The organism is Chryseobacterium herbae (genome assembly GCF_025154075.1).
In the GTDB taxonomy this organism is placed as follows: Bacteria; Bacteroidota; Bacteroidia; order Flavobacteriales; family Weeksellaceae; genus Chryseobacterium; species Chryseobacterium herbae.
This window is the reverse complement of record NZ_JAOAMU010000003.1, coordinates 446,726-504,396: the sequence shown is the minus strand read 5'-3', so window position 1 is coordinate 504,396 and position 57,671 is coordinate 446,726. Positions and strand designations below refer to the sequence as shown.

Sequence of the window (57,671 nt, the reverse complement as noted above, 5' to 3'; positions counted from 1 at the left end):
TTTCTCCTCATAAGCAGTATGGGTTAGTTCATCCCAAAGTTTTTCGATATGTTGCTCGATCGGCAGCTGGCCTTCTCTATGGATAGAAATTTTCGCTCCCAGGAAATCAAAATTCGCCGTTACAAAATCTTTCAGATCAAATCCCTGACTTCCTTTTTTCTTTTCATAGTCCGCATTGATTTCCGAAACAGGAAACATGGGAACGGCATCAGTCATCATCTTCTGGTCTTCAAAGATCTCTGCTCTCTGTACATCATCAAAAAGAGTCTGGATTTCGTTTATGTAAAGCTGTTTATTCATTATTATTTCTTAGGATTTATTTTTAATTTATTCATGAAAATAGCTGAAATGATCAGCAGTGAAAGCGGGATCAATGAAAGATAAAACGCCTGCTGTCCACTGAATTCCTGGAAAACAAAACCAGTGATCATAGAACCAATTGTTCCTCCGATTGCAGAAAAAACCACAATCAGTCCGGCCATCGCACTGTGTAAATATTTTGGAATGGATGCCAGAATCACAGAATTGATACTTGGATAAATCGGTGCCAGCAAACCTCCCATCAAAGGAAATAAATACACGACAAGCGGAGCATTGAACCAACCTGTTCCTTTATCAATCTGAATATTGTGGGTTAATGGCAGAACCAGAATAATACTTATCGCAAAACCAATCACGCAGAAAGAAACCACATAGATCCAGCTGAATTTCTTGGAGAAAAAGCCTGATAAAAATCTCCCCAGCGCAAAAGCTCCGGCTAAAACGGCTCCGGCCTGAATACTCATGGAAGTCGGAAGTTTTAGAATTTCTTTATAAAAAGTCGGCGTCCATGTCTGGAAACTCTGTTCTACCAATACAAATAAGAAGGCACACAGGAGAAAAAACAATACTTTTTTATAACTGAATAAGCTGATGCTGTTTTTCAAATCACCTAATAAATCCGTTTTCTCACTTTTAGCTTCTGTTTCATTTAATTTTGAAAAGAATAAAAACAAGAAGGACAAGGTAGAAACGGCTCCCAGTACCCAATATACATTAAGCCATTGGGTAGATTTCGGATTATGATCATCAATAAACAAACTGAAAAGCACATTTCCCGCTAATACACCGATCATAAAGAATCCTTCCAGAAAGCCCATAAAGCTTGAATGTTCTTTATCGGTATTTGTCACAAGACCAATAGAAGTAAAAACCGAGATTTTTATTAATGCAAATGAAACCCCTACAATGGCAAACAGCAGTTTGAAAAACCAAAAATCATTGGAAAACGGCATCACAAAACACATGCAGCTCACCAAAAAAAGGGCGATAAGCATGGAATTTTTGATCCCTATTTTGGGTAGAAATGACGCCAGAATAAATGAACATATAGCAATCGGAAGATCCTTAAATCCTTCCAGAATACTGGCTGAAGATTTTGAGATTCCGAAGTTTTGCTGTACCTGCAGAATAACTGTTCCCACGGAATTCAAAAGAATCGCGAAAACAAAATAGTTCAAAAACAGGACGGCTTTAATATTGAAATTTTTCATGGAGATCATTTCTTGTCGGCTAAGATAGAAGCATTTAGGTTAACATTAATTTAACACAATAAATCAATATTTGAACTATATTAATATAATTAGTATTTTTATTGAATAAATACGATTAATGAGATGAAAGTCAGTTTTGAAAGAATCATTACGAGCGAAAAGAGTTCTTTCCGCACTCTGCACAACAATTCGCCGATCTGCGAGTTCAAGTGGGAGTATCATTACCATCCTGAAATCGAACTGGTGTGTGTCATTTCCGGGAACGGAACCCGTCATGTTGGCTATCACAAAAGCAATTATACGAACGGAGATCTGGTGTTGATAGGTTCCAATATTCCGCATTCAGGATTTGGCCTAAATTCTACGGATCCGCATGAAGAAATCGTGCTTCAGTTCAGAGAAGAGATTCTTCAGTTTCCGGAACAGGAAGTGGAAGCCCGATCAATTAAAAATCTTCTGGAACTTTCAAAATACGGAATTCATTTTCATCATAAGATTAAAAAAGTAATGCTTCCCAAACTGAAACTCATGCTGGAATCGGAAGGTTATAAAAGATATCTGCTGCTGCTTGAGATTTTGTTTGAACTTTCAAAATGTAAGGATTATGATCTTTTGAACAAGGAAATCATGCCGTATACCATTATCTCAAAAAACAAGACGAGACTGGAAAATATTTTCACTTACGTAGAACATAATTATGATAAGGAAATCAATATTGAAGATGTAGCCAGGCTCGCCAACCTTACATTGCCGGCTTTCTGTAACTTTTTCAAAAAAGCGACGCAGATCACTTTTACAGAATTTGTGAACCGGTACCGTATCAATAAAGCCTGCCTGCTGATGGCTCAGGATAAGAGTATTTCAGAATGCAGCTACAGCTGTGGATTTAATAATGTGACTTATTTTAACCGGATGTTTAAAAAGTATACGGAGAAAACGCCTTCTGAGTTTATAAAGAATTTCTCGCACAATAAAGTAAATGTGGATCTGAAGGTTGAAAAAGAGGTGAAAATTACAGCTGGCTTTTAAAAATATCCTCTTAACGTGTCCCCTGTCATGCTGAGCGGAGTCGAAGCATCTTGCATATAAGGATTGTAATAAGTTAAGGTATTTTTATTTCCCACAGATCACGCAAATTTCACAGATAATGATTCCTAAAGATCTGCGGGATCCGTGAGATCTGCGGGAAATAAAATGATGAGCTCGTTTATTTATGATATTGAAAAAGTCTCTAGCAGATTTTAAAGATTGACACAGATGTTTGCGCACAAAAAAGCTGCTCTTAAAAAAGAACAGCTTTATACTTATATATGACGGTTAAAAATATTCAACCATTCATCGTATTACTTCCATTTGATATTGCATCCCATGCTTGGTTTCTGGATCTCTTCCTGTGGCCCACCCAAAAGTAGGTTTTCGAAAGCGATGATCAGATCTTCTCCGGTTACATCTTTGTTGTTTCCGGGTCTTGAATCATCCATCTGTCCTCTGTAGATCAGGTCTAATTTATCATCAAAGAAATAGAAGTCCGGTGTACAAGCTGCATCATAAGCTTTGGCTACGGCCTGGCTTTCGTCATACAGATATGGGAAATCAAAATTTCTTTCAATCTGGAATTCTATCATTTTTTCCGGAGAATCAGCCGGATATTTTTCTACATCATTGGCATTGATTGCAATGAATTCAATCCCTTTTTCATTATAGTCTTCATACAATTCGTTGATCTTGTCGATCACGTGAAGCACAAACGGACAGTGGTTGCACATAAAGATCACCAGTGTTCCTTTCTCACCTTTCAGATCTTCCAGAGATTGGATCTCATTAGTTTTTGAAGGGTTCGGAAGCTCGAAAAACGGAGCCTTGGTTCCCAGAGCCAGCATATTTGAGGGAGTATTCATATCCTTTATTTTCTTTATCGCAAATATAAAGTTTCTTTTAATATAAGCCAATTCAGGAATTTATAAACTTGCGTTAAATGTTAATTAACCAAAGTTCAGGAAAGAAATTAAGATTAAAAGATTGGAAGATGGAAGCTGGAGGATGGAAGTTACTATTAGACGGTAAGTATTTAACAGTTTCTCCGATATATGTATTGAAGTAGTTTTAAAAAATATTAATAGCACACCTCTCGTATTCATATATTTGGACTTCAATAACTTCCCTCTTCGAGCTTCTGACTTCCTTTCATCACTATAAAAACTGAAATATCTTCACCCCAACTTATGTTAATTATCAAATATTATTTGGAAGATATACTTAAAAGTTTGTAGTTTTGCTAACACCGTTAGTAAATAAAAATCATGGGCTTACATGAACGTCGCCAAAGAGAGAAAGAATCCATACGTGCAAATATTTTGCAGGCTGCTTTCGGTTTGGCTAAAACTGAGGGCTGGGCTTCATTGTCAATGCGTAAGATTGCAGATGCCATTGAGTACAGTGCTCCTGTAGTATATGATTATTTTGAAAACAAAGAAGCTATTTTGTATGAAATTTCTATCAACGGTTTTCATTGTCTTCATATAGAGTTATTAAAAGCTCAGCAGAAATTCGAAACTCCGGAAGAGCAGCTTACTGCTATAGTAGATGCCTACTGGGATTTCGCTTTTAAGAATAAAGAATACTATCAGCTGATGTTCGGTTTGGGAATGCAGTGTAGTGGTAAGGGCCAGATGAAAGAAGAATTTTCGTCATTTCAGGACCTGATCTATGAGTGTACCTTCAACATCATTAAGAAGAACGGATCCAATCCGGACAATGCCTGTCATATGTCACACGCTCTATTTTCAGCGGTACACGGTTTGATCTCTATTATGATGATGCGAAATACAGATATTCCTTCTACGATGAATAAAACGACTTTAGACGAAACGGTTTCTGCTTTCGTTAAGTCTTTGTAAATTTTTTTTGAATCAAAAATTAACACCGTTAGGAAATATACCACCGAATATCAGTAAAATATTCAGTTAAAAAATTAAAAAAAGTAACATGGAAACTATAATTTAAAATTTCAGGACAGCTTTTACTATCTACTTAACACTGTTAGATAAATTAACACACAATTAATACACCTCATTTTATATATACATTTCAACATTAAAAACAGACAGCACTTATGAAAATGACGATCTGACCCTTTATTAAAAATTCTGTATTTTTTTTTGAACTAAATATTAACACCGTTAGGAAATATACCAGAATTAATTTAAAAGACATTATTACTTAAATCTAACACTTCATTAAAAAAAATAAACCCACAATGAAAATATCTGGAAAAATAAGGTTTATCATACTTATATCAAGTATTATCCTTTTGCAGAACTGTACCCAAGCAGCAGAAGGTTCCAATGCAGCACCGCCTGCTCCGGAACTTCCGGTTTACACCGTGATCACATCTCCAGCCACAACATATCAGGAATTTCCTACCGCACTGGAAGGTAAAAACAATGTAGAGATCAGATCTCAGGTAGACGGATACCTGGACAGAATCTATGTGGAGGAAGGTTCTTACGTAAGAGCCGGACAGCCATTATTTAAAATAGATTCAAGAGCGTATGGCGAGCAGGTGAATATGGCGCAGGCCAATCTTCAGGCTGCCAATGCCAATATTGAGAAAGCTAAAGTGGAAGTTGACAGACTTCAGCCGTTAGTAGCCGCAAAAGTAGTTTCCGACGTACAGCTTAAAACCGCAAAAGCTAATTATGCTGCTGCTGTTGCCGCTTCATCACAAGCCAGAGCTTCAGTAGGAAATGCAAGAATCAATGTAGGATTTACAACGATCACAGCACCGGTAAGCGGATACATCGGAAGAATTCCTTTCAAAAAAGGAAGCCTGATCTCAAGAACAGATGTTAATCCATTGACGTTGCTATCGGACATCAGCGAAATTTATGCTTACTTCTCTTTAAGTGAACTGGATTTTATCGCATTTCAGAAGAAATATCCGGGAGCAACTTTAGATGAAAAGCTGAAGAATATGCCAATGGTAGATCTGGTGATTGCAGACAACAGCACTTACCCTCAAAAAGGAAAAATGAGCATTGTAGATGGTCAGTTTGACAAAACTACAGGAGCCATCAGCGTTCGTGCCGTTTTCCCTAATGCACAGGGAGCTTTAAGAACAGGAAATACAGGAAGAGTGCGTATGCCTCAGATGCTTTCCAATGCCCTGATCATTCCACAGGAATCTACTTTTGAAATTCAGGACAAAACCTACGTATATATCTTAGGTAAAGACAACAAAGTAACCAGCAAGCCGATTAAAGTCTCAGGAAAAACAGAAAACTACTACTTTATTTCTGAAGGAGTAGCTCCAGGAGAAAAAATCGTGTACACCGGAATCGGAGCTTTGAAGGATGGTGCTTCTATCAAGCCGAAAGCAATCTCTGCCGACAGCTTGTTGAGAGCCAGACCTTTGTAATCTATTCCGAATACAGAAGACTTAAAAAAATAAACTTCTTATGTTAAAACAATTTATAGAAAGACCGGTACTTTCAACGGTCATCTCCATAATACTCCTATTATTGGGGGCACTGTCCCTCTTTAATTTACCGATTGCCCTCTTTCCCGATATTGCTCCACCGAGTGTTCAGGTAACGGCTTTCTATCCTGGAGCTAATGCTGAAGTAGTTGCCCGTTCGGTAGCCACCCCTATTGAAGAAGCAGTGAACGGAGTGGAGAACATGACCTATATGACCTCCAATTCCAGTAACGACGGTACGATGACCCTGAGCGTATATTTCAAACAGGGGGCTGATGCCGATAATGCTGCAGTAAACGTACAGAACAGGGTATCGAAAGCTATGAGCCAGCTTCCTCAGGAAGTGGTACAGGCGGGGATTTCCACGCAGAAAGTTCAGAACAGTATGATTATGTTCATGGGACTGAGCAGTGATGATCCAAAACAGTACGATGAACTTTTCTTACAGAATTACCTTAAAATCAACGTAATTCCACAGATACAGCGTATTCCGGGAGTTGCGCAAGCTCAGGTTTTCGGAACGAGAGATTATTCCATGAGACTCTGGCTGAAACCGGACAGACTGGCAGCCAACAATCTTTCTCCACAGGAAGTGCTTGCGGCAGTTAAAGATCACAACCTTGAAGCTGCTCCGGGACGTTTGGGCCAGGGAAGTAAGGAAACGTATGAGTATATCCTTAAATATAAAGGAAAACTAAGCAAGAATGAAGATTATGAAAATATCGCCATTAAAGCGAACAATGACGGATCATTCTTACGATTAAAAGATGTAGCGAGAGTAGAATTCGGTTCTTATACTTATACAGCGACCAACAGAGTAGACGGAAAACCGGTTGCCGGATTTGCTATTCTGCAGACGGCAGGTTCCAACGCGAATGAAATTTTAACTGAAATTGAAAAACAGGTTGATCAGATGAAAACTACCCTTCCAAAAGGAGTTGAGCCTATCATCATGTACAATTCTAAGGACTTCCTTGATGCTTCTATCCATCAGGTTGTTGAAACTTTGGTGATTGCATTTATTCTGGTATTTCTGGTTGTGTATATTTTCCTTCAGGATTTCAGATCTACATTGATTCCGGCTATTGCGGTACCCGTTGCGATCATCGGAACGTTCTTCTTCCTGCAGCTGTTTGGTTTCAGTATCAACATGCTTACGTTGTTTGCACTGGTACTCGCCATCGGTATTGTGGTGGATGATGCCATCGTTGTAGTGGAAGCCGTCCATTCCAAAATGGAACAGACAGGAATGGCAGTAGATCAGGCAACGACGAACTCTATGAGTGAAATTTCCGGGGCTATTATCTCCATTACTTTGGTGATGTGTGCCGTATTTATTCCGGTAGGTTTCATGCAGGGTCCAGCAGGGGTGTTCTACAGACAGTTTGCCTTTACTCTGGTAATTGCCATCCTGATTTCTGCAGTGAACGCCTTGACATTGAGTCCGGCTTTATGTGCGATGTTCCTAAAAGATCCTCAGGGAGAACATGGAGAACACGGTCATAAAACAGGCTTTGGAGCAAGATTCTTCAACGCATTTAATGTGGCCTTCAATAATATGACCCGAAAATATATCTATAGCCTTAAATTTTTAATTAAAAATAAATGGGTTGCGATAGGAGGTCTGGTAGTTATTACCGCTGCAAGTGTTTTCTTAATTAAAAAAGCACCGTCAGGATTTATTCCTACCGAAGACCAGGGATTTGTTCTTTATGCAGTTAACACACCTCCGGGAAGTTCACTGGAAAGAACGCACAGAGCTACGGCACAGATTGACAAGATCATCAACGGTGAAAAAGCTACGAACCACCTTTGGGTAGCGGATGGAATGAACTTCATCAGTAATGCCAACGCTTCTCCTTATTCTGCAGGTTTCATTAAACTTAAAGATTATGATAAACGTGGCGAGATGAAAGATCCGGATCAGATCGCAGCTACTCTGACAGGAAAAGTAAGTCAGGTAAAAGATGCAAACGCGTTCTTCTTCAACTTCCCAACCGTACAGGGATTTGGTAACGTTTCCGGTTTTGAGTTTATGCTTCAGGATAAAACGAACAGCTCTTTTGAGCAATTGGGAACAACAACTCAGGCCTTCATCGGGGAACTGATGAAACGTCCGGAGATTGCATTTGCTTTTACCACGTATGCCGCAGGAAATCCTCAGTATACAATTGATGTAGATGCTGACAAAGCCAATCAGCTGGGTGTTTCTATCACAGAACTGATGCAGACGATGCAGATCTATTACGGAAGTAGTTTCGTTTCAGATTTCAACAGATTCGGAAAATACTACAGAGTAATGGCTCAGGCAGATATTCCTTACCGTACAGATATCAATTCTCTGGAAGGGATTTATGTAAAGAATAAATCAGGAGAAATGGTTCCGGCGAAAACACTGGTAACCTTAAAGAGAACCTTCGGACCTGAAACGGTAACAAGAAATAACCTGTTCAACGCAGTAACGATCAACGGAACTCCAAAACCTGGATACAGTACCGGAGATGCGATTAAAGCGGTAGAAGAAGTTGCAAAACAGTCACTTCCTAGAGGTTATGGTTACGAATGGACGGGAATCACACGTGAAGAAATCAAAACAGGTGGTCAGACGGTATTTGTCTTCCTTTTAAGTATCTTGTTTGTGTACTTCCTTCTGGCAGCTCAGTACGAAAGCTACATCCTTCCGTTTGCAATTATTCTTACCATTCCTACAGGGATATTCGGAGTATTTGCTTTCACGGGGCTAGCTGGAATTGATAACAATATTTACGTTCAGGTTGGATTAATCATGCTCGTCGGGCTATTGGCTAAAAATGCCATCCTGATTGTAGAATTTGCTGTTCAGAGAAGAAAAGCAGGTAAGAGTCTGATTGAATCTGCACTGCAGGCTTCAAGATTACGTTTGAGACCGATCCTGATGACCTCTTTCGCCTTTATCGTGGGAATGCTTCCATTGGTATGGACGCAGGGAGCTTCAGCAAAAGGTAACCACTCTATCGGGTACAGTACTGTAGGAGGAATGCTGACAGGAGTGATATTCGGGATTTTCATCATCCCGGTATTGTATGTGATTTTCCAGTATCTGCATGAAAAAATGCCGAGCAGAAAAAATAAAAGACTTCAAAGACAGAAATTGGAAGAAGAACTTCTAACCACAGCTCATTAATATATATTGATATACAAAACTTTGAGACTCATAGAGAAGCAACTATTCAAACTAATATCATAAAAAAAGCAAAGTATTCTCCTACTAAAGACCTCTTTGCTTTACCAAAACCTCTCAAAGTTTTGTATTCAACTAAAAGTCTATTTAATACTATGAAAAGAATTAAGAATTTTATCTTAACCCTTATATTAGCTCTAGGCGCGGTGTCGTGTGTGTCCAAACTGGCTTACACCGAACCTGACCTACAGCTTCCGGAAAAGTTCCAGTACACGGCTACTGCTGATACAGCGAGTATTGCCAATTTGGAATGGAAACAGTTTTTCAGCGATCCTATTTTACAGGATTTGATTGAAAAAGGAATTAAAAATAACTATGATCTTCAGATTGCTTTAAAACAGGTCGCTTCTTCACAGGAGAAACTGAAACAGGCCAAATATCTTCAGTATCCTGATGTAGGTTTTGCCGTTTCAGCGCAAATTTCAAAACCTTCTGAAAACAGCATGAACGGAAAAAGCTTAAATTCATTTTTAGGTCAGAGCCATGTTGAGGATTATAATGCAGCCTTCAACCTTTCATGGGAAGCGGATATCTGGGGGAAAATTAAAAACCAGCAGGAAGTTTCAAGAATGCAGTATCTGCAGACCTACGAAGCGACAAAAGCTGTCCAGACACAGGTCGTAGCAGCTATCGCACAGGGATATTATAATCTATTGATGCTTGACAAACAGATTCAGATCGCAAAATCAAATCTGGAATTAAGTACCAATACGCTTTCCATTACTGAAAAAATGTGGCAAAGTGGAGATACCACTTCTTTAGGGGTTCAGCAGGCAACAGCTCAGAAACAATCTACAGAACTTCTGATCACTCAGTTGGAGCAAAATATTGCCATCCAGGAAAATGCTTTAAGTATTCTTGTGGGTGAAAATCCAAATAAAGTGAACAGAACGATTGAAATGTCTGATACTTCCCTTCCACAGAATATTTCAACGGGTCTTCCTGCAGCGATGGTAAGCCGTCGTCCGGATGTCCGTCAGCAGGAACTGGTTCTGCTGGAGTCCAATTCAATGGTTGGAATTGCTCAGGCTAATATGTATCCTGCTTTGAAAATTACAGCTAACGGAGGTGTGAATTCATTTAAAATTGACAACTGGTTCCAGATTCCGGCTTCTTTGTTCGGGTCTGTATTGGGTGGAATTACTCAGCCTATTTTCCAGAAAAGACAATTGAAAACGGATCTTAACGTAGCTAAAATCCAGAGAGAGAAAAATGTGCTGGCATTCCGTCAGTCTGTTTTAAATGCAGTAGGTGAAGTTTCCGATGCTTTGGTTTCTAATGAAAGTTTAAAAGTTCAGGAACAGAAAGCAACAGATCAGGTAACCACGTTGAAAAACGGAATAAAAAGTGCAGAAATGCTTTACAAAGGCGGTATGGCCAATTACTTAGAAGTGATTACAGCTCAGGGAAATTCTCTGCAGGCTGAACTGAATCTTGCGTCTGTAAAAAGACAGAGACTGAGCAGCATTGTAGATCTTTACAGAGCTCTTGGCGGCGGTTGGAAGTAGTAAATTTAATTATATTGTTTTTAGTGCGGTCTCTTTTCAGGGACCGCATTTTTTAATAAAGCTCAGGTCTTATGGTGTACTTTGTCCAAACTTTTTTTGAACAGCAAACACAGATCCCGCTGCTGCAGAGTTTTTCGTAATAAATATATTATCAAACTGTGTCTCACTGATGGTCACATTCAACGCATTATTACTCAATACTTTTACCATTTCAGGAACTGTATTGGAATGGCCGATAATAACAACAACTTTTCCTTGATTTTGTGCAAGAATGTTGTTAATAAATACTTGAGTGGCAGCAATAGTAGCAGCCGGCGCATATTCTTTAATAACAATTCCTTTACTCTCTGCCAGTGGAATGGCTGTTTGGCGTGTACGATTGTATGCTGTAGTATAAATATTATCTATATGAACATTTCCCAGCAAACGTTTCAATTCGTCCGCTCTCAGCTTACCTGCATTGGTAAGATCAGGATCTGTTCCAACGTTTTCTTTTTCTGCATGACGCAACAGAATGCATACCGTTTCTGTACTGCTGATTTCTGAAGGGAGGGGAATGCCCAATGGGTTTTCAATACTCTGAACATTATTTTTAACATTCTCCTTTTGGGTTTCCTGACTGGAAGCTCTTTCACAGCTTGTGAAGATCATCAGAGGTATCAAACCCGATATAATTAGTTTTTTCATAATTCAATTGATTTAAATTGTGTTTAGAAATGGTTCTATTTTCAAGCCCAATTTAAATAAAAAAAAACGATAAAACTTTTTATAAACTGATATTATTTTTAAAATAGAAGGAATTTTCTATTGATTTGAAGTGGAAATAAATTCAATTAAATGATCAAAATCTTCTTGTGAATACCCCAATGACAGATAGTGAATATCATCCGCTTTTCTGTACCATGTCAGCTGACGTTTTGCATATCTGCGGCTGTTTTTTTTGATCTCGGAAACGGCAAAATCAAGATCCCATTCCCCATCAAAATATTTGAACAGTTCGGAATATCCAACCGTTTTCAATGCCGTAAGGTCTTTATATGCTTCCAAACTTTCAGCCTCAGCCAAAAGCCCTTTCTCCATCATGATATCTACCCTTCTGTTGATTCGGTCGTACAGTTCTTCTCTCGGAGCTTTAATTCCGATACGGATCACGTTGAAATCTCTGGAATCCTGAGAAACAGCAATCTGTTCAGAATATGTTTTATCCGTCTGCCAGATCACATCAATAGCGCGTAAAAGTCTTCGGTGATTGTGAAAATCCACCACTTCAAAATACTCGGGATCGAGCTCTTTTAAAATGTTTTGAAGTTTTTCGATTCCTTCCGTATCCAGTATTTCCTGAAGTTTCTTCTGGTTGTTTTCATCAGCTTCAGGAAGATCATTGAGCCCTTCAATTACCGCTTTTTCATACATCATACTTCCACCTACCAGAATGACGGTGTCATGATTCACAAAAAGTTCATTGAGTTTTTTTAAAGCATCTTCCTCATACTGCCCGATAGAATAATATTCCTGAACCGAAAGGTTCCCGATAAAATGATGAGGTGCCTGCGCCAGCTCTTCTTCCGAAGGTGATGCAGTACCTATTTTCATTTCTTTAAAAAACTGACGGGAATCACAGGAAACAATTTCCGTATTGAAATGGTTGGCCAGATCAATGGCCAGTCTCGTTTTACCTATTCCGGTGGGGCCTACAACAGAAATCAATTTTTTCACAGTGCTAATTTAAATGTTTATCTTTGTACAACAATAAAAAACTATGATTTTATCAATGACCGGATTCGGCAGAGCCGAAGGTGTTTTTGAAGGGAAAAAGATCTCAATAGATATTAAATCCTTGAACAGCAAAAGCTTTGATTTAAATATTAAAGTTCCTTTACGTTATAAAGAAAAGGAATTCGAGATCAGAAAAATCCTTAACGACAGAATTATCCGTGGAAAGGTAGACTGCTACATCAATCTGGAGAATCTGGAAGAGACAAACGACGTGAAAATCAACAGGAGTTTAATTGACTCTTATATGAATGAGCTTCGTAACATCGCTTCGGACGGCCCGGACTTTGAATACCTGAAAATGGCGGTAAGACTTCCGGATGCGATCTCTTCAAGACCTGACGAACTTACGGAAGGCGAATGGGAGGCTCTGGCAAAAATCGTTCATGCAGCGGTAGACCGTTTCATGGAATTCAGAAAAACGGAAGGAGGTATCTTACACGAAGAACTGGAAAGAAATATCCGGAATATTGACAAATACCTTTTAGAAGTTATTCCTTTTGAAGAAGAGAGAATCATTGCTGTAAAAGAACGTTATCAGAAATCTTTAAAAGAGTTTGAAAACGTAGACGAGACGCGTTTCTATCAGGAAATGGCTTATTTCACAGAGAAACTTGATATTGCAGAGGAAAAAGTAAGACTTACCCAGCATTTGAAGTACTACAAAGAAGTAATGGACAATGAAGATTTCAACGGAAAAAAACTTGGTTTTATTTCTCAGGAGATCGGAAGAGAAATCAATACTTTAGGCTCAAAAGCCAATCATGCAGAAATCCAGAAACTGGTGGTCATGATGAAAGATGATTTGGAAAAAATTAAAGAACAGACGTTAAACGTATTATAGACCATAGACCTATAGACAAGAGATCAGAGATTTTATTCTCTTGTCTCTAATCTAAAAATCTCTAATCTAAATGGATAAAGTAATCATATTTTCAGCGCCGTCTGGAAGCGGAAAAACTACATTAGTAAGACATTCTCTGGAAACATTTCCTGAACTGGCATTTTCTATCTCATGCACGACAAGACAGCCGAGAGGAAGTGAAGCCCATGCCGTAGATTATCATTTTTTAAGTCCGGATGAATTCAGACAGAAAATAGCGGAAGATGCTTTTGTAGAATATGAAGAAGTGTATACTGACAAATATTACGGTACTTTAAAATCTGAAGTGGAAAAGATCTGGAATCAGGGAAAAGTGGTGATCTTTGATGTGGACGTAAAAGGAGGAATTTCTTTAAAAAAATATTTTGGAGAAAAAGCCCTGTCTATTTTCATTGAACCGCCTTCCATAGAAGAATTGGAACGAAGATTGATCTCCAGAAACACAGATGATGCAGAAACCATCAAAACCCGAGTAGCAAAGGCCGGAGAAGAAATGACCTATGCGAAAGAGTTTGACAGGATCGTGATCAATACCGATCTTGATGAAGCAAAAAAAGAAATAGAAAGTTTAATAAAAAAATTTATAGAAAGAAACTAGAAGCTAGAAATTAGAGGTTAGTTGTGCCGTTATACCCATTTAAGACACATCGAAGCTCTAACTTCTAATTTCTAAACTCTAACTTCTATAATCAAAAATTTGAGGTTGATATGAGTACCGAAACATTAGAAAAAGCTAAATCTGCGATTCCCGTAAGAGGATTTCTGGATATAAAAGATATAGCGATTCCTCAAGGAGAAGAATTAGTGAAAGCTATTCTGAAGCTTAAAGAAGAAAAAAATGCGGTGATCCTTGCCCATTATTACCAGCCGGGAGAAATTCAGGATATCGCTGATTTCCTGGGAGATTCTTTACAGCTGGCCAGACAGGCCAAAGATACCAATGCAGACATGATCGTATTCTGCGGGGTACATTTCATGGCTGAAGCCGCTAAAATTCTGAACCCAACTAAAAAAGTAGTTCTTCCTGATACTATGGCAGGATGTTCTCTGGCAGACGGATGTTCAGGAGAAGGCCTTAGGAAGATGCGTGAGCAGCACCCGAATGCCCTGATCGCTACGTACATCAATTGTAATGCGGAAACAAAAGCAGAAAGTGACATCATCGTAACCAGTTCAAATGCTGAAACCGTGATTGAAGCTTTACCAACCGACAGACCCATCATTTTTGCGCCAGATAAAAATTTAGGAAGATATTTATCTAAAAAAACCGGTCGTGATATGATCCTTTGGGATGGAAGTTGTGTAGTACATGAGGCATTTTCTATGGAAAGAATTGCTCAGCAGCTGGCTGACAATCCCGATGCCAAAATGATTGCACACCCTGAAAGTGAAGAAGCAGTTCTGAAACTGGCTCACTTCATCGGGTCTACTTCTGCCCTGTTGAATTTTGTTGAGAAAGATGACTGTCAGAAATTCATTATCGCTACTGAGGAAGGAATTCTTCACGAAATGAGAAAACGTGCGCCGCACAAAGAACTGATTCCTGCTTTGGTTTTTGACGAAAGCTGTAACTGTTCGGAATGTTTCTACATGAAACGGAATACGATGGAAAAATTGTATTTGTGCATGAAATATGAACTTCCGGAAATCCTTATTGACGAAGAGCTTCGTTTAAGAGCTCTGAAACCTATTGAAGCGATGCTGGATCTTTCAAAAAGCATCAAATAATTAAAAATAAATAGTAAAAAAGGTACTGTTTTCTAAATGTTTAGAAAACAGTACCTTTTTTTATAATTCAGGATTTACACACTCCATACTTACAAGAACACACATTTTACACTGATCTGCAAGTCCCTGATAAGCTGAACATGGATACTTATATTCAGGTCCATCTCCAAAAGTAGCATTTTGAGGACATCCTGAACATCTTGATGGACCCGCTGCTCCGTTTACTTTACCCAACTCTTTTCTGTTTAATTTTTTTAAATTTTTCATGATAATTTTAATTTTTTTGAGTTTTAAATATAATCATTTTATCCCACACAGGTGATATACATATTAAAAAAAATCAAATACTTAGAATACTCCTTTAAAAGACGAAAAAAGCACTATCCTTAAAACAGTGCTTTCTTATACTTATAATGGTCCGGAACATAGATAATCTACTTTTACCCGTAATTTACAGCATTCAGGTAAAGCATTAAAATCATCGCATGATCTTGGGTAATCCGGTCCTGGTCCATAAGGTCCTGGAGGACAGTTTTCATAACAGACATTTCCACCATTAACCGATTTCAAAATTGCTCTGTTTAATTTTTTCAGATTTTTCATATTAATTTGTTTTGGTTTATAAATATATGATTTTAAACCTGATCCATGGAAAATATCATTAAAAGCAGAGCATTTTTTAATTACAGCATTGGTGCATAACAGATACCTCCAGGTTTTCTCCAGCAGCCCCAGGCACCGCCTCCACGGAAACATACGTAGCCAGCACCTCCGCAGGTTTCAATCTGAAAATCGGTAATTCCACCACTGATCTTACTTTTTTGTTCTCTTGAGAGTTTTTTGAAATTTTTCATATTAATTTTTATTTTGTTTCATAAATATAGTATTTTATCCCTGAATGATGAAATATTATATGTTTGAGAAATAATGAATTAAGATAGAAAAATAAAAGAGCGGAGACGGGAGATGTAAAAGCTGGTAAAATAATTAGTCTCAGCTTCGTTACTCCTATTTTTAAACCCCCATAATTATAATCGAAGAAACTTCTTCCACCTCTGCTCTTTCAGTCCGGATTAGTTAACAATTGGACCTACGCAACCCATATGTACAAGATACTGACCTTTACAGCAGTCGCTCAAAGCATTATATTGCTGGCAGTTTCGGGTAGCACCGGATCCCGGAGGACCGAAAGTAGTTCCCGCAGGATAAGGACATCCTCCTGGGCAAGCGGCACCGTTGATGCTTTTCAATTGCTCTTTTGATAATTTTTTCATAATATTTTTTTTGAGATTGATATAGTTTTATTAATTACACCATCGGAGGATAACAGGTTCCACCGGGTTTTCTCCAGCATCCCCAGGCACCGCCTCCACGGAAACATACATAAGCAGCACCGCCACAGGTTTCGATTTGAAACTCAGTAAACCCACCGCTGATTTTACTTTTTTGTTCTCTTGAAAGTTTTTTCAGGTTTTTCATAATGATTGGTATTACGCAAATTTTTAATTTACTATTTTATTTCAAGGCCGGGCATGCCGCATCCTCCACCTTCAAGGCAATTACTGGCAGTACAAACTTGATAAACCGGCGGACAAACTTGAATGTCCCGCAGAACACTGCACTTCGTAAAACCTCCATTTGGCGTATTACAGTTAATTAAAATATAGCCATAGCCGCCAGTAATATTTTTGAGTTTTTCTCTTGATATTTTATTTGCATTTTTCATATTGATCTCTTGGTTTTTAATGATACATTTAATGACAATCACTATTCTACTTCCACCGGAATTTTTCCACAATAGATTCCTTTGGGAATACATTTCTTCGCATATTCACACCAATAATGGGTATAAATGCAGACACATGGGAAAGGACCACAATCTATGCCGGCACCCGCCACCGTTTTTAATTCTTTTCTGGAAAGTTTTTTAAATTTTTTCATAATATTCTGAGTTTAAATTACTATTGTTGTTATTTTTCACACTCTGTTGATATGTTAGACAAATATGAAACGTACAGACTTCAAAACAAAACCAGAATTCACAGGTGTAGCTGAATATTAAGTAAGTGATCCATTTTGGGTGATTACCGTTATTCTGCATAAAAAAAGACTGCCTTTTCAGACAGTCTCTTTAATTTCTTTTATATTTCGGTTATTGGAAACACGCCGAGCTAACAATAACGCAGGTACTGCAACGTGCCGTAACAAGTTCATAATAATCCTCGCATGAATAGGTATAGCCTGCTGCAGAGCCACCAGGACCAAATCCGCCTTTAGGGCAGCTATTACAATTGGAAGCAGCAGCTCCATTAATCATTCCCAAATGTTTTCGGGTCATTTTTTTTAAATTCTTCATGTTTATTTTGTTTTATTTTAACGCCTAAATATAGCAGTTTTACTGGAAAAACAAAGCTTAAAACCTAATATATTTCTCTTTATTATGAATTAAATAATACAGATATATACCATTAATTAATATGGCCATCTCAAAATAATTTGTACATTTGTTCCGTAAAGAATGAACTTTCTAAGAAACATATCAGATATTTCTACACCGGAATTACTTATTTCGGGACTATCTTCTGTTTCTACATCAACGATTACATCTACAACATCTACCCCGTAGCGGGGTACATTTTCACATATCATTTCCTGCACCCATACTCTTTTTTTTAAAAGAGCAAACATTCGCTTTTCTCCAATCTCAAATACATCATAGATGAAAGTCTTAAAATTCGGCGGTACATCTGTCGCCAATGCCCGGAATATTCTTCTGGCAGAACATATTATCAAAAAAGAATCTTCACAGAACAGGATTATCGTTGTCGTTTCAGCCCTTCATGGAATTACTGACAGTCTTATAAAAGCGGCAGAATATGCTGCTGTTAAAGACGAAAATTATATCCCGATCATCAAAAATATTGAAGAAAAACACCTTGATCTCGTCAAAGAACTGATCCCTATTTTAGAGCAGAGCTCATGGCTGAGCTTCGTTAAAAAACATTGCAATGATATGGAAGATATCTACAACGGAATCTTTGTATTAGGTGAATTCACAGATAAAATAAGGGACAGAATCACTTCCTACGGTGAATTTCTCTCTTCAAATATTATAGCAGCACGGCTTCAGCACGAAGGACTGGACAGTCTTTGGATGAATTCAGCTGAACTGATCAGAACCGACAGCAATTTTGCTCATGCTAAGGTAGATTTTGACTCCACAGACGAAAATCTCAAAAACTATATCGCTGCTCATCAAAACCAAATCATTGTTGCACCCGGTTTTATAGCTAAAGATAATAATGGCAATGCCACCACATTAGGACGTGGCGGTTCAGATTATACTGCATCCATCATTGCAGCAGCTGTGTCTGTTGAGGAACTCCAGATCTGGACCGACGTAAGCGGTATGATGACTGCAGATCCGAGACTGGCATCCAACGCCAAACCTATTCCTGAGATTTCTTATCATGAAGCGATGGAACTCTCTCATTTTGGAGCTAAGGTTCTCTATCCACCTTCCATACAGCCTGTCATGGCGAAAAATATTGACCTTAAGATCAAAAATACATTTGATCCGGAAGCCTATGGAACTTTGGTTTCCCACAATCTCAATAAGTCTGAAAATGAAAAACAACCTGCAGCCGGAGTTTCGAATATGAGTCATATTGCTCTTCTTACTCTGGAAGGAAGCGGAATGGTAGGAATTCCGGGAATTTCAGCAAAGCTTTTCCAGTGCCTGAGTTTTGAAAAAATAAATGTGATTCTTATTACTCAGGGATCTTCGGAACATTCCATTACTATTGCTGTCAATGAAAAAGAGGTGTTTCATGCCGAAAATGTGGTGAATGCAGCTTTTGAAGACGATATACAGCTACAGCGAATGGCTCCTGTAAAAATAGAAACCGGGCTTTCAATTGTGGCTCTGGTTGGAGAAAACATGAAAAACAGAAGCGGTATCAGTGCCAAGATGTTCGGATGTCTGGGAAATAACGGGATCAATATCAGAGCTATTGCCCAGGGATCTTCTGAAAGGAATATCAGCATCGTTATTTCTGAAAAAGACACCAGAAAAGCGGTCAACATTTTACATGAAGAGTTTTTTGAATCGGAAATAAAACAGGTCCATCTTTATATCTGTGGAACTGGAAATGTGGGTTCAAAATTGGTGCAGCAAATTTATGAACAGAACAATTATCTGCAGGAAAATCATTTGATCAATTTAAGAATTGCCGGAATTTCAAACAGCCGGAGGATGTTCTTTTCTGATCATGGAATTTCTGAACGTGAATTCAACAATTGGAATCAAGAAGCGATTGAAGCTTCTATCCATGGATTTGCAGACGAAATCATTTCACGGAATCTCCGGAACTCGGTATTTATAGATGTAACCGCCAGTTCATCGGTCCCAGAAGTGTATGAAGATTTATTAAAAAGGAGTGTGAATATTGTCGCCTGCAACAAAATCGCAGCTTCTTCAGATTTTGAACAGTATAAAACCTTAAAACGTACTGCCCGAAATCATAACTGCAATTTTTACTTTGAAACCAATGTAGGCGCCGGACTTCCCGTGATTGGAACTATTAATGATTTAATGAAAAGTGGCGACAAAATCACATCTATTCAGGCGGTTCTAAGTGGAACTTTAAATTTTGTTTTCAATAATTATGATGGAAGCAGAACATTCTCTGAAGTGGTTGCCCAAGCTCAGAAAGAAGGCTATACTGAACCAGATCCGCGTTTGGATCTTACAGGAATTGATGTCGCCCGCAAGATTTTAATTTTAGCCAGAGAAGCCGGATATGCCCTTCAGTTTGATGAAATTGAAAATGAAAGCTTCCTTCCCGAGGAATGTCTTCAGGGAAGTGTGGAAGACTTTTATCTCAAACTTACCGAGTATGAAGATCATTTCAAAAGTTTACTGAATGATGCCCAAAAAGAAGGCAAAATTTTAAAATATACCGCTGATTTTAAAGACGGAAAAGCCAAAGTCGGACTGCAGCACGCCGCTCCGGACAGCGATTTGTATCATCTTTATGGTAAAGACAATATCGTCATCTTTAAAACTTTAAGATATTCTGAGCAGCCTCTTGTGGTAAAAGGTGCCGGTGCGGGAGCTGAAGTCACTGCCAGTGGTGTTTTTGCAGATATTATAAGATCCGTTTAAAATAAATAGTATGAAAAAAATAAAAATAAAAGTTCCGGCCACCGTCGCCAATCTCGTTTGCGGATTTGATATCCTTGGAATGGCCATCCATGAGCCATACGACGAAATGGAACTGAAATTACTGGACAGCCCGGAGATCATTATCAGACATGAAGATCATTTCGGGCTTCCGGAAAATCCTTCTCAAAATGTGGCGGGCGTTGTTCTGCAGAATATCCAGCAACATCTCAAGCTGACGAAAGGTTTTGAAGTAACGATCCGCAAACATATTAAGCCGGGCAGCGGGCTTGGTTCCAGTGCGGCAAGTGCCGCAGGAGCCGCTTTTGGGGCCAATGTTTTGTTAGGAAATATTCTGTCAAATGAAGAACTGGTTCACTTCGCTATGTTTGGGGAAGAACTGGCCTCAGGAGTGCGTCATGCCGATAATATTGCACCGTGCATTTATGGCGGCATCACATTGGTGAAATCCTCCTCTCCTATTGATATTATTCCGTTGAGTACTCCCAATCTGTTTGTGGCAGCTGTACATCCTCAGGTTGAAGTGAAGACTTCCGATGCACGACAGATCTTAAAGAAAAATATCCTCCTGAAGGATGCGGTAGAACAGTGGGGAAATATCGCAGGACTGGTCGCGGGAATTTTAAAAAACGACATTCCATTGATCGGACGAAGCCTCAATGATGTATTGATAGAACCTATCCGTAGTATTTTGATTCCAAAATTTGATGAAATTAAAATGAAAAGTTTAGAAGCTGGAGCGCTCGGCGGTGGAATTTCAGGTTCCGGGCCATCCATTTTTATGCTGGCAGAGACCAAAGAAACGGCAGAAAGAATTACTCAGCTGATGAAGTCGGTGTATGACGAAATTGAGATTGAAAGTTTTGTATACATTTCAAAAATAAATCCTGCGGGAATCGAAATCGTTGAAGAAATTAATGATGAAAACCAATAAAGCAAGGACAATGAAGTATTATAATTTAAAAGACAACCAGGAAACCGTTGATTTTAAAACGGCCACTATAAAAAGCCAGGGTAGCCAGAAAGGATTGTTTTTCCCGGAAACTATTCCTCAATTTGATGAAGAATTCATCTCCAATCTGCATCTTTATTCTGATGAAGAAATTGCATTCCGATGCATGAAAGATCTTATCGGGGACGAAATTCCAGTGGAAGAATTAAAGAAAATTGCTGCAGAAACAGTCAGCTTTGACATTCCTTTGAAAAAAATCAATGAGCAGATATCCGTTCTGGAACTTTTCCATGGACCGACCTTAGCCTTTAAAGATGTCGGTGCTAGATTTATGAGCCGTTGCCTGTCGTATTTTCTGAAAGATCAGGATAAAAAAGTAACGGTTTTGGTTGCCACTTCCGGTGATACAGGAGGAGCTGTTGCCCATGGGTTTTATAACGTTCCGGGAATCAATGTGGTTATCCTTTATCCTAAAAACAGGGTGAGTCCGGTTCAGGAAAAGCAGCTTACCGCACTGGGTGGAAATATTTCTGCATTGGAAGTAGACGGAAATTTTGATGACTGTCAGCATCTTGTAAAGCAGGCTTTTTCAGATGAAAGCATTAATTCCGAATTGTTTTTAACTTCAGCCAATTCTATTAATATTGCTAGATGGCTTCCTCAGCAGATTTATTATGTATTAGCCTTAAAACAATGGCAACAGCGGGAAAATACAGATCCTGTTATCTGTGTTCCAAGTGGAAATTTCGGGAACATCTGTGCAGGACTTTTGGCTTATTTCCGAGGACTTCCGGCCGAACATTTTATAGCTGCCTGTAATGAAAATGATGTGGTTCCGGATTATCTGAAATCAAATGAATATCATCCTAAAAAAGCAGTCGCTACTTTATCTAATGCCATGGATGTGGGAGACCCAAGCAATTTCACCAGAATCCTTGAACTTTTTGGGCATCAGTTTGAAGATTTGAAAAACATGATCTCGGGATATTCTGTAGATGATGAATCTACACTGAAAACTATTGCGGAAGTTTATGAAAAGTACGGCTATATTCTTGACCCTCACGGCGCGGTTGCCTTTACTTCCCTCGAACAATATCTGAATGAACATCCAGGTAAAAAAGGATTTATTCTGGGAACTGCTCATCCGGTGAAATTCCCTGAAGCAGTAGAAAAAGCAACGTCTATTAAGATTGAGATTCCTGAAGCATTGAACGATCTGATGAAAAAGGAGAAAAAAACTGTAGAAATACATGCAGATTTTGAAGAATTAAAACGATTTTTGCTGAATAAAAATCACGAACAATGAGCAAGATCTCTCTTGAAGATGTAAAAATATATGCGTACCACGGGGTTCTTCCCGAAGAAAACATCATCGGCACCTATTATATTTTAAATGCTGAACTGCACACGGATCTTTGGAAAGCCGCTGAAACGGATGATCTGAATGATACGATCAGTTATGCTGATATCAACGGAATCATTCATCAGGAAATGGCTATCAAATCTAAATTACTGGAACATGTAGCGGGAAGAATTACGATGAAGATTCATGAAAGTTTTCCTCAGATTTCTTACATCAAATTGAAAATTACAAAAACTTCCCCACCGATGCAGGGCGAAATGAAAGGCGCAAGCATCGAACTGGAAAAAAGTTTCAAACCCGGTGACCAATAATTTTTTATTTTCACTAAAAAAACATAAAGCATTGAAATCCATCAAATTATTATTTTTATTAAGTTTTGCCGTAGTTTTCGGTCAGACTGCAGGTGATACGCCAACGTATAATTTTCCGAAGATCAGATCCAGCATCACCATGCCGGTTACCATTCCGCTTTCTGAGATCAGTAACATGATCAATGCTTCGGTAAAAGAACTGGTATTTCAGGATGATTCCTATACGGATAACAACAACGATCAGTTCAAAGTAAAAGTCTGGAAAACCCGTCCTATCCGTCTGGTAGGCGGAACGAGTCAAAATCTATTGATAGAAGTTCCGTTGAAAATATGGGCAGAAAAAGGGATCGGTACTTTGGGCGTGTATTCGTACCAGAACACGACTTTTGAAACGGTGATGTCCTTTAACACAACAATCAATTTTAACAATAACTGGACGATTTCTACCAATACGCAGCCTAATGGTTTCAGATGGGTAACAAAACCTGTTCTCAACTATGGTAAAATCCAGATTCCAATCACATCACTGGTAGAAAAAAGCCTGAAAGAACAGCAGGGAAAATTCGCCAAAACGATTGATCAGCAGATGAATGCCCAACTTAATTTTCAGCAATATGCGGTAATGGCCTGGAATGTCTTTTCACAGCCTTTTAATATTTCGGAGGAATATAATACCTGGCTGAAAATAAGTCCGGTAGGTGTCAATATTACTCCATTGAAGTTCTATGGCAATGAGATCACCACGAATATCGGAATGGATATTTATTCGGAAACATTTACCGGAAGCAAGCCAGCTGCATCACCCAACGTAAAATCAGCAGGTAATTTTACTCTTGTTCCTGTTTTAGCGGATAAATTTCTTCTTCAAACCACCGCTAATGTTCCTTTTTCCGAGGCAACGAATATTGCAAGAAATATGTTCATGAACAAAGAATATGACGTGAGAGGTTCTAAGGTGAAGATCAAAGACATCAGGGTTTATGGTTTGGACGGAAGGGTGATTATTGAGGCTGAAACGGAAGGTTATGTGAATGGTAAAGCGCTGATCTCCGGAATCCCTGTTTATGACGAAACGAAAAAGAAGATTGTGCTTTCCAATACGAAATTCAATCTGAAAACCGCCAATATCCTTCAAAAAACCGCTACGCTGCTCTTTAAAGGAAAGATCGTGAAAATGATTGAAGATGAGTACGGAATTCCGACTCAGGATCTTGAACTGGCCTCGAAGAAAAGTATTGAAGACGCGTTTAACAAAGAATATTACAAAGGTTTAAAAATGAACGGCCGGGTTTACAATCTGAAACCCGGCAGCATTCTTTTAAACGAATCGGGAATCACTGCGGTCATTGAAACCAACGCTACTTTAAAACTAATACTCAACGGAATTTAAATTTATAAAAAACTAATCCATGAGAAAATATTTACAGATAATCGATAGACATCGGGCTTCCAAAGGCGCAAGATTTGCCAATTATATGATTGATCTTGTTGCATTTTATATCGTATTTTTTATCATTCTGATGCTACTGACTGTCATCAACCCTGCTTACGGAGAATGGCTAGCCAATGCACATGACCTTGCGTTAAGATTGCTCGGTATTATTTCCTATGCATTATTTTCTTTTTTAGTGGAAGCTTTAACCGGCGGGAGAAGCTTGGGGAAACTGATTACGGGTACAAAAGTGATTATGACCGATGGCCAAAAACCATCTGTAGGAGATTATTTTTTAAGAAATATGATAAGAGGAATTATAGTAGTTGATCAGCTTTCATTTTTAGGAGAAAATGGGCTTCATGACAGTTGGAGCAATACCCGTGTCATCAACATTAAAAATTATGATGCTGAAAGACAGCTAAAAAGCGATATCAACAGCATTGGAGCGAAATAAATTATTTAAAAATTTTTGTTCATTAAGAATTTTTGCTATATTTGCACACCTCAAAAATGGTAAAAATGGTACTTTGGCCGAGCGGCTAGGCAGTGGTCTGCAACACCATCTACAGCGGTTCGAATCCGCTAGGTACCTCTTTAAAACCTCTAATTAAAATAATTAGAGGTTTTTTGTTTTTTATACATCCTATATTTAAAATCAATTTCACCAATATATCAAATTAACATAATAATTTTCTTTAAAAAATTAATTCTCCATTATTGGAATATTATTATATTTGGGACCTAAACGAATTAAATACTTAACTATGAAAAATTTAAAGAAAATCTCAAGAGAAGAATTAAAGCAATTGAAAGGCGGAGGTCCTAATGTTCCGACATGCCCTAGGGGAGCTATTTGGAGATGTGAGGCTCTTGGAATATGTGATGAAAACTTCGATCAATGGGATTGTCTGTGTGGATGCTATCCTGTGAACACACTTCCTTTTCCAAGATAAATCAAAGCCCTCTTTTTAGAGGGTTTTTCATTTTCCTTCTTTTAAAGCCAGCCTTTACCGAGACAAACTTGGAAAATAAAAAAACCTCCCGGGGCACGGGAGACAAAACTGTAATTTTTTTGAGAAAGATATACTATTAGTGATGCGGTTTTTTATATCCAAGGTTTATGCCGTTGAATATATTAAATCCATAAATCGTGACTTTTGTGGTATCTTTTCTTATATCTGCCGAAACCTTGATAAAATCTACTAATCATAATCTGCAAAGAATTTAAAAAATAATTAACCACATACTACATTTTATATTATTTTTTCCATTATTAATCGAATTTAACATAATAAAATTCTTTAAAAAAGTTAATTCCCCATCAATGGAATATTGCTATATTTGAAATCTAACGAATAAATACTTAACTATGAAAAATTTCAAAAAGCTAACGAGAGAAGATTTAAAAAATGTTGCCGGTGGAGGTGCAGTTCCTTATTGCCGAGTTGGATACATTTATATGTGTCAGGCAGTAGGTGCATGCTTTCCAGACCAGGATATCTGGGATTGTGCATGTGGTTGTGTTCCGAAAGTTAAGCCTTAATAATTTAAACCCTTCTTTTTTAGAGGGGTTTTTCATTGGAGTACTTTACCAGTTACATATTTCCCTTCATTCTTTATTTTCTTTAAATATAATTCCCATAAAAAATCCCGTTTGAAACGGGATTTACTATTATTATTCAAAAAAGTCATTTATAAACGGAACACCGTAAAAGTATATGTTCTGGCTATATTTCCATTATTGGTAATGGTATATGTATTAGCAGCCGTTTTAACCAGGGTATAGTCAAATTGGGTAGCTCCTCCACCATCAGCACAACCGGTTACATTGGCAAACTGAAGTCCCCAGGTGGCTGATGTTCCGGCTCCGCCTGCAGAGCTTATTACAGTTCCTACTTTGTCCCTGGCAACAGCACTTAAATATCCAAGTGCTATATCAGAGTACATATAAGTAGAAATCATTGTTCTTCCGCACGCATTCCCAGATCTTACAATCAGCATTCCCGCTGGAATATTGACTGCAGCAGGTATTGTAACAGTACCGCTTGCTCCCGGCAATATACTTGTACTGTTTATAGAATAGCTGTATTTTGCTGTAGTTACATCACCGGTAGCTCCTCCTCTTATCAATAGGTCATGATCTGCAGGAACCTGACGGAGCAGATTCTGAATCCGCAGACTCTGATTATTGGCATCAACATCTAATTTTCTTTGCGGAGATACGGTTCCAATTCCCGCATTTCCAGATGATGTAATGATAAAATCATTGGCCTGCTGACCTGCTGTAGGAACTCCAGAAACAGAATTGTCCTTTGCAGCATCTATATGGAATAATCCCTGAGTATTGGTTGTATTAATACCAAATTGCGCATAACTCAGAAAAGATATGAGTATATAAAGTATGATATATAATTTCTTCATAATTTTATTTTTTTGTAAAAATCAGAAACCTGTAATTTTTGAATTCCCATAAGGCTTTCAGTCGATATAATATTAACTGAACACAGCTTTACCAGACTATTTCTTCAATGAAATAAATCTTATGAGAGCCTGCTCTTTTTGGGATCGAAAGACTACAAACGGAAAATAGTCACCACATAGGTTCGTGCTATATTGCCGTTGTTTACAATCAAATAGCTGCTGGCTGTAGGTTTTGAAACCGTAAAATCAAACTGGGTAGCATTTCCTGTGGCACAGGTTACAGTTCCCGGGAACTTAACAGACCACACGCCGGAACCTCCTCCACTGCTTGGTATAGGGGCAATCGTTGAAGTGCCCACTTTATCACCTGCAATGGATGTTGCATATCCAAGAGAAATATCCGAATAAATAAAATTCGTAATCATGTTTGCTCCGCATGTATTATTAGTTTTAACTACCAACATTCCGTTTGGAATGCTTATACTGGCTGGAATGGTCACTGTTCCATTTGCCGCCGCCGCTACAGTAATGGTTGTTGTATAAACATACCGGGTTGCTACCACGTCTCCATTTGTTGTATTGATCGTAAGAAAATCATGGTCATCAGGAATTTGCTGGGGCAGATTTCTAATTCTGAGACTTGCATTACCAGCATCTATATCCAGCTTTTTTTGTGGAGCGATCAAACCTATTCCAACGTTCCCGGCAGCCGTAACCACAAAATCATTAAGCTGTTGTGTCGCTGTGGGTGCTCCTGTTATAGGATTGTCCTTTCCTCCGTCCACATGAAATACAGTTTGTGGATTTGAAGTGTTAATACCAACCTGCGCAAAACCTAGCACAGAGGTACAAATGTAAAAAATCGAAAAAATTTTCTTCATAAATTGATTTTTTTAGTGAAGTTTTAATTGTTTTTAATTTGTGTCTTTATACGATAAACATTAGCATCATACGGTTATGATATACTAATTCACTTGTTGTCAAGCCTTTCATTATGTGTTTTTATTATTATGAATAAAAGTAGATTATTTTAAAGAAATAATCCACAATATTTAAATTAATTTTCATCAAAATTAATCATATAATAATTTATACACTATTGAATCATGCATAATATTTTTTAAATGCATAAGAAGAACGATGAATGCTTTGATCCCGTCAATATAATGTTTCAAAAAACAGACTCATTAATTATCTGTAAACAGCCTGTTTCTTGAGCAAACTATTATCACGCTAATAAAAACCTTACCCATTTTCTGATAATTTCAATCAGGAAATGGTGAACAAAAAAAAACTTCCCATTGCGGGAAGAATTGTAAGTACTAAACGATTGGGAATGAATGATCATAAATAAGGCTAAATTAATCCATAGCCAACATCCATCTTATGACCCTGATCATAAAGAATCTGCTTGTTTTATCATTTTCAATTTTGAGCCTGAATTTCTTTTAAAATTTGCTTTCCATTTTCATTATCCGGATTTAAGTCGATAGACTTTTTATACATTTCGACCGCTTTATTTTTATCGCCGGTTTTTAACAAAATTTCACCGTAGCTGTCATATACATTCCAGCTGTCAGGATATAAATAGGCATTGAGCTTAAAAACAGCCAATGCTTCTTTTTTCTGATTGGTAGCGAGCAAACGATATCCCCAATTATTAAGTTCCACTTCCTGCGGCTGAAAATCCGGATTCTTCTTTTTCTCAGCCTTTACAAAATCTATGGCATTTTCATATCCTATCTTCTGCAGATTTTTCCGAAGATAGGTTAAAGGATCCGCTTTAATAATATCCGGGATATAGCATCCTGCAATTTCTTCAATGAAATCTTCCGGGGCGCTTCCTCCTAAATTGGTCAATATAATAACCGCTAAATGATCATCCGGATAAATAAGCAGAACAGATCTGTTTCCACCGGACATTCCGATTGCTTTGTGATTTTCTCTAAGCTTCGCAATTCCCCAGCCCCTTACCCATTCTGTAGGCTTTCCGTTATTGAACTTCCCCGGAGACCACATCAGATCTACTGTTGAAGATTTTTGTAATATTTTACCACTTTGCAGGGCAATAATCCAGTTGGCGAGATCTTCGGAAGTACTGTTAAGGCCGGCGCTTGTACGGGTGAAATCCGGGAATTCGTAATAATTATTAACCAATTTATCCTCGTTTATTCTTTTTCCGTCGAAAAAATTTCTATAACCGTAGCTGGGTGCATAATGTGGAATTATGTCTCTGGAATCTCCAAAAACGGTATTCTCTAAATGGGCCGTTTTAAACTGTTTTTCTTCAAAAAAGTCTGCAAATGATCGATTGGTAAGTTTTTCAATAACTTTTCCCAGTAAATAATAATTGGTTTGATTATAACTGAACTGCTCCCCTGTTTTGAATTCCATAGGATTGGTTTTAAGCTTTTCAAAAATGGCTTCTTCAGTTCTTAACGGGCCTACATTTCCCGTTACAGGATCAAAAAGTTTCAGCATATCAGGGAGTCCTGAAACATGGGTTAAAAGTTGATCAATCGTTATTTTCTGCCATTCTGCAGGTAAGCCATTTAAATAGGTATTGACAGGGGCATCCAGCTTTATTTTACCCTGCTCAACCAACTGCATGACAGCCACTCCTGTAAAAATTTTTGTATTCGAATTAAGAGGAAAAATAGTATTGTTGTCAACTGCAATCTGATCCTGAACGTTAGCAATTCCATACGATTTACTTAAAACAATCTTCCCGTTTTGAACGACGGCGATTTGTGCTCCGGGAATCCGCCTCGTTTTCATCTCCCGATGAATGATTTCATCGACCTGAGAACTTATATTTTGAGCAAAAGAGGACAAAGAAATGAGTAATGATACAATAAAAAGGTAAATTCTCATGGCTTATTTTTATATATAAAACAACTGAAAATCAAATCTATTACAATCTTTCAATTATTTAACATGATTATTTTTATGTCTGACAGCGATTCCGTTAAAAATCTACTATAAACAGCAAAATTTCACCCTGATAGTATACAAAAAAAAATCCCCAGATTGCTCTGGGGATAAAAACTAATAACCATGAAAACTCAAATTAAACATGAGTTGCTTCATATATTGAAAAATCGTGCCAAAGTTGCTTTCAGAGAAAATACTTTTCTATATTTTTTGGAAGTTATTATTTTTGAGGAGATTTTAATTTAGAATTCCAATCGACGATGAAAACAGGAAAACCCATCGCATAATAGAAAGTTTAAATCCGGTACCGATTATGTAAAAAGGACATAACTTACAGATTTCCAATGAAATTTAGAACGATATCAAATTACTATCTATGATCCGGATCATAAACAAATAACCACCTTTCTTTTATATTTATAACAAACCTGCTTCCATTTTCCCTTTATATTTTTTTCCAAATTTTAAGATTGGGAAATTTTTTAACCTTAATTTTTTTTGATCTATACTTTTTTAACTCTCCTTTTAACGGGGAGTTTTTGTTTTAAATGAGTTAAAAAAAAACCGTTCATAAGAATGTCCAAAAAATAAAAAGCCCCCAAAAATGGAGGCCTCAAAAAACACAAATGATGAAAAAATTTTTATAATGTATAAATAATTATCTATCGTTTAATCTTACGGTCAAAAATACTCTATTTTAGTTTTCCTATTTTATGAGTACAGTCATAAAGTATGCTTTTGGTCTGTTTATTTTCTGTAATACGAATTTAAAGTCCGGAACTCATACACATAATCTTATCATTAGATGATTTAAACCAATTTAAATTATTCTAATCAATAAACAATTATCAACAAACATCACACACCATAATTCCAAAAAATACAAAAAAAATATCAGATATCCCATGATCGAGGTTATGTTTTTCAATTATTTTATTTCATAATTTTACACTGGTATTTAATTCAATATAACGTGATAAAATTCTCTATTCTTATAGCCCATTACAACAATGGTAAATACTTTAGAGACTGTTATAACTCGTTGATCAGCCAGACATACGGAAACTGGGAAGTTATAATTGTTGATGACGCATCTACTGATGATTCTGTGGAACGAATTGAGGGCATTATACAAAATGATTCCCGTTTCAGAATATACAGAAATGCCATTAATCAGGGCTGTGGCTATACGAAAAGAGAATGTATGAAGTATGCGGAAGGAGAAATCTGCGCTTATGTAGATCCTGATGACGCCCTTTATCCCGACGCTTTAGAAAAAACAGCTGAAGAATTTGCAAAAACTGATATTACAGCCACCTATTCCCAGATGATGCTGTGTGATGAAAATCTAAATCAGGAAAAAATATTTGCAAGCACCAAACAGATCTACAACAGCCGATATTTTTTTAATTGTCCTACGCAATTTGCTCACTTCTTTACCTTTAAAAAAGAAACTTACATGAAAACTTCCGGCATTAATCCCCTTTTAAAAAGTGCCGTAGACCAGGATCTCTACCTGAAAATTCTGGAACATGGCAGCATAAAATACATCAAAGAACCACTCTATCTGTACAGATTACACTCTAATGGCATTTCCCAACAGAGTTTCAAACAGGGAGCAAAAGAATCTTTTGCCAAAGTGATTCACGATACGATGAAAAGACGTGGCATCAGCAAAATCAATAATAAGATCGTTCCGGATGTATATACCAATGCACAGGAAATCTACGAGCTCCTGGACTATCAGACCCAAAAGCTTCACCGGCTGATTAATAAAGTAAAAGTGACTTTCAACATATAATTGATTAAGGCTTCTCAGGAATGAGAAGCTTTTTTATTACCCATCAAAAAGAATAAAACAGAAATGAAATGGCCCCCAATCAAGGAGGCCTAAAAACACAAATGATGAAAAAAATCTATTTAGAAAAATCCAAACAGAATTCGTAGACAGTTAATGTCCTAATATCTTTTTTTACTGTACTTTTTCCAGTAAGGGAAATCATAACTATAGCACCAAAAGTCAGATTTATGGTTGATTTTTTTAAGAATCAAATAACATCCTAAAATAATGAGCATTGATAAGATAAACAAAATAATAAGTTTCAGAATAAATGAATGGTCATAGATATCCATAATTAATAGTTTTTCAGTTTTTTATAATGTTAAATTTAATATAAATTTCCACACACTGTGAATAAAAACCACTTATATCTATGAATTCATTAAAAAAAACCTTCGGTGAGGATCTTCAAAATGGATGTAAATATTTTTACCACAGATTATTCAGCCCAGGTCACCGGAATATATACGGTAACATACCCGTCAGCATCTACCTGCGTATCAGACACAGTTCCTGTCAGTGATCCATAGCCTGTCCATCCACCTTGTCCCTGCATAGCAGAAAACGTGTAAGTTCCGGCCGGAATCCCGTCATAATACCCCGGAAGCGTTTGGAAACCGCCACCATAATAAGTATCAAACACTTCTCCTGTCACAGTATTCTCAGCAAGAAAGCTTCCTACATCATGATTTCCTGAAAGCGTTTTGGTTCCATCCAAAGAAATAAGACCGAATCTCACTTTGTAGGTATTCGTTTTTGAAGCTTCTTTAGAGACTTCCGAATTTGCCTGAGGCTTAACATCCGTCATCATATCATCATTGGAAGAGCACGATACTGCTGCAACCGACAAAGCCACAAAAGCCATTGTTTTAAAAATTGCTATTTTCATATTAAAGTAATTTGGTATTTCAAAAGTAACTAATTCATGTGAACTGAATAAAAACCTTTAATTAACTTAAAATTACATTCCAACCCCGACCCTCAGGGAGAAGCTGCACATGGTGACCGAGCACGAAAAGTAGGTTTTATGTAAAGATTTAATATTTTAACATTCCTTAACTAATTTTTGGCTTCATAATTGAAAATACAAAGGAAGTTGTTGCCGTTTTGGCTCAGACTACTTATTAAAATTTGAATTATGAGAAAGATAGTATTAACAGGTCTTTTATCAGTTTTTTTACTGACAGCCTGTAAGAAAGACGACAGGACAGCTGAAAAATCTCTCGAAGAGCAGAAACTTGAATTTCAGGCCAGACAGCTTGATATAGAAAAACAAAAGCTGGCCATAGAGAAAGAAAAATTAGTGTACGAGGCACAGAAAAAGGTAGACAGCATCTCAGAAAGTAAAAAATCTCAGGCTGCTGCTGTAGCCAATTCAAAACCTCAGATCATAAGAGAAACAAAGACAATATATAGAGACAGAGGATCCAACTCTAATTCAGGAGGCGGTACCTATGCAGATAACGGAAACAGTTCTTCACAAGGAACCACCCAAAAGAAGAAAGGATGGAGTAAAGCCGCTAAAGGAACCGCTATTGGTGCCGTAGGTGGTGCCGCCTTAGGAGCTATTGTTGCTAAGAAAAACAGAGGCCTTGGAGCCGTGATTGGCGGTGTAGTTGGTGGTGCAACCGGTTATACGATCGGTAGAGCCGGGGACAGAAAAGACGGAAGAGTTCAACCGCGTAATTAATATTTTCACGATAACATTTAAAGATTGCTTATTTTTAGGCAATCTTTTTTTATGATGTTACTTTTACTTTCTTCGGTTCTCATTCTCCCGGTTCTCGCAGGCTGGGGAAAAATCGTGGAAAGATTCACAGGTACTTTATTTAACGGAATTTCGGGAAATATTTTAACAGGAATATTAGGACTTAGTTTAATCTGGACTGTGTTTGCATTCTTCATTCCTTTTACTATATATGTAGAAATTCCTTTCGCATTGGTGGGAGTTTCATTCTTCTTCATCAAGAAACTCTATCTGGAATTCTATAAATTCTCAAAGAAAGATACTTTTCTGATTGGTGGAATTTCACTGATCATTGTATATGCAAGCTCTTTTTATCCTTATATATTGGATCATTTTGGATATTATGTTCCCACGATCAAATGGCTTACAGAATTTGGTCTGATTAAAGGTATTTCCAATCTGGATCTTACGTTGGGACAAATGTCTGTATGGCATATTTTTCAGGCAGGATTTTCCGGCTTCTCAGATCCTTTTTTAAGGATGAATGCTATTCTGCTGATCATTTACACTCTTTATATTTTTGAAAGAAAAAGTTGGATACAGCTTTGCTTTGTTCCGGTACTGTTGCTTTTTTCGCAGTCTCCCAGCCCCGATCTTCCGGTGATCACTTTATCATTAATTATCTTAAATGAAATCATAAAAGGAAATAAAAACATCAGTCTTTTATTCGCCTACTCTGTCTTCATCTTTTCTATAAAGCCTACGATGATCTGGCTTCCCATTTTCGTTTTTCTCTGTTCAATGTTTATCTTTAAACCCAATTATAAACATTCCCTCTTCGGAATTCTTATCCTTCTTCTATTCTTTATTAAAAACATATGGACATTTGGATATCCGGTATTTCCTGTTGCTGTAGGCGATCTTGGATTCAACTGGAAACCTAATCCTGAGGTTTTAAAAATCTCTTCTCAATATGCTATTCAGAAAACGTACGATATGCAGTATACCTATGAAGAAATTCAAAAATTTTCTTCTTATGATGCGGTCAGAAACTGGTTTTCGCTGGAAGGAATTAAATCAAAGATTAATATTCTTTTCATCCTGAGTTTAGCGTTATTCTCTGTTTTTGCTATCCTTAAAAAGAAAAAGATCATCACCTTAATTTGTATATCACTGTTAATAAAAAGTATGCTGGTATTGGCTTTTTCGGCACAATACCGCTTTTTTATCGACGTGTTTTTTGTCATATTTTTTATTTTGTTCATTCAGTTTAATAAAAGAAATTCACTTGTTTTTTGCTCTACATTAAGTTTTCTGGTGATTGGTGTTTTAAGTTTTCCAAACTTTATCCGTCAGTATGTTCCAAGTTTTAGGCCCGGAAGTTTCATGTCGGGATTCAAAAAAGAACAGCTTTATAAACCTTCGACCTATCATTACAACAAATTTGAAACGTTTCAGACAGGAAATTTAAAGTTCAATGTATCAAAAGATTACCCTTTTAATTTTGACACGCCTCTTCCTGCTATTTCTTCCGGATATGTTCTTGATGATGCACAATTAGGAATTTTCCCACAATACATCGACGAAAAAAATATCAAAAAAGGATTGATCTGGAAAAAACTCACCCCACAGGAAAAAAAGGAGTTGGAGAACGTTATCAATAATATCAAAAACACTGATAAATAGAACAAATCCAGAAACTTTATTATCTGAAGAAAAATAGGTAATTTTGTATCATGTTCAACACATTAGGTAATCTTCTCAGTCTTACAACATTTGGAGAAAGTCACGGCGTGGCTTACGGCGGTATCATCAATAATTTTCCGGCAGGATTAACGGTAGATTTCGATAAAATTCAATATGAATTGGATCGTAGAAAGCCTGGCCAGTCTGCGATAGTTACTCAAAGGAAGGAAAGCGACACAGTAAAATTCCTTTCCGGAATCTTTGAGGGAAAAACTACAGGTACGCCAATCGGTTTTATTATAGAAAATGAAAATCAGAAGTCTAAGGACTACGATCATATTGCAGATTCGTATCGTCCGAGTCATGCAGATTTCACATATGACCAGAAATTTGGAATAAGAGATTATCGCGGAGGAGGAAAATCATCAGCAAGGGAAACCATCAACTGGGTCGTTGCCGGAGCATTGGCTAAACAGCTTTTATCGGGTATCGAGATCAATGCTTATGTTTCTTCCGTAGGCGATATTTTCTGTGAAAAACCTTATCAGGCACTGGATTTTTCCAAAACGGAAAGCAATGATGTACGTTGTCCGGACGCTGAAACTGCAGAAAGAATGATCGAAAGGATTAAAGAAATCAAAAAGGAAGGCAACACCATTGGCGGAACAGTGACGTGCGTGATCAAAAACGTTCCTGTGGGTATTGGAGAACCTATATTTTCAAAACTTCAGGCTGAATTGGGCAAAGCAATGCTGAATATCAACGCCTGCAAAGGATTTGAATACGGAAGTGGTTTCTGCGGAGCAAAAATGACCGGAAAGGAGCACAATGATGCTTTCAATACTGATTTTACGACGAAATCCAATCTTTCAGGAGGAATCCAGGGAGGAATTTCCAACGGAATGGATATTTACTTCCGTGCGGCGTTCAAACCTGTGGCTACTATTTTAAGACCTCAGGACAGTGTAGACAAATACGGAAATCCGGTGACTGTAGAAGGAAAAGGACGTCATGATCCATGTGTAGTGCCAAGAGCAGTTCCTGTAGTGGAAAGCTTAGCCGCATTTGTACTGGCTGACCTGTTTTTGATCAATAAAACGAGAAACATTAACAATTTTTAATAAAATACTTTAGTAATGAAAAATTACTGGGATCAGGGTATCTCTTTTGAAGAATATATCCGCATCGGAAAAGAAAGACTGGAAAATCCTTCCAACCAACAGGAAACCGAATATAAACAATATTACGAACTGGGACTTCAGAGAATGGACCGAACACTTAAAAAGTATGTTCCGGATGAAGAACAGTTAAAAGAATTAGCCGCCAAGAATTTTGAAGGAAAGATTCTCATCATTTCAGAAGCGTGGTGCGGCGATGCCAGTGCTACCGTTCCTGCTCTTGTTACCTTTTTCCAAGGGCACAATGAGGTGAAAATTTTCCTTAGAGATAGTGATAAAAGTCTGATCGGTCAGTTTATGACCAACGGTACGGAATCAATCCCAAAAGTGATTATTCTGGACAAGGATTTCAATGTGAAAAATTCATGGGGACCCCGCCCAAAATACGGATACGAACTTTTAATGAAGCACAAGGCCGATCCAGAAGCTTACCCTAAAGATAATTTTTACAACGATCTTCAATTGTATTATGCCAAAAACAGAGGCAAGGATTCAGTTCAGGAGATTTTAGAATTATTATAATTACAGATTGAATTCCATACGGCTTAAAATAACAGTAAAGATCAACGCATGAAAAAGAATATCATTTATATTGTCCTTATCATCATTATTGGTGTGGTCGCTTTTGTCCCGGGATTAAAGGAATACCTGAGAGATCAGTTTTTTCCGATCGCTACAATTGAAAATGCCGTGCATGTAAGTGAAGAGGATTATGATGTTGAGTTGAAAGGAATCAATGTACCGAGTACGAATCTTAAGGCTTTTAAGAACAAACCTATTTTCCTGAATTTCTGGGGAACCTGGTGCCCGCCGTGCAGAAAAGAATGGCCTACCATTCAGAAGTTATATGATTCAAGAAAAGGAAATGTAGATTTTGTCCTTATTGCGATGAATGACAAGGAAGAGGCGGTCGTAAAGTTTTTAAAGGAAAATAATTATAACGTTCCTGTGTATATTGCTCAAAGTCCAATCTCAGAAAAAATACTTCCGAAAGTATTTCCTACCACATTTCTTATCGATCAGCATGGAAGGATCATCATAAAGGAGGATGCCTACAGAGATTGGAACACAGAGACTGTGCATCAGTTCATTGATAATATCATCAAGTAATTTATTTAACTAAATTTTATAGTTTATTGGTATAAAATTTGCGAAATTTACTGTGTTGAAAAATTTATTAAAACTAAACACAAAATGAAATATTCAAAATTGAATCTTGCAAAAGAAGCCATCAGCCACAAAGGTTTCGTAAAAAAAATTCCTGATATCTTCAGAATGGTAAAACTATGGAGAAAAGGAGAATATCCGATGAGATCCATTGATATTATTCTTCCGCTTCTGGGACTTTTATATGTGATCTCCCCTATTGACCTTCTTCCTGAATTTGCTGTCCCTGTTTTGGGTGTCATGGATGACTTAGCGGTTTTATCGCTTACGATTCCAAAGCTGATCAAAGAAGTGGATAAATTCTTACTGTGGGAAGCTGAACAGAGGCTGAACGGCACAAAAGTTATTGACGCAGAAATTGTAAAATAATAATTTACAGAAATATTCTAAAGCCATCCTGAAACATTTCGGGATGGTTTTTTATTGACAAATGACGGATAAATTTTTAAGCCTTATTTCAAATCATTAAATTTGCAGTATCTAATAAAAAATAATGGAAAGTAAAAAAGAATTTTTCTTAGAGTGCTACAAGCTGGGCATCATCAAATTCGGAAGGTTTACCTTGAAAAGCGGTATCGAAAGTCCGTTCTATGTAGACCTGAGACCTTTGGCTTCAGACCCGAAAATTTTAAAAAATCTGGCTAATTATCTGTTGGAGATGCTTCCTCTGGATAATTTTGATCTAATCTGCGGGGTACCTTATGCAGCGCTTCCGATGGCTACTGCAATGTCTTTGGAAAGTTATATTCCATTAATTATTAAAAGAAAAGAAGCCAAAAACTACGGAACGAAAAAGCTGATCGAAGGAATTTATCAGAAAGGACAAAACTGTCTTTTGGTGGAGGATGTGATCACTTCCGGAAAATCTCTTGTGGAAACCATCGCAGAGGTAGAACAGGAAGACCTGAAAGTAGCTGACATCGTTGTGGTTCTGGATAGAGAGCAAGGCGGAAAACAGTTATTGGAAAGCAAAGGGTACAGAGTTCATACTCTTTTCAATATTTCTGAGGTGTGTGTTATTCTTCAGGAAACGGGAGAACTGTCTGACGAGGAAGTAAAAAGAATCCAGGATTTCCTTCAGGGGAACCATATTCAGTTTGAAGAAAAGACAAGAAGTTCTTACGAGCAGAAACTTGCGCACGCACAACATTCTGTTTCTAAAAAATTACTTGAAACGACTTTGGCTAAAAAATCAAACCTGATTGCATCTGCAGATGTTACCACGACACAGGAATTACTTGCTCTTGCTGAAAAAGTAGGCCCTCACGTGATTGCACTGAAAACGCATATTGACATCATTTCAGATTTTGACTACGAAAAAACAATTCTTCCGTTAAAAGCATTGGCTGAAAAACACCAGTTTTTACTGATGGAGGACAGAAAGTTTGCAGATATCGGCAACACGCAGGAACTTCAGTTTACCAGCGGTGTATTTAAAATTTCAGACTGGGCAGATTTCGTGACCTCGCAGGTGATCGGAGGATTTGAATCTTTAGACTGCTTTAAAAATGTAGGAGTTGTGGCTATTGTAGGAATGTCTTCCAAAGGTGCATTGACGACGGCCACTTACCGTGAAGAGGCTCTGAAAGTGGCATTATCACATCCAAACGTAATCGGTGGGGTATCTCAGAATCAGATTCCTGAAGAGTTGTTGCTTTTCACTCCGGGTGTTAACCTTGCAGATTCAGGAGATGGAAAAGGACAACAGTACAATACGCCTGAACACGTCTTCAAAATGCTTCATTCCGATTTCATCATTGTAGGCAGAGGAATTTATAAATCTGATGATCCTGAAACGGCTGCTATTACCTATAAAAACGAGGGCTGGAACGCGTATGTTAATTCTTTGCAAAAAAACAGTATCCAAGGCTAAAACGCTGTTGAATATATTCAAAATAAGTTTATATTTGGGCTTTATCACAGGATATTGAAAAAGATCACCACATGCCTTGTTTTGTTTTGGGGAATTGTACAGGTTTCCGGGCAAAAAGACAGCATATATATTGAAGCAAAATTATCAGCCGACAGAAAAACGCTGGAGGTTAATCAGGAAATTGTGTATTACAATCATTCCGATAAAGACCTGCATTCGGTGAAACTTCTCAATTGGGTTTCTGCTTATAACAAAAAAGGGACATCCCTGGTTTACAGAAAACTGGAAGACCGCAGCAGTGACCTTCATTTTGCAAAACCAGAACAACTTGGTAAACTTCTGGATTTAGAGATCAAAAATTCAGCACAACAGGCGGTTCCGGTGAACTCCAAGGCGGATGAAAATATTTTTTTTCCTTTAACAGAGGCTCTAAAGCCTGGCGAAAGCATTACATTACAGCTTCATTACAGCATGTCCCTTCCTGATAAGAAATTTACAGGCTATGGTACAGCTGATAAAATGACGGCATTAAAATATTTCTTTATTGTTCCGGATCATTTTGATCCGGACAATATTTCTAAAAGAAATTATCATGATATTGAAGAGTCTGTGAGTTTCAACACTTTCTGGACCGTTAATTTCGATCTTCCTCCCAACAGTTTTATTGAAGGTAACCTTCCACAGGTTCAGATGAATTCATTTAAGGGGTATCTTGACTCCGATCCTGAATTCGTAATTGCACAAAATGGACTTCCTTCTATAAAAGTCAGTGTGGATGGATCAGAAACCGAAATCAAATTCGGATATAACCTGAAGCCGGAAGAAAAGCAGAATCTTGAATTTTACCTTCCTTTACATCTAAAATTTATTAAAGAAAAGATAGGTTTCCTTCCGAAAAATCTTTTTATATCTGATAAATTCAGGTCGTCGGAAGATTTCTTCGGGAATAATGATATTGCTTTCTGGAAATTCAGATTTCAACTGTTCACGGATACTGAAAAGACAGACCTCGATTATTTTGGAATCATCACAAAAAAGATCCTTGACGAAAGCATTATTGCAGATAAGCAGGAACATCACTGGTTTAAGAACGGTTTAAAATCATATCTGGAAATCCAGTACCTTCAAAAGTTTTACAAAGACACCAAATTATTGGGTAATCTTCCGGAAACAAAAATTTTCGGGGTAAAACCTCTGAAACTATTCCATGCTTCCCAGGTGAAACTTATCGACCGTTACGGATTATCGTATCAATATATCATGTCTCAGAATCTGGATCAGAAGATCAGTGAAAAATTCACGGTTTTGAGCAACTTTAATGATATGGCCGTCAGCAGTTTTGAAACGGGAAGTCTGTTCAACTATACGGCAGAAAAAATGGGCTATGATCATTTCAACAGCATTGTGCAAGATTATATCGCCAAAAATACGGACAGAAAAATCAATCCTGAAGAATTCCTGAAGGAGCTAGCTGAAAAAGACAAAACATCAGCGTATCTCTCAGATTTTTTAAAACAAAAGAACAGAGTTAACTTCAGACTGAAAAATGTCCGAAAAGAAGATGATTCTCTTAATATTGAAATCGCAAAAAATACAGATTCTCCAATTCCCGTAAAGTTGGAAACCCAAACCAGTGAAGGTGAGAAAAAATCTTACTGGATAAATACGGAACAAAACGAGCAGGTTACCAATTTCGCTCTTCCGGCTTCAGAAGATATTCATAAAGTAACACTTAACAGCGGATATATTTTCCCTGAATCTAAATACAGAGACAATTTCCTGTATGCAAAAGGATTGTTTTCGAATGCAAAAAAAATAAAATTCAAGCTGATTAAGGATATTCCCAATCCTGAATACAACGAGATATACATCAGTCCAAGGGTACGTTTTAATAATACGTATGATAAATTCCTTTTGGGAGTGAATTTAAAAAATCAGTCGTTCTTCGATCAAAAGTTCCTCTATTCATTTACTCCAACGTATAGTACCGGAACCGGAAAACTGACAGGATCGGGAGCTGTCTCCTACTCTTTTCTTCCCGCTGAAAGCATTTTCAGAAGTATTACTTTTGGAGTGTCGGGATCTTATTTCCACTACGATTATGGATTGGCTTACAGAAAAGGTTCTATATTTTCGAGTTTCAGTTTTAGAAAAAATCCTAGAAGTACGGTGAGCAGAAGTATTGGGTTTTCTTACAATTATCTGGAAAGAGATCTGAGTCCGCGAATGGTTGCCAATAGAGATTATGGCAAATACAATCTGTGGACCGCCGGATATGGATATAGTGACAGCCAGATGATCCATGAAAAAAGCCTGAGTTTAAGCACTCAGGGCATGGAAGACTTTAATAAGATAACCGCTGAAGGGTTTTACAGATGGGAATTTGCTCCTAAACAGAAATTAAGCGTCAGGTTATTCGCTGGTTATTTCGTAAGGAATGAAACTAGGAATAATATGTTCAACTATGGAATCTCAAGGGTTTCAAACTATTCTTTCTCCTACAATCTTTTGGGTGAAAGTGCCAACAGTGGTCTTCTCTCTCAACAATTTATCTTAGCTGACGGAGGATTTAAATCTTTTCTTCCCGGATCTGTCAATCAATGGATCACTTCTCTGAATGTAGACTCAAGTGTCTGGAAGATATTTCATGTGTATGCGGATGTCGGAATGTATAAAAACAAAAGCCGTCCGACAGAATTCATCTGGGACACCGGTATTAAAGTAAGAGTGATTCCTGATTTCCTGGAAGTTTATTTCCCGATACAATCGTCCTTAGGTTTTGAACCTTCTTTTAAGGATTATGCTAAACGAATCAGATATACTCTTGTCCTTAATCTTGGAGCGGTCATCAACGCAGCCAGAAGAGGTTGGTATTAAGGAGTTGGAAGAAAGAAGATGGAGGATCGAATTTACTATTAAGCATTCATTTTAATAGTTCCATAAACTTGGTTTAAATAAAAAAGCAACTGTAAGGTACAGCTGCTTCTTTTAACATGTTATATTGAAAACTAACTTTTAAATTCTTTTCAACAGATTTATTTCATCCGGTTCAGACGAAAGCCATTGGCTTTTATCTGTATAGGGAATATATCAAAAACAATACCACAAAAACAAGGATCATCAAAGAATAACCCCAAAAAGAAATATATTATAAACTATACGAAGTATTAACTGATATATTTCAAACAAAAATATATTATAAAGAATGATTCTATAAAAAAGCTCGGGCCATTTCTTCGAAATGGCCCGAGCTTATATTCATTAAAGAAACTAAAAAATTAATCTTTTAAGATCTTCTGAGATACTGGCTCGTTGTTTACAGTTCCTGTTACGATGTAGTTTCCTTTTGCTAACTCAGAAACGTTTACCGTTCCGTTTTGTTTTACAGAAGCAGACTTCACCACCTGTCCGAACGTGTTGTAAACTTTTACATCTTTCACATCAGCACCGAAAGTGATTTCGTCGCTTTTTACGAAAGTGTTTTTTACGAAGTTTCCAGCTTTAGCATTTTGTACGTCAGAAACAGCTAGTGAACCTGAAGTTGTATTTTGTGGAGTTGGAGCTCCAGCAACAAAATCTGCAGCATTATTATTCGTATCACCTGAAATTCTTGCAACTGAATTCGCAGCTGATGGAGCTGGAGCCGGTCCTGTACCTTCGAATATATTCGCTGTTGTTCCATAGCCAACAAAATCTACCACATTAGAATCAGTAGGACTTACAACCTGTACCCCATTATTTGCTAAAACAATTTTCCCTGCCCCTGCCGCCATAGCAAATCCAGCTCCTGTATTTGTTCCGGAACCAAAGTTAGTGGGAACCGGTGCAATATAATCTGGTGTTGGTAAATTGGTTGTACCTCCTGCACCTGCGCTTTCTTGTATTAAGTACTTTTGCCCAGGATTTAATGTAATAGCGGGTAAAGGATGATATTGATTAAAAGCATTTGCAGCAGAAGCATATTGTAAAGTAGCACCTGATAAAGTAACTGGAGTAGACCCTATATTTTTCAATTCTACAAAATCATTTTTGTATGTAGATCCTGAGTTTCCCCCACCTCCATATACTTCATTGATCACAATCTGAGCATTCATAAATGCAGTAGCGGAAATTAATCCTAAAACAGTAAAGATTTTTTTCATTATAAAAAGTTTTTAAATTTATAGGATAAAAATACAAAAAAACCGTCACTTTACTAAAATGACGGTATATATTTAACAATTAATTAAAATTACCTTTTAATTATTTTCTCAGAAACCGCTTTACCATTAATATTTCCGGCTACAATATAAATCCCCCTTTGAAGATCTATTACGTTTAAAGTTCCATTTTCATTAACAGATGCAGTTTTAATAAGTTGTCCGTTAACATTGAAAATTTTAACGTCCGCTTTTAAACCGAAATGAATTTCTTGATCAACTGAAGTATTTTTAATGAATACTTCTTTTCTTCCTTTGCTGTCTGCAACTCCAAGAGCTCCTGCGGATGTCCATGAAACATCATCTAATACTATTTGTCTTGAGCCCGTAGACCTAAATTCGATAGTTACGTTTCCTGGCACATTCGCACTTACTGTTCTCGTATAATTTGTAGACATTGCCGATAATGTAAATGTTTCATACATAGTTCCATTTACATACACCTGAATTGTTCTGTTAGCTGCAGTCCCGCCTGTGAAATAAGATCTGACAGTATATGTAACACTTCCAACTCCATTTGCTCCTGAACTTGCGCTAACGCTTCTTGTACCACTACTATCAAAACCAACTGAAGTTGCTGTAATATTATCTGTAGAAGTCACTTTTCTTGCACCAGCAAAAGTCCAGCTTACATTATTATCTCCGGTATAATTCCCTCCTGCATAAGAATTAGCTGGCGCAGTTACATTAGTAAAAGATTCGGTTCCTTGTGCAGAGAATGATGCTGCCAAAAATGCTACAGCAAATAACGAATAAAGTTTTTTCATGATTTAAAATTTAATAATTAATAATTTCCGTGGCTAAATTACTTGATTTTTTTCGCCCTATACAATAATTAGGTTAATTTTTTGTTAATAATGCTAAAACCCTAACTATTAACATTTTTTAGTTATTTTTACGAATTATTTTTAACGACTTGCGCAATTTTTTTCTTCTGATCGGTTTATTTTTCATGGGCATATTTTCGGCTCATGCACAAATATTTTCGTGGAAAAATCCAAACATTCCGAAGGACAGTATCAAGAAAGACAGTATTCTTGCCGCAAGATTTGAACAGGACATTTTTGCGAAGGACACTCTTGATTTCGTAAGAACCAATAACAAAATAATCGTAGACGAAGCTGTACTTGCCAAAAACGATAAGAAAAGATTTTTAGGGGAACTGAATTCAAAAGGCTCCATTATCCGTGGGATTACTTTCGGTAACAACCAGGGGCAGTCTGTACAGAGTTCTATGGACCTTCAGATCTCCGGTCGTCTTTCAAAGGATGTTACTATTTTAGCCAGTATCTCGGATCACAACCTGCCTATTCAGGCTGATGGCTATACACAAACCCTGGAAGAATTCGACAAGATTTACATGCAGCTTAATATTAAGGATAAATCCATCCTCAGAGCCGGACATCTTGATCTTGTGGAAGCCAAAACCTATTTTGCAAAATTCCAGCGACGAAGCATGGGGCTTGAGTTCCAGACCGAGTTTGGAGATGAAAACAAAACGTTTGTAGATATTTCCATGGGTGTGGCCCGAAGTGAATTTCACAGGATTCGTTTTCAAGGGGTAGAAGGCAACCAGGGACCTTACCGACTGACGGGTAAGAATGGCGAACAATTCATAACGCTTATTTCCGGTTCTGAGCAGGTATTTATAGACGGTATTTTGATGAAACGCGGGGAAAATCAAGATTATACCATCAACTATAATACGGGAGAAGTAACATTTACCAGTTTCCGACCGATTTTCCAGCAGAATTTCATTACAATCTCCTATAACTATACGAACAGAAATTATTCAAGATATTTATTTACCGGAAAAGTTGAGCATCAAAGGGAAAAATTTAAAGTGGGTTTGAATTGGTTCATGGAAAATGACAATAAAAACGCTCCTCTCGCTCTCAATCTTTCTAAAGAAGACGAACAGATTCTGGCAGACGCCGGAAATAACCCTGATTTAATGTATGCTCCATCAGGGGTGGTTACCGCATACGATGTGAATAAAATCCTGTACAAACTGAATTCTGCAGGAAATTTCTATGAATTTTCCACAGATCAGAATGAAACACTTTATCAGGTATCTTTTACTTATTTCGGGGTCAATAAAGGCAATTATAAAATTACACAGACTACAAATAACGGACGTGTTTTTGAATATGTAGGAAATAATATGGGTGATTACAAAGCGGTAAGAAAACTTCCTTCACCCCAGAAATCACAGGTGTATTCAGTGAATTCCGAATATCTTTTAAAAGAAGGAAAAATAGGCGCCGATTTCTCCCTAAGTAATTACGACCTTAACCTTTTCTCCTCAAAAGATGCTGCCCAGAATATGGGATATGCATGGCGTGTTTTCGGAAATAAAACTTTTACAAAAAGCAAATGGAAAGGAACTCCAAGTTTCGAATACCAGTACATCGATAAACAGTTCCATATTTTAGACCGTATCAATGATGTGGAATTCTCAAGAGACTTTAACTTAATACAGGAATTCAGCCAGCGAACTCAAAACAGATTTACATTCAGCTTTTTAAATAAATGGAACAATAAATCCACGTTGAACTACAGAATCAATTATCTGGATGAGCAGGATACCTACAAAGGGATAAAAAATGACCTGGATTTTGGCTGGATCACCGGAAAGTTCTTCACAAAAGGAAATTTATCTTACCTGAATACGAACGCTACCCTTCAGGACACTAAATTCATCAGAGGTGGAGTTTCTACAGAATTTACCGGTAAGAAAGGAAGCTGGGCTTTCGGAGGAAGCATGGAGCATAATGAGAAAAAGTATAACGATACACAACTCATGGATGTCACCAGTTTCAGCTGGAAAGAGCTTTTTGTACAGAAAAAAATCGGGGACAGTACGCGTACAAAATTGCTGGCCAAAGTATATATGAGGGACAATGACTCTGTGCGAAACAACAGGCTTGAGAACATGAACAACATTCTGGGGATCATGGCGGAAAGTCAGCTGATTAAAACCGAGAAAACGACTTTAAATGTTTTGGTACACTACAGAAAATTTTTCTATCAAAGCAATGAAGGTGATGTGAGCCGAAATAATGACTTTGTTGTCGGGAATATATTGTATAACCAGCAGTTATTCAGAAACGGGATGCGTCTGCAGGCTTTTTATGAGCTAGGAAACGGGCAGGAAGCACAGCGGGAATTCCAATACCTAAAAGTAACGGACGGACAGGGTGTTTATAAATGGACGGATTACAACGGAGATGGCATCCAGCAACTTGATGAATTCGAAATTGCAGAATATTCCGACTTAGCACAGTATATCAGGATTTACACCAATTCGGTACGCTATATTCCTTCCAATAAAAATAAAATCCAGCTGGCATTATTTGTCAATCCGGCGATTGTTTTCAATTCTGAAAATGGATTTTTAAAGCGTTGGAATTTTAATGTTTCGTTAAATTCACAAAACTCATTCTATAAAAAAGACAAGGTTCTGGTATTGAATCCTTTTGAAAAAAACAGCGACCAGATCCTCAAAAACCAGAATATTCTAGCTTCCGTACAGTTCAATCCAACTGAAAAATCAGGCTGGAACGGAAATTACCGTTTCATTACCAACGATAATCTCATCAATGCCAATTTCAGTAATGAGGAACGCCAGCAAACGTCTCACTTCGTGAATGTCGGCTACTGGTTTAATAAGGAATTCAGGGTCGATTGGGAAAATTCCGTCCACGATCTCAAAAACTCATCCCAGCTTTTTGCCACAAGGGATTACCGTCTGAATAACATGGAAACGAAACCGAAAGCAACTTATAAATTTACAGATGCCATTCAGGCTGAGCTTTCTTCTGCGTACCGTCAGAAAAAGAGAATCGATGGTGAAGAATTACTGAAGGCTTTTGATATTACCGGAACGATTCAGTGGGAACGCAAGAAAACTTCGATCAGAGGGAATTTTTCTTTTATCAACAACAATTTCACAGGAAACAATTTCAGTATTGTCGGAAACCAGATGCTGGACGGCCTTAAGCCTGGGAAAAATCAGGTTTGGAGTGTTTTTATTCAGCAAGCGATCAACTCTTTCCTTCAGCTTAATTTAAATTACGAGGGAAGGAATTCCGGAGAACGAACCATTCATATCGGAAGTATGCAGGTGAAAGCCAGTTTCTAATTTTCAATACTTCTCATCACATTACTAATTTCTAAATCAGAATAGAAAATTGACACCATTCAATCAAAAACACTCTTGATTATCATTAATAAATTCATTATAAAAAATTAATTTATATAAATTCAGCAATTATTAAATAAAAATCTATATTTGGTGAAAAATTAATTTTTATGAAAAATCTACTTTTAGCAGTGACAACTTTGTTTATTTTATCATCATGTGATACCAATGAAATGGCGGATCTTCAAAACCCGGATCAGGTATCAAAAACTGAAGTTTCGAAAAATTCAGCATCAAAAAATACAGGAGCCACGCTTTCTTCAATAGCCAATAAAAATGTTACGTGCGCTGGTGGCGGAGGTTCTATGAATCCAATTTTCGTGAATCCCAATTACCCATATATCAGCAATTACAGTGTTGCGTATAGAGATTATACAGCTCTGTTTGGAAGAAATCAGACGACATTATCAAAATTCGTTCTCGATAATGTTTTTATTTCATTCGGGACAACTCCTAATTTTATTCAGCTGATCTACGGCAATAATATGGCGGCACAGACTGAATACGCAAACACCAACAGTTCAAACCTTTCAGAAATGTATTTTATCATAGGACAGAATTCTGACAATGCAGCAGTATATGGGGATATGTTCAACAGTGATCCTAATCAGCCAGGTTTCATGTCAAATGATGCAGCGAATACCGTGTTGCATGGTTTTAAACAGAATCTGCAAAACAATAATTTACTGCCATCCAAAATAAAAGCAGTTCAGGTATATACCGATGCATTACTGTGCATACCTGGATTTAAGTTTATCAGAATGAATGTTAGATACCAACAATAATGAGTAATAAATAATCATTCATATAAAACCCGATCGTGATCGGGTTTTTATTTTTTTTTATGAAATAAACCGATAGATTATATCTTTTGTATTTTTCGTAAATTTGCCGCATGGTAAAAATAGGCAATATAGAACTGCCGGAATTTCCGCTTTTGCTGGCTCCGATGGAAGATGTAAGTGATCCACCGTTTAGACGACTGTGCAAGATGCATGGGGCAGATATGATGTATTCAGAATTTATTTCTTCTGAAGGCCTGATTCGTGATGCGATGAAGAGCCGTAAGAAGCTGGATATTTTCGATTACGAAAGACCGGTCGGAATCCAGATTTTCGGTGGAGATGAGGAAGCAATGGCGATGTCTGCAAGAATTGTAGAGACGGTAAACCCGGATCTGGTAGACATTAATTTCGGATGTCCTGTAAAAAAAGTAGTGTGCAAAGGAGCAGGAGCAGGAGTTCTTAAGGATATTGACCTCATGGTTCGCCTTACCAAAGCCGTTGTAACCTCTACTCACCTGCCTGTAACGGTTAAGACCCGTTTAGGATGGGACAGTACCAGCATCAATATCGATGAAGTGGCAGAGCGTTTACAGGAAACAGGTATCAAAGCATTAACAATACACGCCAGAACCCGCGCCCAAATGTACAAGGGAGAAGCGGACTGGGAACATATTTCAAGAATTAAGCAAAATCCTAACATTGAGATTCCTATTTTCGGAAACGGTGATATCGATTCTCCGGAAAAAGCTCTTGAATACAAACAGAAATATGCGTGCGACGGAATTATGATCGGTCGTGCCGCGATTGGTTATCCATGGATATTTAACGAGATCAAACATTTCTTTAAAACGGGGGAACATCTTCCGGAACCGGTTATTTCAGACCGTCTTTTGGCAGTACGTCAACATGCAGAATGGAGTGCAGAATGGAAAGGAGAAAAGCTGGGGCTTATCGAAATGAGACAGCATTACAGCAATTATTTCCGTGGAGTACCTCATTTCAAAGAATTCAGAAAAAAATTCCTTGAGGTGTATACTTTGGAAGAAATGGATGTGTTAATCAAAGAAACACAGCAATTCTACGAAGAATATCAGGCACAGGTATAAATAAAAAAACCATCAAGATTTTGATGGTTTTTTTTATGTTTTAATAACTTCCTGATGAGGATTCGTTTTTAATCAATGCCAGTGCTGAGGAAGTTCCAATTCTTTTCACTCCCATGCTGATCATTTTTTCAGCATCTTCAGGGGTTCTTACACCTCCGGCAGCTTTTACAGGTAGTTTTCCTGCATTATCCAGCATGATTTTAATGCCTTCAAATGTTGCTCCGTTGGGTTTTCCACCTTCAGTCTGGTAAAAGCCTGTAGAAGATTTTACAAAAATATTCGGGAGCTCATTCTCAGAGAAATTCTCTTCAGCCCAGTTTGAAATATTTTTGGTTATATCTGCTATCTGCTCATCGGTAAGTGCTGCAATTTCAATGATCCATTTAACCACTTTTTTATGCTGCAATCCCAACTGAGTGCATTGTACAAACTCTTTTTTTACCAGGTCCGAATCTCCTTTAAGATAGGCACTGTAATTAATCACAAAATCCAGTTCATCGGCTCCGTCCTCAATTGCTTTCGAAGCTTCCGCAAGCTTTTCGTCAATAGAATAGGTTCCTTCATGAAAACCTATTACGGTTCCTACCGCAACATTTGAATTTCTTTCCTGAATATACTTTTTGATATCCTCTACATAATCCGGACGAATCATCACGGCAAAAATACCGTTGTCAATCGCTTCCTGCGCAAGTTCCTTATCTAATTGTAATGTTTCTTCGTTTGAGATTCCTGACTGCGCAGGTGTTTTCAAATAAGTTGAATCCAAATATTGGGCAATGTTCATAATCGTTATACTTTCAGTTGTCTGTAAATACCTTGTTCCAAAGATATGAAAGTTTCCGTTCTTGTCACCCCTTTAAACTTCTGAAGTTTGTTAAGAATCTGCATCAGATGGTCGTTGTCTTTGCAAAGAACTTTTAAGAATATGGTATAGTTCCCGGTGGTATAATGGGCTTCTACTACCTCGTTTACATCATGCAGAGATTTTACAACCTCCTGATAATGGCTTGGCTGATCTAAAAATACGCCGATATACGAGATTACTTTGTATCCTATTTTTTTAGGATTAAGGAAAGAAATGGAGTTTTCAATAACTCCGGCATGCTCCAGTTTTTTGATTCTCTGATGGACTGCCGTAGTGGAAATTCCGACATTCTTCGAGATGTGGGCTAACGATGTTTTAGCGTTATCCATCAGCATGTAAATGATCTCCTTGTCAATTGAATCTAAATGATAACTTGTGTTGCTTGAATTTTTCATTTTCTACTTTTTTATTATTTATGTTTTTGTTTTTTCAAATTTCACAAAAACCGGAAAGTGATCGCTGTATCCGCCCAAATACCGTGTACCGGCATAGGTTCGGAAGGGTCGTCCTTCAAAATTTCTTGTCCGGCTGCTTATTTTTTCAGAATTAAAAATTTGAGCATTCTGAAAGTTCAAAACATCATTGTCAAAGAGAGATTTTGACATGATTATCTGATCATAAAGCAGACCTGACTTATAATGAAAAGTAGAATAATTTCTTGTAGAGAACAACTCTAGAAAAGGATTTACCAATACCTCCTCATGATCGTTGTCGTAGAGAATTTTTACTAAATTTTCATCATCCGGGTTTTCGTTAAAATCACCGCACAATATCACATGTTCCTTTTCTTCAAGTACAATCCTCAAGATCCGTGAACGGATCTCATTAAGAATAAAGTCTCTTTTTGGCTTGTTAACGTCTTTTTCTCGCTTGGAGGGAAGATGGGCGATAAAAACATTAACAACAGTTCCTTTATATTTAATTTTAGAAAATAGTACGTCTCTGGTTGTGTCGTAATTTTCTGTGTTTTTTTTATTTATAATTTCAAAGAAGAAAGTAATAGTTTCTGAATCTATGATTTCTACTTTGCTTTTATCATATAGCAGGGCTACATCCACCTTTCTCTCATCCATAGAATTGTAATGTACAATCCCGTATTCTGAGTTAAAAGGTTCCATTTCTACCAGATCTTCCAAAACTTTCCTTCCGGAGACTTCTGAAAGTCCAATTAAAAATGGGAGGACGCCATTTTCCTCCTTCATCAGTTGAAAAACGTGTGATATTTTAAAAAGCTTGTTCCTATATCTTTGTTCGTCCCAATTTTTCAAGCCCGATCTCGTAGGATCTAATCTGTGGGCTGGTTTGGGATCAGGTAAAAATAAATTTTCGACATTGTAAAAAGAGAACATCTCCATCTGCACAAATTGCTATCTTAAAATTATCACTTTCTTTTCCGTTGTAAATTTATTATTTTTTTTCAAATTCCGTTAATTTATTTATAATATTTTTACATTAATGTTATACAATAAATGTACTTATTGTATAAAAAACATCAACAAGAAAGCTTTTATACGGCTAAATTATTAAGCATTTAAAATTATCAGAACAAAAATAAAAATTAAAACAACATCTATTTTCCCTTTAAATAAGGAAAATAATAGTCAAATTTAAAATCTAAATTAATAATTTTCGCTTGTTTTGATTTTTACATCAATTCTTATTCCGTTTTATTTTTAGCTTTTTAAATAGGTGAAAAAAAATACTGATTTAAAGTATTTCACTTATCATTTTTAAAGTAAATCCGGACGTTTTTCCTGAGTAATCCTTACAGCTTCTTCATGACGCCATTCTTCAATTTTGGCAAAATTGCCGCTTAAAAGTATTTTCGGCACCTCTAAATCTTTATAAACTTCAGGTCTTGTATAGATAGGCGGCGAGAGAAGATCATCCTGAAAACTGTCCGTAAGGGCACTCTGCTCATCATTTAATACTCCGGGAACCAGTCTGATAATGGAATCCGCGAGAACGCATGCCGCCAGTTCTCCGCCTGTAAGCACATAATCTCCGATTGAAATTTCTTTAGTAATGTGAAGATCCCGAACCCTCTGATCAATACCTTTGTAATGACCACACAAAAAGATCAGGTTATTTTTTATAGAAAGGGAATTGGCAATTTTCTGATTCAGGGTGACTCCGTCCGGGGTCAGGTAAATCACTTCGTCATAGGCTCTCTGGGATTTAAGATCAGAGATGCATTTATCTATGGGTTCTATCATCATCACCATTCCTGCTCCGCCTCCGTAAGGCTCATCATCTATTTGTCTGTGCTTATTGATAGCCCAGTCTCTCAGCTGATGAAAGTGAACTTCTACCAAACCTTTATCCATTGCTCTTCTTAAAATAGAAGTCTGAAACGGACTTTCCATCAATTCAGGAAGTACGCTTATTATGTCAATTCTCATTGTAATGTTCCGTTTTTCTTATTCGGTGAAATAATTAATCTTAAAGAAGAATCTTTGTTGAAGTAGCTCCACATCCAGTTGAAAAAGACTGCAAGTTTATTTCTCACACTCAGAATCAGCATCAGGTGAAGGAACATCCAGAAATACCACGCCAGGAATCCCTGAAATTTGATGAACGGAAGATCTACTACCGCTCTGTGTTTTCCGATAGTTGCCAGAGAGCCCTGATCTTTATATTCGTACTCCGTCCACTCGCTTTCATTCTTCTTTAGAAAATTTTTCCCTAAATTTTTTGCTTGATTAATGGCTACGTTCGCTACCTGCGGATGTCCCTGCGGATACTTTGGAGTTTCCATATAGGCAATATCCCCGACTGCATAAATATTGTCGTAACCTTTTATTTTATTAAATCGATCTACTAAGTATCTGTTTCTTACTAATTTTTCTTCCGGAAATCCGTCTACCACATTTCCCGTAACACCCGCTGCCCAGATCACATTATTGGAAGGAATATCTTTTCCGCTCTTCATGTAAACTTTGTTGCCGTCATAATCTGTCACGATCTCACCGCTTAAGAAAGTAACGCCAAGATCCTTAAGATATTTTTCAGACTTTTCCTGAGCCTCGCTGCTCATGACAGCCAGAGGTTTTTCGGTGGAACTTACCAGAATGATTTTAAGATGGTCGAAATTCATGTAAGGATAGTCTCTCGGAAGAATTTCCTTTTTCATTTCAGCAAAAGCACCTGCCAATTCCACACCGGTGGGTCCGCTTCCTACAATAACGATATTCCAGTTACCATCGTCGCTTCTGCTTTTTTCAAGAATCAGTTTTTCAAAGGTCATCAGGATATGATTTCTGATTCCTATCGCTTCCTGGGTATTTTTCATCCCGAAAGCTCTAGATTCCATATCTTTATTACCGAAAAAATTCGTTTTACATCCGGTGGCTATGATCAGTTTATCATAGGTAAATTCAGCTTCGTCCGTGATCACTCTGTTGTGTGCCGGATCAATCTCTTTTACTTCGGTAAGACGGAATTGTGTATTTCTGGATTGCTGAAAAATCTTCCGAAAAGGAAAGGAAATATTGGAAGGTTCTATCCTCCCGCACGCAACCTGATAAAAAAGCGGCTGAAACATATGATGATTCACCCGGTCCAGAACGATTACTTTTTTGTTCTTGTTATTTAACGTTTTTGCAAGCTGCAGCCCCGCAAATCCTCCTCCTATAATGATGATTTTTTCGCGTGTTTCCATAATACACAAATTTACTGATTTTATTTAGCATTTAGTAGTGAAAAAAGTTAGTTTTGCAAAACTTTATGACACCCAGAAAGTACACCAAAAAAACTGCCAAAAAGGTACATGAGAACCGTCGGAAGAATTATTTTTTCCGGAGAAAAGTAATATTGGCCGTTTTAATTATTGCTTTAATAGGGACCGGATTTTATCTGAAGCAGTCTATCAGCTACTATTACGCATTATACTTTAATAAATTCAGTCATAAAAAACTTCACAACAGCGAAATAGAAACTTTAAGGATTCAGAAAATCCTGAGTTCCAATCTGGATAAAACTTACGGTTTTGACGTTTCCCATTACCAGAACAGAGAAGATATAAAATGGGATAGTTTAAGCATCGGAAATAAAACCATTCCGCTTGAATTTGTCGTCATGCGCGCTACCATGGGAAACAGGAATGCTGACAAACATTTTGATGAATTCTGGGTAAAAGCTCAAAAGCACAATCTGATACGTGGAGCTTATCATTTTTACAGAGCTGATGAGGATCCTGTCATCCAGGCCAATAATTTCCTGGCGAATGTCAAGCTTGAAAGCGGCGACCTTCCTCCCATTCTGGATATCGAAAAAATCCCAAAAAGAAAGACCAATAAAAAATTGATCGAGGATCTAAAAATATGGTGCCGGATCGTAGAAGAAACGTACGGTGAAAAACCGATCATCTACACCTATTATCACTATTACAAAGATTTCCTGAAAGGTGAATTCGATGGCTATCCGCTCTGGCTGGCCAATTACAACGATGTTCCTTCTCCTACTCCCAATGATCACTGGGATTTCTGGCAGTTTACGGAAAATGGAATTGTTCATGGCATCAATACTAAAGTAGATCTTGATATCTATAACGGAAGTACATGGTCTTTGAAGAGACTGACGCTGGATTAGTAAGAAGGGAAGATGGGAGCCAGAAGATGGAAGTTCTGAAATCCGAAAGAATGACTTCTCCCGGATTTATTCCCTTTTAAAATCAATTTAAAATTTAATCAGTTAATGAAATACTGATACCTATCAATCGTCCGCGATATCTCCTAACCTCCATCTTCCCTCTTCCATCCTAAGATCATTTCCCCAGAAACCTCAAAATATCCGCATTCAATTCATCTGCTTTTTCAAAAGGAATCATATGGGTGGCATCTTTGTAGATCTTTAGCCCAGCATGCGGAATTTCTTTGGCCATCATTTCGGTATGATCCTGTTTGATCACATCTTTATCTCCTGCAATCACCAAAACCGGGCTTTGTATTTTTGAAAGATCTTTTTTGCTGATATGCGGTTCTTTCAGCATGATCGTGACCAATCTGCGTTCGTCAAATTTTTCCGGTTTGTTTTCAAGATTGAGTACCAGGAGCTGGTTTTTCATATGGGCAATCAGTCTTTCATCAACGCCTTCAGGAAAAGCATTGGCTCCGATGGCAATTAATTTATTAAGATTTTCAGGGTATTTTAAAGCAAACTCAAGTCCTGTGATTCCGCCATCACTCCAGCCGGCAATATTAATTTTCTTTAATCCCAGTTTATCTGCCAGTGCTTTTATATCTTCTGCAAATTGGATATACGTAAACTGTCTATGAGAAGTATCGGTACTTTTACCCTGTCCTCTGGTATCTACAACAATCACCTTGAACTGTTTAGACAGCACCGGGATCTGCTGGTAAAAATCCTTTATACTTCCTGAATTTCCATGAAGAAGAAAAAGAGGTTCTCCCTCCCCGTAGGTTTCGTAGTACAGTTTAGTGTCTTTTAATTCAAGATAATTCCCTGCAGATTCATTTTTCCCGTAGCCGGAATTTTCTGACGCTGCCTGATATTGAGACACATCAGAGATCAGTCCTTCAAGGTCATCCCCTAAAGCTGCCTCTTCATCTTTGGTATTTTTTGCACTTTTATCCACTTTTACATCTATATTGATAGCCGGTGCCGCCAGTGTTGTTTTTTGCCATTCCCCATAAAACCTTCTAAGAAATCCAGTTCTGAACAAAGCCGCACTGATAAAAATCCTTCCTTCAAATTCTTTTAGAAACTGAATTCCAATAAAAAATTTCCCCTGCACCCAGATATTATGTTCGTTGACGTCCAATGTAAAGGTTCCGTCTTTAATCATATCTTTTGTAAGTTCCACCGTGATCTCTTCATCCAGAATATTTTTATCAGGAAATCCGTTTTTTTCTGTGTAAATGCTATATCGCATTAATACCGGCTTATCGGAAGTATAGCTGGCAATATTCAGATTGATATTTTTAATCTTAGATCTTCGGCTGGCATTAAACTCCAATGCGGTTTCACCAATGAAATTATCTTTTTTTAATTGTGGGTTAACAGAGTACAGGACACTTTTTGTCTTTGTATTGACGCCCCAGTTTCTATCTACCAGTTTCTTTACTTTAATGTTGACTTCCTTTATATTTTTAACTTTTTCTTTTAAAAATATCTGCCTGTGATCTTGCTTTCTGAAATTCTGTACAGTTTCATCAAACGGCTCATAGCCGGGAACTTCTATTCTGAGTTTTCGGGAAGCATCCAGCCCGGAAAGATCAATGGAAAAATTTCCTTTCTCATCGGAAATCGTTCCTGCATTTTCTTTTTCTATCCCAATTTTTACGTAAGGAACAGGTTGGTTTTCATTTTTGGAAATCACCGTCCCGGAAATCACCTGTGCGTGGAAAGAATAAGCGGTTAAAAGAAAGAATAAAGTATTCAGTTTTTTCATGGTGTAAGTTTGCTGCAAAATTCTTTATTTCCACCATTTAACACTCATAACAGGTTATTAAATTTAATATCCGTTTAGTTAAACTTTTTCTAAAATATCACCGCTTTGTGATCCGAATTCTAAAAAATGTATAAACTTTTAATTTTTAAAGGATATTCATGATGTCTTCCCATGAATGCACTCGTTTATAATTTTCGTTTTCAATCAGTTCGTTGTGAGGCTGAGTGAAAATTAATTTCTCGCCCACAAAATGATCCAGATTTTTAGGATAATCATCAATCATTACATCTCCGTGAACCACTCTTTTACTTCCGCATAAAACAATTTGTTCCCAGCTGATAAACGGAAAATGTTCTGCCAACCAGTCGAATTTTTCTCTTAAGCTGTTCGGAAACTCCATTCCTGCGGAAACAATGTAGAGTTCATATTTGCTGTTAATATATTCCAAAGCGTCGCGGCTTCCTTCCATTACGGGAAGTGTTCTGAAAAACCCTACTTCATTAACGTGTTTCTTTCCATTCGGGAAGGCTTCAATTTCAGGCTTTCCTGCGAGACCACTGATCTCAATTTCTGTTCCGGAGTCTCTTTTTTCAAACTTCACCAGCTGATGGTATACATCCGCCATCACCCCATCCATGTCGACAATTACTTTTTTCATTATTATAAATCAGATTTAGCATTATTTGGCAGCAAAAATCGCGCCTTAGCTTATTCAAAATTAGGGAATGTGTTTCGGGAAATTCACTTTATGGGTATTAAATAAATCTTAATTTTAAGGGCTGGAAGATGGAGGATCGAGGTTATTGAATTCGAAGCATAGCTAGATTGCAGTTTTATTAGTTTTTCAAAAATACTTCTTCAAATTTTGTGGTAGTCAGTCAAATTATTGCCCAATAGTAACTTCCAGCCTCCCTCTTCCATCTTCAGTCACCTAATATTAATTTTCT

At 37.4% G+C, this 57,671-nt stretch carries 56 protein-coding genes and 1 tRNA gene (1 of these 57 cut by a window edge); 30 read left to right on the top strand and 27 right to left on the bottom strand.

What is annotated here, in order from left to right:
* Positions 1-300: the beginning of a trehalase family glycosidase gene (locus tag N0B48_RS12300; protein ID WP_259839084.1), read on the bottom strand. The gene continues 1,179 nt to the left of window position 1, outside the view; 300 of the gene's 1,479 nt are visible here — the first part of the coding sequence; its start codon is at positions 298-300; the stop codon falls past the left edge of the window.
* Between the two features lie 2 nt (positions 301-302).
* Positions 303-1,532, bottom strand: coding sequence for an MFS transporter (locus N0B48_RS12295; RefSeq protein ID WP_259839083.1), 1,230 nt, complete (start codon positions 1,530-1,532; stop codon positions 303-305).
* 123 nt (positions 1,533-1,655) lie between these two features.
* On the opposite strand from N0B48_RS12295, the gene N0B48_RS12290 reads away from it, so the two are divergent.
* Positions 1,656-2,561: an AraC family transcriptional regulator gene (locus tag N0B48_RS12290; RefSeq protein ID WP_259839082.1), complete on the top strand. Its 906-nt coding sequence runs from the start codon at positions 1,656-1,658 to the stop codon at positions 2,559-2,561.
* Between the two features lie 314 nt (positions 2,562-2,875).
* Here the strand turns inward: N0B48_RS12290 and N0B48_RS12285 are convergent, their stop codons facing one another.
* Positions 2,876-3,430, bottom strand: coding sequence for a thioredoxin family protein (locus tag N0B48_RS12285; protein ID WP_259839081.1), 555 nt, complete (start codon positions 3,428-3,430; stop codon positions 2,876-2,878).
* 402 nt (positions 3,431-3,832) lie between these two features.
* Here N0B48_RS12285 and N0B48_RS12280 point away from each other — a divergent pair, with 402 nt between their 5' ends.
* From N0B48_RS12280 to N0B48_RS12265, 4 genes are all read left to right on the top strand, one after another.
* A complete protein-coding gene (locus N0B48_RS12280; RefSeq protein WP_034723706.1) occupies positions 3,833-4,429 on the top strand; it encodes a TetR/AcrR family transcriptional regulator in 597 nt (198 codons plus the stop codon).
* A gap of 359 nt (positions 4,430-4,788) precedes the next feature.
* The gene (locus tag N0B48_RS12275; RefSeq protein ID WP_259839080.1) at positions 4,789-5,949 is read left to right on the top strand and encodes an efflux RND transporter periplasmic adaptor subunit; all 1,161 of its coding nucleotides are present in this window, start codon (positions 4,789-4,791) and stop codon (positions 5,947-5,949) included.
* A 40-nt stretch (positions 5,950-5,989) separates the two neighbouring features.
* On the top strand, positions 5,990-9,172 hold the full coding sequence (locus tag N0B48_RS12270) for an efflux RND transporter permease subunit (RefSeq protein WP_259839079.1): 3,183 nt from the start codon (positions 5,990-5,992) through the stop codon (positions 9,170-9,172).
* A gap of 152 nt (positions 9,173-9,324) precedes the next feature.
* The gene (locus N0B48_RS12265) at positions 9,325-10,737 is read left to right on the top strand and encodes an efflux transporter outer membrane subunit (RefSeq protein ID WP_259839078.1); all 1,413 of its coding nucleotides are present in this window, start codon (positions 9,325-9,327) and stop codon (positions 10,735-10,737) included.
* Between the two features lie 69 nt (positions 10,738-10,806).
* Here N0B48_RS12265 and N0B48_RS12260 read toward each other — a convergent pair whose 3' ends face one another.
* Positions 10,807-11,424 (bottom strand): SixA phosphatase family protein, encoded by a 618-nt coding sequence (locus tag N0B48_RS12260; RefSeq protein WP_259839077.1) that lies wholly within the window; start codon positions 11,422-11,424, stop codon positions 10,807-10,809.
* A 117-nt stretch (positions 11,425-11,541) separates the two neighbouring features.
* Positions 11,542-12,453, bottom strand: coding sequence for a tRNA (adenosine(37)-N6)-dimethylallyltransferase MiaA (gene miaA, locus N0B48_RS12255; protein WP_259839076.1), 912 nt, complete (start codon positions 12,451-12,453; stop codon positions 11,542-11,544).
* A gap of 55 nt (positions 12,454-12,508) precedes the next feature.
* On the opposite strand from miaA, the gene N0B48_RS12250 reads away from it, so the two are divergent.
* The 3 genes from N0B48_RS12250 (at position 12,509) to nadA (ending at position 15,121) form a co-directional block, all read left to right on the top strand.
* Positions 12,509-13,354, top strand: coding sequence for a YicC family protein (locus tag N0B48_RS12250; protein ID WP_259839075.1), 846 nt, complete (start codon positions 12,509-12,511; stop codon positions 13,352-13,354).
* 70 nt (positions 13,355-13,424) lie between these two features.
* Positions 13,425-13,991 (top strand): guanylate kinase, encoded by a 567-nt coding sequence (gene gmk, locus N0B48_RS12245; protein ID WP_047452124.1) that lies wholly within the window; start codon positions 13,425-13,427, stop codon positions 13,989-13,991.
* 110 nt (positions 13,992-14,101) lie between these two features.
* Positions 14,102-15,121: a quinolinate synthase NadA gene (gene nadA / locus N0B48_RS12240; RefSeq protein ID WP_259839072.1), complete on the top strand. Its 1,020-nt coding sequence runs from the start codon at positions 14,102-14,104 to the stop codon at positions 15,119-15,121.
* Between the two features lie 60 nt (positions 15,122-15,181).
* Here the strand turns inward: nadA and N0B48_RS12235 are convergent, their stop codons facing one another.
* From N0B48_RS12235 to N0B48_RS12195, 9 genes are all read right to left on the bottom strand, one after another.
* Complete coding sequence (locus tag N0B48_RS12235) at positions 15,182-15,388, bottom strand: bacteriocin-like protein (RefSeq protein ID WP_259839071.1); 207 nt, start codon at positions 15,386-15,388, stop codon at positions 15,182-15,184.
* Positions 15,389-15,529: 141 nt separating this feature from the next.
* Complete coding sequence (locus tag N0B48_RS12230; RefSeq protein WP_259839070.1) at positions 15,530-15,724, bottom strand: bacteriocin-like protein; 195 nt, start codon at positions 15,722-15,724, stop codon at positions 15,530-15,532.
* Between the two features lie 80 nt (positions 15,725-15,804).
* Positions 15,805-15,975, bottom strand: coding sequence for a bacteriocin-like protein (locus tag N0B48_RS12225; protein WP_259839069.1), 171 nt, complete (start codon positions 15,973-15,975; stop codon positions 15,805-15,807).
* 219 nt (positions 15,976-16,194) lie between these two features.
* Positions 16,195-16,395, bottom strand: a complete 201-nt coding sequence (locus tag N0B48_RS12220) for a bacteriocin-like protein (RefSeq protein WP_259839068.1) — start codon at positions 16,393-16,395, stop codon at positions 16,195-16,197.
* Between the two features lie 34 nt (positions 16,396-16,429).
* On the bottom strand, positions 16,430-16,600 hold the full coding sequence (locus tag N0B48_RS12215; RefSeq protein ID WP_259839067.1) for a bacteriocin-like protein: 171 nt from the start codon (positions 16,598-16,600) through the stop codon (positions 16,430-16,432).
* A gap of 31 nt (positions 16,601-16,631) precedes the next feature.
* Entirely contained in the window at positions 16,632-16,847 is a 216-nt protein-coding gene (locus N0B48_RS12210) for a hypothetical protein (RefSeq protein ID WP_259839066.1), read from the bottom strand.
* Between the two features lie 41 nt (positions 16,848-16,888).
* Complete coding sequence (locus tag N0B48_RS12205) at positions 16,889-17,062, bottom strand: bacteriocin-like protein (RefSeq protein ID WP_259839065.1); 174 nt, start codon at positions 17,060-17,062, stop codon at positions 16,889-16,891.
* Between the two features lie 211 nt (positions 17,063-17,273).
* Positions 17,274-17,459: a hypothetical protein gene (locus N0B48_RS12200; protein WP_259839064.1), complete on the bottom strand. Its 186-nt coding sequence runs from the start codon at positions 17,457-17,459 to the stop codon at positions 17,274-17,276.
* Positions 17,460-17,593: 134 nt separating this feature from the next.
* Entirely contained in the window at positions 17,594-17,809 is a 216-nt protein-coding gene (locus N0B48_RS12195) for a hypothetical protein (RefSeq protein WP_259839063.1), read from the bottom strand.
* Positions 17,810-17,840: 31 nt separating this feature from the next.
* On the opposite strand from N0B48_RS12195, the gene thrA reads away from it, so the two are divergent.
* The 9 genes from thrA to N0B48_RS22955 all read left to right on the top strand — a co-directional run bounded on the left by thrA (position 17,841) and on the right by N0B48_RS22955 (position 25,910).
* On the top strand, positions 17,841-20,288 hold the full coding sequence (thrA, locus tag N0B48_RS12190; RefSeq protein WP_259839062.1) for a bifunctional aspartate kinase/homoserine dehydrogenase I: 2,448 nt from the start codon (positions 17,841-17,843) through the stop codon (positions 20,286-20,288).
* A gap of 10 nt (positions 20,289-20,298) precedes the next feature.
* The gene (locus N0B48_RS12185; RefSeq protein ID WP_259839061.1) at positions 20,299-21,240 is read left to right on the top strand and encodes a homoserine kinase; all 942 of its coding nucleotides are present in this window, start codon (positions 20,299-20,301) and stop codon (positions 21,238-21,240) included.
* A gap of 10 nt (positions 21,241-21,250) precedes the next feature.
* On the top strand, positions 21,251-22,564 hold the full coding sequence (gene thrC / locus N0B48_RS12180; protein ID WP_259839060.1) for a threonine synthase: 1,314 nt from the start codon (positions 21,251-21,253) through the stop codon (positions 22,562-22,564).
* Positions 22,561-22,932: a dihydroneopterin aldolase gene (folB, locus tag N0B48_RS12175; RefSeq protein WP_259839059.1), complete on the top strand. Its 372-nt coding sequence runs from the start codon at positions 22,561-22,563 to the stop codon at positions 22,930-22,932. Before thrC ends, folB begins: the two co-directional genes overlap by 4 nt.
* Positions 22,933-22,963: 31 nt before the next feature.
* The gene (locus N0B48_RS12170; RefSeq protein WP_259839058.1) at positions 22,964-24,322 is read left to right on the top strand and encodes a DUF4403 family protein; all 1,359 of its coding nucleotides are present in this window, start codon (positions 22,964-22,966) and stop codon (positions 24,320-24,322) included.
* A 19-nt stretch (positions 24,323-24,341) separates the two neighbouring features.
* Positions 24,342-24,821, top strand: coding sequence for an RDD family protein (locus N0B48_RS12165; protein WP_259839057.1), 480 nt, complete (start codon positions 24,342-24,344; stop codon positions 24,819-24,821).
* A gap of 67 nt (positions 24,822-24,888) precedes the next feature.
* Positions 24,889-24,959 (top strand) — tRNA-Cys (locus N0B48_RS12160).
* A 172-nt stretch (positions 24,960-25,131) separates the two neighbouring features.
* Positions 25,132-25,320, top strand: a complete 189-nt coding sequence (locus N0B48_RS12155) for a bacteriocin-like protein (protein ID WP_259839056.1) — start codon at positions 25,132-25,134, stop codon at positions 25,318-25,320.
* Between the two features lie 416 nt (positions 25,321-25,736).
* On the top strand, positions 25,737-25,910 hold the full coding sequence (locus N0B48_RS22955; RefSeq protein WP_410493270.1) for a bacteriocin-like protein: 174 nt from the start codon (positions 25,737-25,739) through the stop codon (positions 25,908-25,910).
* A 149-nt stretch (positions 25,911-26,059) separates the two neighbouring features.
* Here N0B48_RS22955 and N0B48_RS12150 read toward each other — a convergent pair whose 3' ends face one another.
* From N0B48_RS12150 to N0B48_RS12140, 3 genes are all read right to left on the bottom strand, one after another.
* Positions 26,060-26,788 (bottom strand): hypothetical protein, encoded by a 729-nt coding sequence (locus N0B48_RS12150; protein WP_259839055.1) that lies wholly within the window; start codon positions 26,786-26,788, stop codon positions 26,060-26,062.
* Positions 26,789-26,940: 152 nt separating this feature from the next.
* On the bottom strand, positions 26,941-27,669 hold the full coding sequence (locus tag N0B48_RS12145) for a hypothetical protein (protein ID WP_259839054.1): 729 nt from the start codon (positions 27,667-27,669) through the stop codon (positions 26,941-26,943).
* Positions 27,670-28,213: 544 nt separating this feature from the next.
* Entirely contained in the window at positions 28,214-29,662 is a 1,449-nt protein-coding gene (locus N0B48_RS12140; RefSeq protein ID WP_259839053.1) for a serine hydrolase, read from the bottom strand.
* 1,033 nt (positions 29,663-30,695) lie between these two features.
* On the opposite strand from N0B48_RS12140, the gene N0B48_RS12135 reads away from it, so the two are divergent.
* A complete protein-coding gene (locus N0B48_RS12135; RefSeq protein WP_259839052.1) occupies positions 30,696-31,523 on the top strand; it encodes a glycosyltransferase family 2 protein in 828 nt (275 codons plus the stop codon).
* A 478-nt stretch (positions 31,524-32,001) separates the two neighbouring features.
* Here the strand turns inward: N0B48_RS12135 and N0B48_RS12130 are convergent, their stop codons facing one another.
* Positions 32,002-32,451: a hypothetical protein gene (locus N0B48_RS12130; protein WP_259839051.1), complete on the bottom strand. Its 450-nt coding sequence runs from the start codon at positions 32,449-32,451 to the stop codon at positions 32,002-32,004.
* A gap of 249 nt (positions 32,452-32,700) precedes the next feature.
* Here N0B48_RS12130 and N0B48_RS12125 point away from each other — a divergent pair, with 249 nt between their 5' ends.
* From N0B48_RS12125 to N0B48_RS12090, 8 genes are all read left to right on the top strand, one after another.
* Positions 32,701-33,252, top strand: coding sequence for a YMGG-like glycine zipper-containing protein (locus tag N0B48_RS12125; RefSeq protein ID WP_259839050.1), 552 nt, complete (start codon positions 32,701-32,703; stop codon positions 33,250-33,252).
* A gap of 51 nt (positions 33,253-33,303) precedes the next feature.
* A complete protein-coding gene (locus N0B48_RS12120) occupies positions 33,304-34,935 on the top strand; it encodes an LIC_10190 family membrane protein (RefSeq protein WP_259839049.1) in 1,632 nt (543 codons plus the stop codon).
* Between the two features lie 50 nt (positions 34,936-34,985).
* Entirely contained in the window at positions 34,986-36,056 is a 1,071-nt protein-coding gene (aroC, locus tag N0B48_RS12115; RefSeq protein ID WP_034723662.1) for a chorismate synthase, read from the top strand.
* Positions 36,057-36,071: 15 nt separating this feature from the next.
* Positions 36,072-36,635, top strand: a complete 564-nt coding sequence (locus tag N0B48_RS12110; RefSeq protein WP_259839048.1) for a thioredoxin family protein — start codon at positions 36,072-36,074, stop codon at positions 36,633-36,635.
* A 48-nt stretch (positions 36,636-36,683) separates the two neighbouring features.
* Positions 36,684-37,223 (top strand): TlpA family protein disulfide reductase, encoded by a 540-nt coding sequence (locus tag N0B48_RS12105; protein WP_259839047.1) that lies wholly within the window; start codon positions 36,684-36,686, stop codon positions 37,221-37,223.
* Between the two features lie 84 nt (positions 37,224-37,307).
* Positions 37,308-37,649, top strand: a complete 342-nt coding sequence (locus N0B48_RS12100) for a YkvA family protein (protein WP_034723657.1) — start codon at positions 37,308-37,310, stop codon at positions 37,647-37,649.
* A gap of 124 nt (positions 37,650-37,773) precedes the next feature.
* Entirely contained in the window at positions 37,774-39,153 is a 1,380-nt protein-coding gene (pyrF, locus tag N0B48_RS12095) for an orotidine-5'-phosphate decarboxylase (protein WP_259839046.1), read from the top strand.
* 54 nt (positions 39,154-39,207) lie between these two features.
* Positions 39,208-42,030: an aminopeptidase gene (locus N0B48_RS12090; protein ID WP_259839045.1), complete on the top strand. Its 2,823-nt coding sequence runs from the start codon at positions 39,208-39,210 to the stop codon at positions 42,028-42,030.
* 401 nt (positions 42,031-42,431) lie between these two features.
* On the opposite strand, the gene N0B48_RS12085 is transcribed toward N0B48_RS12090, so the two are convergent.
* Together N0B48_RS12085 and N0B48_RS12080 are read right to left on the bottom strand one after the other, a co-directional pair.
* Complete coding sequence (locus N0B48_RS12085) at positions 42,432-43,295, bottom strand: lamin tail domain-containing protein (protein ID WP_259839044.1); 864 nt, start codon at positions 43,293-43,295, stop codon at positions 42,432-42,434.
* An 89-nt stretch (positions 43,296-43,384) separates the two neighbouring features.
* On the bottom strand, positions 43,385-44,119 hold the full coding sequence (locus tag N0B48_RS12080) for a T9SS type A sorting domain-containing protein (RefSeq protein ID WP_259839043.1): 735 nt from the start codon (positions 44,117-44,119) through the stop codon (positions 43,385-43,387).
* A 185-nt stretch (positions 44,120-44,304) separates the two neighbouring features.
* Here N0B48_RS12080 and N0B48_RS12075 point away from each other — a divergent pair, with 185 nt between their 5' ends.
* The 3 genes from N0B48_RS12075 (at position 44,305) to dusB (ending at position 49,447) form a co-directional block, all read left to right on the top strand.
* Positions 44,305-47,496 (top strand): DUF8818 domain-containing protein, encoded by a 3,192-nt coding sequence (locus tag N0B48_RS12075; RefSeq protein WP_259839042.1) that lies wholly within the window; start codon positions 44,305-44,307, stop codon positions 47,494-47,496.
* A gap of 170 nt (positions 47,497-47,666) precedes the next feature.
* A complete protein-coding gene (locus tag N0B48_RS12070; RefSeq protein WP_259839041.1) occupies positions 47,667-48,341 on the top strand; it encodes a hypothetical protein in 675 nt (224 codons plus the stop codon).
* Positions 48,342-48,451: 110 nt separating this feature from the next.
* On the top strand, positions 48,452-49,447 hold the full coding sequence (gene dusB / locus N0B48_RS12065; protein ID WP_259839040.1) for a tRNA dihydrouridine synthase DusB: 996 nt from the start codon (positions 48,452-48,454) through the stop codon (positions 49,445-49,447).
* A 40-nt stretch (positions 49,448-49,487) separates the two neighbouring features.
* Here the strand turns inward: dusB and deoC are convergent, their stop codons facing one another.
* The 5 genes from deoC to N0B48_RS12040 all read right to left on the bottom strand — a co-directional run bounded on the left by deoC (position 49,488) and on the right by N0B48_RS12040 (position 53,973).
* Positions 49,488-50,234 (bottom strand): deoxyribose-phosphate aldolase, encoded by a 747-nt coding sequence (gene deoC / locus N0B48_RS12060; protein ID WP_259839238.1) that lies wholly within the window; start codon positions 50,232-50,234, stop codon positions 49,488-49,490.
* A 2-nt stretch (positions 50,235-50,236) separates the two neighbouring features.
* Positions 50,237-50,707 carry an Lrp/AsnC ligand binding domain-containing protein gene (locus tag N0B48_RS12055; protein ID WP_047452322.1) on the bottom strand — a complete coding sequence of 157 codons (471 nt, stop codon included), beginning with the start codon at positions 50,705-50,707 and terminating at the stop codon, positions 50,237-50,239.
* 18 nt (positions 50,708-50,725) lie between these two features.
* On the bottom strand, positions 50,726-51,661 hold the full coding sequence (locus tag N0B48_RS12050) for an endonuclease/exonuclease/phosphatase family protein (RefSeq protein WP_259839237.1): 936 nt from the start codon (positions 51,659-51,661) through the stop codon (positions 50,726-50,728).
* A gap of 381 nt (positions 51,662-52,042) precedes the next feature.
* Entirely contained in the window at positions 52,043-52,714 is a 672-nt protein-coding gene (gene trmD / locus N0B48_RS12045; protein WP_259839039.1) for a tRNA (guanosine(37)-N1)-methyltransferase TrmD, read from the bottom strand.
* Complete coding sequence (locus tag N0B48_RS12040; protein ID WP_259839038.1) at positions 52,711-53,973, bottom strand: NAD(P)/FAD-dependent oxidoreductase; 1,263 nt, start codon at positions 53,971-53,973, stop codon at positions 52,711-52,713. Before N0B48_RS12040 ends, trmD begins: the two co-directional genes overlap by 4 nt.
* Positions 53,974-54,038: 65 nt before the next feature.
* On the opposite strand from N0B48_RS12040, the gene N0B48_RS12035 reads away from it, so the two are divergent.
* Positions 54,039-54,902 carry a glycoside hydrolase family 25 protein gene (locus N0B48_RS12035; protein ID WP_259839037.1) on the top strand — a complete coding sequence of 288 codons (864 nt, stop codon included), beginning with the start codon at positions 54,039-54,041 and terminating at the stop codon, positions 54,900-54,902.
* 175 nt (positions 54,903-55,077) lie between these two features.
* On the opposite strand, the gene N0B48_RS12030 is transcribed toward N0B48_RS12035, so the two are convergent.
* Together N0B48_RS12030 and N0B48_RS12025 are read right to left on the bottom strand one after the other, a co-directional pair.
* A complete protein-coding gene (locus tag N0B48_RS12030; RefSeq protein WP_259839036.1) occupies positions 55,078-56,724 on the bottom strand; it encodes an alpha/beta fold hydrolase in 1,647 nt (548 codons plus the stop codon).
* Positions 56,725-56,869: 145 nt separating this feature from the next.
* The gene (locus N0B48_RS12025; RefSeq protein ID WP_259839035.1) at positions 56,870-57,382 is read right to left on the bottom strand and encodes a 5' nucleotidase, NT5C type; all 513 of its coding nucleotides are present in this window, start codon (positions 57,380-57,382) and stop codon (positions 56,870-56,872) included.
* Between the last annotated feature and the right edge of the window lie 289 nt (positions 57,383-57,671).

Excerpts from the sequence above, each read along its gene's own strand:
- N0B48_RS12185 (WP_259839061.1), top strand. The coding sequence starts at position 20,299 with ATGAAAAAAATAAAAATAAAAGTTCCGGCCACCGTCGCCAATCTCGTT.
- trmD (WP_259839039.1), bottom strand. The coding sequence starts at position 52,714 with ATGAGAATTGACATAATAAGCGTACTTCCTGAATTGATGGAAAGTCCG.
- N0B48_RS12215 (WP_259839067.1), bottom strand. The coding sequence starts at position 16,600 with ATGAAAAACCTGAAAAAACTTTCAAGAGAACAAAAAAGTAAAATCAGC.
- N0B48_RS12290 (WP_259839082.1), top strand. The coding sequence starts at position 1,656 with ATGAAAGTCAGTTTTGAAAGAATCATTACGAGCGAAAAGAGTTCTTTC.
- N0B48_RS12265 (WP_259839078.1), top strand. The coding sequence starts at position 9,325 with ATGAAAAGAATTAAGAATTTTATCTTAACCCTTATATTAGCTCTAGGC.
- N0B48_RS12100 (WP_034723657.1), top strand. The coding sequence starts at position 37,308 with ATGAAATATTCAAAATTGAATCTTGCAAAAGAAGCCATCAGCCACAAA.
- N0B48_RS12285 (WP_259839081.1), bottom strand. The coding sequence starts at position 3,430 with ATGAATACTCCCTCAAATATGCTGGCTCTGGGAACCAAGGCTCCGTTT.
- N0B48_RS12150 (WP_259839055.1), bottom strand. The coding sequence starts at position 26,788 with ATGAAGAAATTATATATCATACTTTATATACTCATATCTTTTCTGAGT.
- N0B48_RS12075 (WP_259839042.1), top strand. The coding sequence starts at position 44,305 with ATGGGCATATTTTCGGCTCATGCACAAATATTTTCGTGGAAAAATCCA.
- N0B48_RS12035 (WP_259839037.1), top strand. The coding sequence starts at position 54,039 with ATGACACCCAGAAAGTACACCAAAAAAACTGCCAAAAAGGTACATGAG.
- N0B48_RS12025 (WP_259839035.1), bottom strand. The coding sequence starts at position 57,382 with ATGAAAAAAGTAATTGTCGACATGGATGGGGTGATGGCGGATGTATAC.
- N0B48_RS12220 (WP_259839068.1), bottom strand. The coding sequence starts at position 16,395 with ATGAAAAAATTATCAAAAGAGCAATTGAAAAGCATCAACGGTGCCGCT.
- N0B48_RS12205 (WP_259839065.1), bottom strand. The coding sequence starts at position 17,062 with ATGAAAAAATTTAAAAAACTTTCCAGAAAAGAATTAAAAACGGTGGCG.
- N0B48_RS12105 (WP_259839047.1), top strand. The coding sequence starts at position 36,684 with ATGAAAAAGAATATCATTTATATTGTCCTTATCATCATTATTGGTGTG.
- gmk (WP_047452124.1), top strand. The coding sequence starts at position 13,425 with ATGGATAAAGTAATCATATTTTCAGCGCCGTCTGGAAGCGGAAAAACT.
- N0B48_RS12230 (WP_259839070.1), bottom strand. The coding sequence starts at position 15,724 with ATGAAAAATCTGAAAAAATTAAACAGAGCAATTTTGAAATCGGTTAAT.
- N0B48_RS12270 (WP_259839079.1), top strand. The coding sequence starts at position 5,990 with ATGTTAAAACAATTTATAGAAAGACCGGTACTTTCAACGGTCATCTCC.
- aroC (WP_034723662.1), top strand. The coding sequence starts at position 34,986 with ATGTTCAACACATTAGGTAATCTTCTCAGTCTTACAACATTTGGAGAA.
- N0B48_RS12295 (WP_259839083.1), bottom strand. The coding sequence starts at position 1,532 with ATGAAAAATTTCAATATTAAAGCCGTCCTGTTTTTGAACTATTTTGTT.
- N0B48_RS12235 (WP_259839071.1), bottom strand. The coding sequence starts at position 15,388 with ATGAAAAATTTAAAAAAATTAAACAGAAAAGAGTTGGGTAAAGTAAAC.
- N0B48_RS12165 (WP_259839057.1), top strand. The coding sequence starts at position 24,342 with ATGAGAAAATATTTACAGATAATCGATAGACATCGGGCTTCCAAAGGC.
- N0B48_RS12040 (WP_259839038.1), bottom strand. The coding sequence starts at position 53,973 with ATGGAAACACGCGAAAAAATCATCATTATAGGAGGAGGATTTGCGGGG.
- N0B48_RS12085 (WP_259839044.1), bottom strand. The coding sequence starts at position 43,295 with ATGAAAAAAATCTTTACTGTTTTAGGATTAATTTCCGCTACTGCATTT.
- N0B48_RS12070 (WP_259839041.1), top strand. The coding sequence starts at position 47,667 with ATGAAAAATCTACTTTTAGCAGTGACAACTTTGTTTATTTTATCATCA.
- N0B48_RS22955 (WP_410493270.1), top strand. The coding sequence starts at position 25,737 with ATGAAAAATTTCAAAAAGCTAACGAGAGAAGATTTAAAAAATGTTGCC.
- folB (WP_259839059.1), top strand. The coding sequence starts at position 22,561 with ATGAGCAAGATCTCTCTTGAAGATGTAAAAATATATGCGTACCACGGG.
- N0B48_RS12120 (WP_259839049.1), top strand. The coding sequence starts at position 33,304 with ATGATGTTACTTTTACTTTCTTCGGTTCTCATTCTCCCGGTTCTCGCA.
- N0B48_RS12250 (WP_259839075.1), top strand. The coding sequence starts at position 12,509 with ATGACCGGATTCGGCAGAGCCGAAGGTGTTTTTGAAGGGAAAAAGATC.
- N0B48_RS12055 (WP_047452322.1), bottom strand. The coding sequence starts at position 50,707 with ATGAAAAATTCAAGCAACACAAGTTATCATTTAGATTCAATTGACAAG.
- N0B48_RS12225 (WP_259839069.1), bottom strand. The coding sequence starts at position 15,975 with ATGAAAAATTTCAAAAAACTCTCAAGAGAACAAAAAAGTAAGATCAGT.
- N0B48_RS12110 (WP_259839048.1), top strand. The coding sequence starts at position 36,072 with ATGAAAAATTACTGGGATCAGGGTATCTCTTTTGAAGAATATATCCGC.
- nadA (WP_259839072.1), top strand. The coding sequence starts at position 14,102 with ATGAGTACCGAAACATTAGAAAAAGCTAAATCTGCGATTCCCGTAAGA.
- pyrF (WP_259839046.1), top strand. The coding sequence starts at position 37,774 with ATGGAAAGTAAAAAAGAATTTTTCTTAGAGTGCTACAAGCTGGGCATC.
- N0B48_RS12280 (WP_034723706.1), top strand. The coding sequence starts at position 3,833 with ATGGGCTTACATGAACGTCGCCAAAGAGAGAAAGAATCCATACGTGCA.
- thrA (WP_259839062.1), top strand. The coding sequence starts at position 17,841 with ATGAAAGTCTTAAAATTCGGCGGTACATCTGTCGCCAATGCCCGGAAT.
- N0B48_RS12140 (WP_259839053.1), bottom strand. The coding sequence starts at position 29,662 with ATGAGAATTTACCTTTTTATTGTATCATTACTCATTTCTTTGTCCTCT.
- N0B48_RS12080 (WP_259839043.1), bottom strand. The coding sequence starts at position 44,119 with ATGAAAAAACTTTATTCGTTATTTGCTGTAGCATTTTTGGCAGCATCA.
- N0B48_RS12030 (WP_259839036.1), bottom strand. The coding sequence starts at position 56,724 with ATGAAAAAACTGAATACTTTATTCTTTCTTTTAACCGCTTATTCTTTC.
- N0B48_RS12145 (WP_259839054.1), bottom strand. The coding sequence starts at position 27,669 with ATGAAGAAAATTTTTTCGATTTTTTACATTTGTACCTCTGTGCTAGGT.
- thrC (WP_259839060.1), top strand. The coding sequence starts at position 21,251 with ATGAAGTATTATAATTTAAAAGACAACCAGGAAACCGTTGATTTTAAA.
- N0B48_RS12050 (WP_259839237.1), bottom strand. The coding sequence starts at position 51,661 with ATGTTCTCTTTTTACAATGTCGAAAATTTATTTTTACCTGATCCCAAA.
- N0B48_RS12260 (WP_259839077.1), bottom strand. The coding sequence starts at position 11,424 with ATGAAAAAACTAATTATATCGGGTTTGATACCTCTGATGATCTTCACA.
- N0B48_RS12195 (WP_259839063.1), bottom strand. The coding sequence starts at position 17,809 with ATGTTTGCTCTTTTAAAAAAAAGAGTATGGGTGCAGGAAATGATATGT.
- N0B48_RS12210 (WP_259839066.1), bottom strand. The coding sequence starts at position 16,847 with ATGAAAAATGCAAATAAAATATCAAGAGAAAAACTCAAAAATATTACT.
- N0B48_RS12125 (WP_259839050.1), top strand. The coding sequence starts at position 32,701 with ATGAGAAAGATAGTATTAACAGGTCTTTTATCAGTTTTTTTACTGACA.
- N0B48_RS12275 (WP_259839080.1), top strand. The coding sequence starts at position 4,789 with ATGAAAATATCTGGAAAAATAAGGTTTATCATACTTATATCAAGTATT.
- dusB (WP_259839040.1), top strand. The coding sequence starts at position 48,452 with ATGGTAAAAATAGGCAATATAGAACTGCCGGAATTTCCGCTTTTGCTG.
- N0B48_RS12155 (WP_259839056.1), top strand. The coding sequence starts at position 25,132 with ATGAAAAATTTAAAGAAAATCTCAAGAGAAGAATTAAAGCAATTGAAA.
- N0B48_RS12200 (WP_259839064.1), bottom strand. The coding sequence starts at position 17,459 with ATGACCCGAAAACATTTGGGAATGATTAATGGAGCTGCTGCTTCCAAT.
- N0B48_RS12130 (WP_259839051.1), bottom strand. The coding sequence starts at position 32,451 with ATGAAAATAGCAATTTTTAAAACAATGGCTTTTGTGGCTTTGTCGGTT.